Below are 54,951 nucleotides of genomic sequence, written 5' to 3'. Positions count from 1 at the left end.
CGCGCATTCTGGAAGACGAGATCATCGGCGAAGAGGCGACCAAGCTGTTTGCCGATGCCAACGCCATGCTGGATCAGCTGGAGAAAGATCAGAGCGTGCGCTGCGCCGGCATCATAGGCCTGTTCCCCGCCAACGGGGTGGGGGACAGCATAGAGGTCTACAGGGACGAGTCCCGTACCGAGGTCATCAAGGTGTTGCATCACCTGCGCCAGCAGAGCGAGAAGCAGGGCTTCCCCAACTACTGTCTGGCGGACTATGTGGCCCCCAAGGAGAGCGGCAAGCCCGACTGGATCGGCGCCTTCGCGGTGACCGGCGGCATCGGCGAGGAAGCCATAGCGCAAGCCTACAAGGCGGATCACGACGACTACAACGCCATCCTTATCCAGGCGGTGTGCGACCGTCTCGCCGAAGCCTTCGCCGAGTACCTGCACGAGCAGGTGCGCAAGGTGCACTGGGGCTATGCCCCAGACGAGGCCCTCAGCAACGAGGAGCTCATTCGCGAGAACTATCAGGGCATACGCCCGGCGCCGGGTTATCCTGCCTGTCCGGAGCACACCGAGAAGGGCAGCATCTGGGAGCTGCTGGGTGTGGAGCAGGCCATCGGCATGCAGCTCACCGAGTCCTACGCCATGTGGCCGGGGGCGGCGGTGTCCGGCTGGTACTTCTCCCACCCCGACAGCAAGTACTTCGCGGTGGCGCAGATCCAGCCCGATCAGGTGGAAGACTATGCCCAGCGCAAAGGCATGACGCTGGTGGAGGCCGAGCGCTGGCTGGGGCCAAACCTGCATTAAGGCGTTGCGACCGGTCAGTCCAGATTGATCTTTGACGAACAACGGCGGCATCCTGTACTGGGGGACAGACCAGTCTGGTGCCGCCGTTTTACATCTGGATGACAGCGGGATGGCATAGCAGAGTTCTGCGTGGTTTGTCTTGTTGTCAGGAGAAACAATTGGCGTTGTCTTGGCGCTGTGGCACTTTATACTCTCCCGCCCCATCCTGCCCAGGCACTGCCTTCTAGCGGAATTGTCATGAATATTGCCATTTTATCCCGCGAGCCCAACAACTACTCCACCCGCCGCCTGGTCGAGGTGGCGCAGGCGCGCGGGCATCAGGTCGAGGTGCTCGACACCCTGCGCTGCTACATGAACATCGCCTCCCACAGCCCCTCCATCCACTACGAAGGACGGGAACTGGAGAGCTATGACGCCGTGATCCCGCGCATCGGTGCCAGTATCACCTTCTATGGTACCGCCGTGCTGCGCCAGTTCGAGATGATGAATACCATGGCCCTCAACAGCTCGGTGGCCATCTCCCGTTCCCGAGACAAGCTGCGTGCCATGCAGTTGCTCTCCCGCCACGGCATCGGCCTGCCCATCACCGGCTATGCCCACAGCACCCACGACGTGCCCGACCTCATCACTATGGTCGGCGGGGCGCCCCTGGTGGTGAAGCTGCTGGAGGGGACCCAGGGGATAGGCGTGGTGCTGTGCGAGACCCAGAAGGCCGCCGAGAGCGTGATCGAGGCCTTCATCCAGACCAACAACAACATCCTGGTGCAGGAGTATATCCGCGAGGCCAACGGTGCCGACATTCGTTGTCTGGTGGTCAATGGCAAGGTGGTGGCGGCCATGCGTCGTCAGGCCCAGCCGGGGGAGTTTCGCTCCAACCTGCACCGTGGCGGCACCGCCGAGGCGATCAAGATAAGTCCGGAAGAGCGCGCGACTGCGGTGCAGGCCGCCAAGATCATGGGGCTGGATGTGGCCGGGGTGGATATCCTGCGCAGTGCCCGTGGCCCCCTGGTGCTGGAGGTGAACTCCTCCCCCGGCTTGCAAGGGGTCGAGGCCGCCTCCGGCAAGGATGTGGCGGGCAAGATCATCGATTTTCTGGAGCTCAAGGCGAGTCGCAAGCACAAGCCGGCGGAATGAGTCTAGGACGAGTGTCAGACAGGTAAAAACAGGGCGCCCTCGGGCGCCTTGTTGCTATCTGGTCGGGTGGGCGGCGGGCTTGCCGGGGAGTGTCTGTTGTCTCCCTTCTCCCCTCGGGGGAGAAGGGCCGGGGATGAGGGGGCTATGCCTTCGTGGGTTCGCTGGTGATCATTGCCAGCCTGGCACTGAAGACACCATCCTCCAGCCGGGTCTCTATCTGCCAGTCCAGCTTCTCGCAGATGCGCTGGATGATGGTGAGGCCGCAGCCGTAGCCCAGGATCTGATCCGGCGCCGCCGCCGTCGGGTTGCTGATGGTGAGCACCTGCCCCTGAAGCGCGATCTCGATGTGACCCTCGGCGTAGCTCAGGGCATTCTTCAGCAGGTTGCCGAGCGCGATGGCGAGCAGGGAGAGGGGGGCCCGCACCTCGCTCTGCTCGTCCAGATTGAGGCGGATGTCGAGGTTCTCCCGCTGCAGCAAGGGGGCGAGGCGCGCCAGCTCCCGCTGGATCAGCGGTGCCACCCATTGCGGGGGGCGCTCGACCGCCTCCTTGCGCCCCAGCAGCAGGAAGGTCTCGGTGAGCAGGGCCATCTCGTCGCTGGCGGCGCGAATGCGGCTGGCGGCCCGGGCGGCGGGGGCGGGCAGGTCGGTCACCTTGCCGAGCAGGGCGGCCGAGCCCTGGATCACCATGTTGGGAGTGCGCAGCTCATGGCTGGCGAAACGGCTGAACTCCTGCTCCCTGGCGAACACGGCGGCCACCTCGTGCTTGCCCGCCAGCAGCGCCAGCTCGATCTCCCGCAGCTCCTGCCAGGGGGCGTCCGGCATGAAGTCGACCTGATCCGGGGTGAGGTGGGCGACGCGCTGACGCAGCCTGTCCAGGGGGCGGGTGATGTGGCGTACCAGCCAGATGCCGAACGCTATGCAGCCGAGCAGCAGGGCCAGCCCGATCAGCCGGGTGACCAGGTGCAACCTGTCTTCGTAAGGATCCAGGTAGTCGTCGGCGTCGTCGTTGAACACCAGATAGAGCAGGCCCTTGCCCGAGGGGTGTGCGTGCACCAGGAAGTGTTTGTCCTCCTCGCCGAGTTGGTGCTCGAAGAAGCCGGGGGTCTGGTAGGGTTTCAGCCAGGCAGGCAGGCGTCCCGCCTCCGTCCAGTAGCTGGAAAACTGGCGCGGGCTGGGGGCGGGGGCCGCATGGCCGAGCCGCAGCCAGTCATCGTTGTAGCGGGTGACCTCAGCCTCCAGCCAGTGGCGCAGGCTAAGCTCTTCCATCTTGTCCTCGGCCACCACCATCAGCAGGCTCAGGATCAGCAGCAGCAACAAGCCGGCCCCGCCCAGCGCCAGGATCAGGCGCTTGCGCAGGCTCGGCAGATTCAAGGCTTGCTGGCTTGGGGGGGCAGGGGGGCTCATGGTTTGACCAGCCGGTAGCCCTGGCCGTGCAATGTCTCCAGCATGGGACTGGGGAAGGGCTTGTCCAGGGCGTTGCGCAGGGCATAGATGTGGCTGCGCAGGGCGTCTGAGTCGGGCTCCTCATCGCCCCAGACGGTGTCGAGCACCTCCTGGCGCGTCACCAGATGGGGGGCCCGTTTCACCAGCAGAGTGAGGATCTGGAACGGAATCTTGCCGAGCTTGAGCTCCACCCCGGCGCGGGTGGCGCGGCCCGCGGCGGGATCCACCTCCAGCTCGCCGAACGCCAACGCCCCCATGTCGCTGCGGGGGCCGCGCAGGGCCAGGGCCTGCAACCGCACCTCCAGCTCCTCCATGGCGAACGGCTTGACCAGGTAGTCGTCGCCCCCCGCCTTGAAACCTGCCAGCTTGTCGTCCAGGCTGTCGCGAGCGGTGAGAAAGAGCACGGGGGTGGCGATGCCGTCCGAACGCAACCGCTCGACGGTGCGCAGGCCGTCCAGGCGCGGCATCATGACGTCCATGATGATGACGTCGAAACGTTGCTCGGCCAGCAGTTGCAGGGCTGCCTGGCCGTGATAGGCGCAGTCTACCCTGTGCCCGGCCAGCTCCAGATAGTCCATGACGGTCTCAGCCACCTGAGGACTGTCTTCCACCACCAGTATTTTCATGCTCTGATCTCCTGGTTTGGGCCGGCATTTCACGGCCATTTCACACCGGATGAGACATCCTGTGTGCCAGTGTAACCCCGAGGATCCCCGATGAAGAAGTCTCTCTGCGCCCTCTGGCTATTGATTTTATTGCCCTTTGGTCTGGTGCAGGCGGCCGAGTTCAAGCTGACCGGCCGCACCAGCTGGCAACTGGGCCAGTTGATGGTCAACGGCATTCCCTTCGTGATCGATGAGCAGACCCGCTTCAAGGATGGTCTGGACGAAGACGATCTCGGCGGTACCTGGGTCGATCTGGAAGGGGTGATCGAGGGAGACAGGCGGCTGGTCCGCGAGGTGGAGCCGCTGGAAGAAGAGCATGAGATGGAGCTGGAGGGGCCGGTGGAAGGGGGCCGGGTCTGGGGCTATGTCACCTCGGATGAGAGCCTGACCCCCTTCGAGGGGCGCTGGCTGGAGCTGGAGTGCAGCTTCGATGGCATGCGTCTGAGCCGCTGCCGGGAGGACGACTGAGCCGCCGCACCAGTGAACCGGAAAAATTGCCCGTCCAGGCCCATAGTTAAACCTCCTCGCCGGGTTGACCATGGGCCTGTTTGCTATGACCAGAACCGCCTTGTTCCTGCTGCTCTCCTTTCACGTCCTTGCCGACGAGCCCGAGCTCTGGCTGGTGGAGCTGGAGCACAACGACGGCCTCCGCCTGCAGTTCCAGGGGGCCGAGCTCGAGCTCGGCAGCGCCGCGCTGCACGGCGTAGTGCAGTATGACGATCTGAGGCCTGGCATGCACCTCGCCATCCAGAGCCGCTACGGCGTTGCCGAGCAGATCCGGCTGCGCACGGCTGAGCCGGATCCGGTGCAGAGCGCCCAGTGGCGGCGGGCGGAGGACAATCTGCTCGCCAGCACGGGTCAGACATTGTTGCTGCAGCAACTGGGGGTGCTGGTGTTTGATGCCGGCACCCGCTGGGTGAACGGCAGCCGCGCCGATCTGCAACCGGGCCGCCGGCTGGTGCTGAGCCGGGATGATGCTGGCCGTCTGACCGAGATCCTGATCCCCAACCCGGAGGACACACTCGATCCCGATGAGTGAGCCGCGTCTGCGGCTGGTTGTTCTTTCCCCTTGTTAATGACTTGTACTTTAAAATTCCCCACTTATACTGGCGCCATCTTGTCGGAGTGCTGACCGTCGAACGACGCAAAGCTGAGACCGTTAATTCGGGATCCGTGGAACCTGATCAGGTTAAGACCTGCGAAGGGAAACAAGGGTAACTTGCGAGTTGCCGCGCCGGGGGAGTAGCCACTTCCCCCTTGCCAGGAGGGGAACCCCGGGCAAGAACAGGCGCACAGGAGGGAGGTCGTCCCACCGCTTGCCCGCCAGGGCGGCGAATGTCCCCCACAAGGGGGCGGGACGGCAGAGCAGGGATGATCCATCCCGCGCTCGCTCCCTCTTGAGAGCACACCCAGATTGCAAGTTCATCACTTCTCCTCGAACTCCAGACAAGCAAACACCCATAACTTCAACCAGTTAATGTGAGTTTTGCTATGTCTACCTCTTCTGAAAACAGCAAGTCCGTGCCCGCCAGCCGCCGGGAGCAGCGCTCCAGTGCCCAGGCCTTTATCGACAACCTCAAGGGCATGGCCCATCCCAACTCCAGACGCATCTTCATTCAGGGTTCCCGTCCCGATATCCGGGTGGGGCTGCGGGAGATCGTCCTGGCCGACACCTTCGTCGGCGGCAGCAAGGAAGAGCCCCAGTTCGAGCCGAACGATCCCGTGCCCGTCTACGACACCTCGGGGGCTTATGGGGACGAGAGCGCCGAGATAGACGTGCGCCGCGGCCTGCCGCGCCTGCGTGAAGCCTGGGTGCTGGAGCGTGGCGACACCGAAGCCCTGGATGATCTCAGCTCCGCCTTCACCCAGGAGCGTCTCGCCGACGAGGGGCTGGATCACCTGCGTTTCGATAATTTGCCCAAGCCGCTGCGCGCCAAGTCGGGTCGCCGGGTGACCCAGCTGCACTATGCCCGTCAGGGGATGGTCACCCCGGAGATGGAGTTCATCGCCATTCGCGAGAACATGGGTCGCGAGCGGGTGCGCTCCGAGCTGCTGCTGCGCCAGCATCCGGGTCAGGGCTTCGGCGCCCGCCTGCCACAGAACATCACCCCCGAATTTGTGCGCGATGAAGTGGCTGCCGGCCGCGCCATCATCCCGAGCAACATCAACCATCCGGAAGCCGAGCCCATGATCATCGGCCGCAACTTCCTGGTGAAGATCAATGCCAACATAGGCAACTCGGCGGTCACCTCCAGCATCGAGGAGGAGGTGGAGAAGCTGGTCTGGTCCACCCGCTGGGGCGCCGACACCGTCATGGATCTCTCCACCGGTCGCTACATCCACGAGACCCGCGAGTGGATCCTGCGCAACAGCCCTGTGCCCATCGGCACCGTGCCCATCTATCAGGCGCTGGAGAAGACCAACGGCATCGCCGAGGATCTCACCTGGGAGCTGTTCCGCGACACCTTGCTGGAGCAGGCCGAGCAGGGGGTGGATTACTTCACCATCCACGCCGGCGTGCTGCTGCGCTACGTGCCCATGACCGCCAAGCGCCTCACCGGCATCGTCTCCCGTGGCGGCAGCATCATGGCCAAGTGGTGCCTGTCCCACCACAAGGAGAACTTCCTCTACCAGCATTTCCGCGAGATCTGCGAGATCTGCGCCGCCTACGACGTGGCGCTTTCCCTGGGCGATGGCCTGCGTCCCGGCTCCGTCTATGACGCCAACGATGAGGCCCAGTTCGCCGAGCTGCACACCCTGGGGGAACTCACCAAAATCGCCTGGGAGTACGACGTCCAGGTGATGATAGAGGGGCCGGGTCACGTGCCCATGCACATGATAGAGCGCAACATGACGGAGCAGCTCGAGCACTGCCACGAGGCGCCCTTCTACACCCTGGGCCCGCTCACCACCGACATAGCCCCCGGCTACGATCACTTCACCTCCGGCATAGGCGCCGCCATGATCGGCTGGTACGGCTGCGCCATGCTCTGCTACGTCACCCCCAAGGAGCACCTGGGGCTGCCGAACAAGGAGGACGTCAAGCAGGGCCTCATCACCTACAAGATCGCCGCCCACGCAGCGGATCTCGCCAAGGGGCACCCGGGCGCCCAGATCCGCGACAACGCCATGTCCAAGGCGCGCTTCGAGTTCCGCTGGGAGGATCAGTTCAACCTGGCGCTGGATCCCGAGACCGCCCGTGCCTACCACGACGAGACCCTGCCCCAGGAGTCCGGCAAGGTGGCCCACTTCTGCTCCATGTGCGGCCCCAAGTTCTGCTCCATGAAGATCACCCAGGACGTGCGTGACTATGCGGCCAAGCTGGAAGCCGTCGAGGTGAAACTGGTGGGCATGGATGGCCAGCAGGAACGGGTGGTGGCGGAGGTGGAGAGCGGGATGCACCGTATGGCGGAGACCTTCAAGGAGAAGGGGGGCGAGCTCTACCATCAGGCGGCGGCCCTCAAAGAGGAGCGGGAAGAGGCATGAGCAGCAAGCCCATCGTCTGGACCATAGCCGGTTCAGATTCCGGGGGCGGTGCCGGCATTCAGGCCGATCTGCACAGCCTGCACGCCCTCGGGGTGCACGGCTGCTCCGTCATCTCCGCCATCACGGCCCAGAATTCGGTGGCGGTGAAGATGGTGGATCCTGTGCTGATGCAGACCTTCTGCGCCCAGATCGACGCCCTCGGCGTCGATCTGCCCCCGGCCGCCATCAAGATCGGTCTGCTGCCGACCAGGCTCCACGTGGAGGTGCTGGCCCGGCGGCTCGATACGATAGGTGTCCCCTTCGTGGTCTATGACCCCGTGGCTATCGCCAGCACAGGCACCCCCATGGCGGAGCCCAACATGCTGGCGGCGGTGCGTGAGCACCTGTTGCCAAGGCTGTCGCTCATCACCCCCAACGGCCCCGAGCTGGAAGCCCTGACCGGCATTCCGGCGACCAGCCCCGCGCTGGTAAGAGCGGGCGCGGCCAGGCTGCGGGAGCTCGGTGCCCGCGCCGTCCTGGTGAAGGGCGGTCACCTTGAGTGGGGCGGGGATCTCTGTCTGGACTACTACCAGGATGAGCACCGCGAGTTCTGGCTCGCGGCGCCGCGCCTGAATACCCGCCATGGCCACGGCACCGGCTGCTGTTACGCCAGCGCCATCGCCGCCGTGGTGGCGCTGGATTACCCGGTGGAAGACGCCATCACCCTGGCGCGCGCCTACCTGCAACAGGGGTTGGCGGCAGCGCAGGGAGTGGGATCGGGCCCCGGCCCTATCGCCCATCTCGGCTGGCCCGGGGATCTTGCTCATTTCCCCCGCGCCGTGCTGGCGGGATCAACGCTGGATCGCCGCTTCGGCCTGCATGAGACAAGCAGCGCTCGCCTGCCCCAGGGGCCTTTTGTCTCGACCGAACACTGTCTCGGCCTCTATCCCGTGGTGGATTCGGTGCAGTGGCTGGAGCGGCTGCTGGAAGCCGGGGTCAGGACACTGCAACTGCGCATCAAGGATCTGCCCGCCGATGCAGTGATGCCCGCCATTGCGGCGGCGGTGGCCCTGGGGAGCCGCTTCGGGGCCCGGCTCTTTATCAATGATTACTGGCAGCAGGCCATCGAGGCGGGTGCTTACGGTGTGCATCTGGGTCAGGAGGATATGGAAACGGCGGATCTCGCCGCCATCCAGGCCGCCGGGCTGCGCCTCGGCATCTCCACCCACGGCTACTTCGAGCTGATGCGGGCCCGCGAACTCGCCCCCTCCTATATAGCGCTTGGCCATATCTTCCCCACCAATACCAAGGCGATGCTGTCCCGCCCCCAGGGGCTGGTGCGGTTGCACCACTACCGCGCACTGATGGCGCAGTGGCCAACTGTCGCCATCGGCGGCATCGGCGAGGAGCGGGTCGCGGCTGTCAAGGCAAGCGGGGTCGGCAGTATCGCCCTGGTCTCCGCCATCACTGGGAGTGACGACTGGCGGGGGGCCACGGCTCGTCTGCTGGCTGCCGTGGGGTCCGGGGATCCGGCGCGCTCCGCCATAGCAGCGCAGGAGGTGGAACATGCTCTCTGACGAGGCGTCGCTGAGCGACGAAGAGTACCTGAGATACGGCAGGCAGCTGATGCTGGCCGAGATTGGGGAAGATGGGCAGGTGAGGCTCAAGGGCAAGTCGGTGCTGATCGTCGGCCTGGGCGGCCTCGGCTCACCGCTTGCCCTCTATCTCGCCGGGGCCGGGGTGGGGACGCTCTGGCTCGCCGACGGCGACACCCTGGATTCCAGCAACCTGTCGCGCCAGATCCTGTTCGACGGGGAGGGGCTGCGCCGCTCCAAGGCGGAGCTGGCCCGGGAGCGATTGGCGGCCCACAACCCCTATGTCGAGCTGATCGCCATCAACCAGCGTCTCGATGGGGCCAGCCTACCCGGCTTCGTGGCCGAGGTGGATCTGGTTGTCGACTGCTGCGACAACCTCGCCAGCCGCCACGCCATCAACGCCGCTTGCGTCGAGCAGGGCAAGCCCTGGATCTCGGCGGCCGCCGTCGGCTGGCAGGGTCAGCTGATGGTGCGCAGCGCCCCTGAGCATGCCTGCTACGCCTGCCTCTACCCGGCGGATACCGCAGTAAGGGAGAGCTGCCAGAGCAGCGGCGTCACCGGCCCCCTGGTGGGCGTGATGGGCTCATTGCAGGCGCTGGAAGCACTCAAGCTGCTGCTCGGGCGCCCCAGCCCGGTGGCGGGCACCCTGCGCCGCTTCGATGCCCTGGCCCATGAGTGGCAGACCCTGCGCCTGCCCGCCGACCCCGACTGCCCGGTCTGCGGCAGCACCAACCCGGCCCTGAAGGATTAGCCATGAAGATCCGATTGAACGATATCGAGCTGACGCTGCCCACCGGCCAGCGCCTGACTGAGTTGCTGGCGATGCAGGAGATTGCTCCCCAGGGGGTGGCGGTGGCCCTCAACGGCGCCGTGTTGCCCCGCAGCCGCTGGCCAGACACCCGCCTCAATGACGGGGACGAGATCCACCTTTTCACTGCCATCGCCGGAGGCTGAGATGCTGACCATAGCGAACCATACCTTCTCATCGCGCCTCTTTACCGGCACCGGCAAGTTTGCCCGCCCCGACTTGATGGCGGCCGCCATAGCGGCGAGTGGCTCCCAACTGGTGACCATGGCCATCAAGCGCCTCGAGCCCGGCAAGCGCCACGACGATATCCTCAGCCCCTTGCTCAAACTCGGGGTCAAGCTGTTGCCCAACACCTCGGGCGCCAAGACCGCCGCCGAGGCGGTATTTGCCGCCCACCTGGCCCGAGAGGCGCTGGGGACGAACTGGCTCAAGCTCGAGATCCACCCCGATCCCAAATACCTGCTGCCCGACCCCATAGAGACCCTCAAGGCCGCCGAACAACTGGTGAAAGAGGGCTTCGTGGTGCTGCCCTATTGCGGCGCCGATCCCGTGCTCTGCAAACGGCTCGAAGAGGTGGGCTGCGCCGCCGTGATGCCGCTGGGCGCCCCCATCGGCTCCAATCAGGGGCTGGTGACCCGGGAGTTTCTCTCCATCATCGTCGAGCAGGCCAAGGTGCCCGTGGTGGTGGATGCGGGGATAGGCGCGCCGAGCCACGCCGCCGCCGCCTTCGAGCTGGGGGCCGATGCGGTGCTGGTCAACACGGCGATTGCCGTGAGTGGGGATCCGGTCGCCATGGGCCGTGCCTTCGCGCTGGCCTGCGAGGCCGGTCGCAGCGCCTATGAAGCGGGCCTAGGGGTGCGCGGCAGCCAGGCCCAGGCCTCCAGCCCTCTGACTGATTTCCTGGGGGCGCTATGAGTCATGAGGCTGGAACGATGAGTGACTTCGAGCCTTTCGCACCACCCCAAGTGCGCCCGAGTGATAGCTCCCCTCTCCCTTTGGGAGAGGGGTTGGGGGTGAGGGCTGAGGAGCCTTCCTTTATCGACCGCTGGCAGGAGCTTGACTGGGACGACGTGGGCCTGCAGATCCGCGCCAAGACGGCCCTGGATGTGGAGCGTGCCCTGAGCGCACCACGCCGCACCCTGAGCGATTTTATGGCGCTGATCTCCCCGGCCGCCGAGCCCTTCCTGCCCCGGATGGCGGAGCTGGCTGAGCGCCTCACCCGCCAGCGTTTCGGCAACACAGTGGGCTTCTACGTGCCGCTCTATCTGTCGAACCTGTGCGCCAACGACTGCTCCTACTGCGGCTTCTCCATGAGCAACCGCCTGAAGCGCAAGACCTTGAATAGCGAAGAGATCGAGCGCGAGTGTCTGGCCCTCAAGGCGCGTGGCTTCGACAGCGTGCTGCTGGTGACCGGCGAGCACGAGACCAAGGTGGGCATGGACTACTTTCGCGAGCATCTGCCGCGGATCCGCCGCCACTTCAGCACCCTGGCGATGGAGGTGCAGCCCCTGTCGCAAGCCGAATACGCCGAGCTCAAGACCCTGGGGCTGGATGCCGTCATGGTCTACCAGGAGACCTATCACGCCCCCGCCTACGCCCGCCATCACCTGCGCGGCAACAAGCAGGACATCGCGTGGCGCCTCGCCACCCCGGATCGGCTGGGGCGCGCCGGCATCGACAAGATTGGCCTCGGCGCCCTGATCGGCCTGTCACCGGACTGGCGCGCCGACAGCTACTTTGTGGCCGAGCACCTCGCCTGGCTGGAGCGCCACCACTGGCAGAGCCGCTATTCCCTCTCCTTCCCGCGCCTGCGCCCCTGCACCGGGGGGCTGGAGCCAGAAGTGAGCATGTCGGATCGCCAGCTGGTGCAGCTTATCTGCGCCTGGCGCCTCTTCTCGCCAACCTTGGAGCTGTCGCTCTCCACCCGGGAGTCCCCTGCGTTTCGCAACGGCGCCCTGCGCCTTGGAATCACCCAGATGTCGGCGGAATCGCGCACCCAGCCCGGCGGCTATGCGGAGGGAGACAAGGAGGAGCTGGAGCAGTTCGCCATCCACGACGACAGGTCGGTAGGGGAAGTGGCCGCTGCCGTGCGGCAGGCCGGGTTGCAGCCGGTGTTCAAGGATTGGGAGGCGTTTTTGGGCCGATAGGGGCGGCCACGCCCCCCTTTGCCGGTGGCATCCGGCGTCCAGCCAGACTCCGTGCCTGTGGCGAGCAGGCACGGCCTTGCCATGTAATCGTAGGGTCGATTAGCCGATAGGCGTAATCGTCCGGGGGATAGTCGATGGCACGGCTTTGCCGTGCAGGACGCGAGGCCGCTGGCCTCGAAGGGGTTTCGCCCGCCCTTCGGGCTTGGGCGAGTAACTTTTCTTTGCGTGGCCAAAGAAAAGTCACCAAAAGAAAGGCCACCCCCGCTTATTCGCCCGACTTCGTCGGGTTCCTTCGGCTCACCCGCTTGTCCGACGGCACGCGCCGACGGGCCTTTGGCCTTCGCCATCCATGGCTTCGGCCAAAGCCCGCTTCGAACATCCTTGTTCTCGCGCCAAATCGGGTCGAGCTGTGCTCGCCCTTTTCCGATTTGGCCCATGGCCCGGCGCCGCTCGCTCGACATCCTGTCTCGCGGCCTGGACAAGCGGGCTCGCCTCAGCGAATAAGAGGGGGAACCAAAACCGTGCCCGCCATAACCTCAGGGAGTGGTCGTAGGGTGCAATTCACTTCGCTTATTGCACCCTACGGTAATACACCCTGTGAGGACGAAATTTAAGCATCTATTTCTCTTAAATCTTCGATTATTGGGGTGAGCCATCCAACAACTTGAGAAGTGAAAATTTCCCATGAGGGGTGTTTAGATGCTAGATCCACAATCCGAGCTAATCCTACAGAACGTTCAATTCCGAGAAAGTCAATAATTTTGGATAAATAGTTGTGAGCATCTTGTTCAAATACAATCGTTCTTGCTGTATCAATGATTTCTTGATAATCGTTATCTAGCTCATTATCGTTAATTTCAGTTAGCATAGAGTGGATGTGTCGTTCTGGATTAAACCCCTCCGGCAAAATAAATTCTGAAATTTTAGATAAAGCATTCCCCCTCAAATCTACAGCTCTACGGTCATCACCACTAATTACTTTATTGATGGCATTTTCTTTCTGCTCTACCGTTCTATAGACATCCCCATCCAAGATGTAGATGTTTCTGCTAAGGAAGGTGCGAACAAGTCCCTGATATGAGATCATGTTTGTCATCTGGAGCCATGGAACAGGGTTCATCATGAGTCATCAACTTACCTTCGCCGACAGTGAATTCAGCAGTAAGCGCCGTCAGACCAGAAAAGAGATTTTCTTGTCCCGCATGGAGCAGATTCTGCCATGGCAAAACATGGTGGAAGTCATCGAGCCGTTTTACCCCAAGGCTGGTAATGGCCGGCGACCTTATCCGCTGGAAACCATGCTACGCATTCACTGCATGCAGCATTGGTACAACCTGAGCGATGGCGCGATGGAAGATGCTCTGTACGAAATCGCCTCCATGCGTCTGTTTGCCCGGTTATCCCTGGATAGCGCCTTGCCGGACCGCACCACCATCATGAATTTCCGCCACCTGCTGGAGCAGCATCAACTGGCCCGCCAATTGTTCAAGACCATCAATCGCTGGCTGGCCGAAGCAGGCGTCATGATGACTCAAGGCACCTTGGTCGATGCCACCATCATTGAGGCACCCAGCTCGACCAAGAACAAAGAGCAGCAACGCGATCCGCAGATGCATCAGACCAAGAAAGGCAATCAGTGGCACTTTGGCATGAAGGCCCACATTGGTGTCGATGCCAAGAGTGGCATGACCCACAGCCTAGTCACCACCGCTGCCAACGAGCATGACCTCAATCAGCTGGGTAATCTGCTGCATGGAGAGGAGCAATTTGTCTCAGCCGATGCCGGCTACCAAGGGGCGCCACAGCGCGAGGAGCTGGCCGAGGTGGATGTGGACTGGCTGATCGCCGAGCGCCCCGGCAAGGTAAGAACCTTGAAACAGCATCCACGAAAGAACAAAACGGCCATCAACATCGAATACATGAAAGCCAGCATCCGGGCCAAGGTGGAGCACCCATTTCGCATCATCAAGCGACAGTTCGGCTTCGTGAAAGCCAGATACAAGGGGTTGCTGAAAAACGATAACCAACTGGCGATGTTATTCACGCTGGCCAACCTGTTTCGGGCGGACCAAATGATACGTCAGTGGGAGAGATCTCACTAAAAACTGGGAATAGCGCCTTAAATGGCGAAGAAACGGTCTAAATAGGCTGATTCAAGGCATTTACGGGAGAAAAAATCGGCTCAAACATGAAGAAATGAAATGACTGAGTCAGCCGAGAAGAATTTCCCCGCTTATTCGCACCTTCCTTAGGCATTTTAATTTTTTAATGTTTATGGAGTTTATAGTTTGCCCTGTAATAGTTTTTACCGTGTTAGGTTGTCTTGCCACAGTTTCAGTCCTATCTATTAGTTTTAAAAAATTAAAATGCTATTTGTATGTGAGAGAGTTTACTCTTGTGGAGACCCGTAGGGAACTTTTATAGACTTGTTGTAAATCTTGAATTAATCGGTCATTCAGGAATCTCCGTAATTGCGACCGGTCCATAGTAAATTTTTGACTCAGGTTACATGCTGCCTCAATTTAGATGGCGCTACAGGCTACGTCCTGACAGATATCAGCCTGCGGGAACAAGGGCATAGATATGTGCATCCATAGGCTGGCCATGTAGGAAGATACGGTTCCTTGCCCGGCACTCAAAGGTAGCCCCGGCGGCGATGGCAACAGCTTCGCTGGCGTTGTTGCCAACTCCCATCACGATCTCCAGTCGAAATAGTCCCAACTGCTGAAAGCCAAAGTCACGGAGCAGGGCGACCGCCTGTCGGGCGATGCCACAGCCTTGGCGGGATTGGCGTACCCAATAGCCGATATTGCCGTAGCGATGATGGGGCGACAGCTGGTTGATACCTGCGCCACCCAGCAGTTGGCCGGTGGTGGCGCAGAAGATGCCCATGTCAAAGGCGCGTCCCGCCGCACAATCCTGCTCGCAGCTGGCAAACCACTCCAGTGCACTCTCCCGAGTAAATGAACGGGAGCACCAGCTCATCCAACTGCCGACCGTCTCGATGGATTCGTGGGCCGCGCGGACAAACTCATCGGCATCGCCCGCTTCGAACGGGCGGATCACGATATTGGCATTGGCAAGGCGCTTGAATGTCATCACTTATCCTGCTTTTTCAGAAAGTAACTGATATGCCCCGGCGGCATATCGGGCAGTTGGCCAAATACCTCGTAACCCTGTTTCTGGTAGAAGGGGAGGGCCTGGAAGCTGGTGGTTTCCAGATGGTAGTTGGTGATGTCCTTGCTCTGTGCGTACTGCTCCATGGCGCCGAGCAGGCGGCCGCCCCAGCCATCCTTGCGGATGCTTTCGTCAATCCAGAGCCAGTCGACGTGCAGCCAGCCCCACTTGATATCGGCGATGATGCCGCCGTGAACCTTGCCCTGCTCATCCTTGATAAAGCTGGCGATCCGTTCGCGCAGGTGCGCGCCGGCGTGACCCAGGTTGTAGCCTGAGAGGCCAACTCGCAGCGCTTCGATCTCATCGTCCTGAGGCGGTTGGGGTGTGGTCAATTGCATAGTGCTTCCTGCTTGATGTTGGTTGTATCTATCTGGTTGTGGCCTGTGGTGTGTCTATCTCCCCGCGGCCAATCAAGAGCCCATTTCCGCCCATTCCACCAGAGGAGGATATTGAGACGGACCGGTGGCGTCGTCAAAGAGGGAGCGGATCACCCTGAGGGTTGGCGTGCCCGGTGCGATCCTCTTGAATCTTGGCCCGGACTACCGTAACGGAATCTGGCGGGGCCATGCCACCCTTTTGTGCAGCCAGGTTCGCCAGCCTTTGTCGTCCCCGTCCCATATGCGCATCGACCCGGGGCCGGTTTGTCTCTAGCATGGGAGGGAGGCGGAGCCGGGCTCCGTCATGCGGGCTTTTGGCGAAGTCCGTTCCACGGACTTCTGGCGGAGAGAAAAGATGAAGCTGCGTTCCTTGTTGATGGTGGGTGCCCTGTTGCTGGGCGGTTGTGCGGTCAATCCTTATGGCGGCACCCCGGCGCCGGTCGGCGAGCCGGACAAGCCGGTGAGTCAGCCAGAGAAACCTGTGGCTGAACCCGAGGCGGTCAAGCCGCCGCCCAAACCCGTGGCACCGACCGGGCTGGCGGTCGCCATGGCGGATGCTTTCTTGAAGGCCCCCGAGGTGCAGGCACTGACCCGGGACGGCAGCCCGGTGCTGCTGTTGATGGCCCCTCAGAACGGCACGGGTGAGTCGTTCAACACCCAGTCCATGGCGGTGGCCATGATCCAGCGGATTCAGAAACAGGGCGGCTTCAGCTTCGCCGATCCCGGCCAGGTATCAGCCATCACCAGCCAGCTCGAGTATCAGCAGGGGGGGATGAATCCGGCCTCTTTGGTGCGTCTGGGTCGCCAGACCGGGGCCGGTTACATGCTCTACGGGGATCTCGTCTCCGAGGGGAGCCGCTACCGCCTAGCCATGAGCCTGATGGATCTCAAGAGCGGCGAGCTGCTCTGGAGCGGGAACCGCTCTGCCAGCCGCTGATCCCCTCATCCCGGCCACCGAAAACGCCATCGAGCTCCTCTCGATGGCGTTTTCGTTTCAAGGCGCCAGCGCGCTCGCCGCGAGCGTCTGTCATGGGCCGAGGGGCGCCATACTCCCCCTTGCGGATACTGACTGCGGGCCCGGGGGATAGCCGTTCACTACCGCACCGCGGGTTCTGCCGCCACGTTGCCACGGCGTCCGGGCCGTATGCGATACTGCACGGGTCGTGTATAACAGACAACACAGGGCCCTCCCCGCAGATAAAAGGAGCACAGATGGCGCTCTCAGTGGCACAACTCTATGAAGTGATGACCCAGCTGCCCGATCCCGTCTTCATTCTCAGTGAAGATGGTCATTACATCGAGTACATCGGCGGGGTGGAGCAGCAGTCATACCAGGATGGCAACCCGCTGATTGGCAAGCGGTTGTTCGACGTGCTGCCGGCAGACAAGGCGTTCTGGGTGATGGAGCAGGTGGCGCGTGCCCTGGCCAGCGGCCAGGTGCAGGTGGTGGAGTACGATCTCTCCCCCGCCGAGGTGGATGGCATCGATGCCGAGGCGGGGCCCCAGGGGATGCAGCGCTTCGAGGGGAAGATAGCGCCGCTGCCCTCCCTCTATGACGGCAAGCGGGCCGTGGCCTGGATGACCCGCAACATCACCCGCCAGCACGAGCTGCAACGGCGGCTCAAGCGGCTCGGCGAGACGGATCAGCTGACCGGCCTCTACAATCGCCACTTCTTCTTCGATCAGTACCACCAGAGGGTGCAGGGTCAGCCGCTCACCGGCCTCATCATGCTGGATCTCGATCACTTCAAGCAGATCAACGATCGTTACGGCCATCAGGCCGGGGACAGGGTGTTGTGCCGGGTCTGCGACTGCGTGTCCGCCCAGTTGCGGGGAGAGGATCTGTTCGTGCGCAGCGGCGGCGAGGAGTTTCTGATCCTGCTGCCGCAGATAGACGAGGAGATATTGCTGAAGGTGGCGGAGCGGATCCGCGCCGCGGTGGCGGCCATGGAGCCGGATCCGGCCCCCGTCACAGTCAGTCTGGGCACCACCCTGATCCGGCCGGGGGAAGATCTCGGCACAGTGCTGGCCCGGGCGGACGAGTGGCTTTATCGGGCCAAGCGGGGCGGGCGCAACCAGGTGGCCCACGACGGGGATCCCTGAAAATCACCCAGGCTTGCAACGAAGGAGGGCGACCCTGTGTCGCCCTCCTTCATTTGTCTGTGTCTGCGCCCGTCTCAGCCAAACAGCGTCGAGATGTTCTGGCCCGCCATCAGCAGGCCGATGGCCAGCACGCTGAACCAGACCAGGGTGGCAGTGACCAGGGCGTAGCCGAGGGCGACGAAGAGGCCGTCCCGTTGCAGCATGCCGATGGCCAGCAGCAGTATGGCCCAGGCGGGCATGGCGTTGGTGAAGGGAATGGCGCCGAGCGGCAGCATCAGCAGCAGGGCCGCCAGCATGATCAGCAGGCCGTTGCAGCGATTGATTGTGGAGCTGCCGGTCAGCAGCAGCAGGCGCGGCCGGATGAAACGGTCGATGCGGGCCAGCAGATCGGCCCCCTTGTGCAGGGCTGGCTTGAGGTGCTCGGCGGCGAAGCGGCGCTCCATCAGGATGGCGGGCAGCCAGGGTACCCGGTTGAGGGTGATGCCGATGCCGATGAAGAGGATCAGCAGGCCAAAGGGAGTACTGACGCCGGGGATGGAGACCGGCAACAGGAAGGGGACGGTGAGCAGCACGCAAAACAGCAGCATGCCCTGCTCACCCACCAGGGCCAGCATCTCCTTGAGGCTGATGTGGCTCTCCTCGATGGCGTGGGCGGTGGCCCTCAGGGTATCGGAGAGCGTGCTTTGTGGGTCGTTGAGTTGCGCGGCAACCATTCCTGAGATCCTCATCCTGTTGATGCCACCGCTGTGGCGCCGTCAGCTTACGTGGCAGAGGTTAATCCCAGATGAATAATGTGAGCCGGCGCAAGTTTTGATGGAAAGAGAGGGCGGGGAACGGGGGCGGGTCGCCAAAATGGGGCGATACAGCCACCATCCAGGGTCGGATGGAACAGGCTCTGATATGCTTTTGACGCAATCCATGCAACTAGGGAGAAGAGCGTGACGCGAGCGACGATGATGGTGTTGGGACTGTGCTTGCCGCTGACGGGCTGGGCGACAGAGCCTGCCGCGCCGGGTTGGCAGCTGACCCCTTTCCTGGGTTATAGCTCATCCATCGACTTCGAGGCGATGGATGAACCCGCCCCCACGCCCCACGTAGGCTCCCTGCAGGGGGAGAGCTCGGGCAACTGGGGCCTCTTCATCAGCAGGGAGGTGGATGATCCCGGCATGATAGAGCTGCTCTACAGCCATCAATCCACCCCCGTCTCCCCGGATCAGCCGGACAGGCTGACGGTGGATACCCTGCACTTCGCCGGGGCCCTGATACTCTCGGACAACCTGATGGCGCCCTATATAGGCGCCGGGATCGGGGTGACCCGCTTCGATGCCTACGACAGCGAGACGGCCCCCTCCATGTCACTGGCGCTCGGGGTGCAACCGCGCCTGGGGGAACATCTGGCGCTGCGGGCCGAGGTGCGTGGCTACGGCTCCCTGCTCAACGACGACAGCACGTTTCTCTGCAACCCCGAGGTCTGCGCCTTCCGGGTGCGGGGGGATCTGCTCACCCAGTGGCAGGCCAATATCGGCTTGACCCTGAGGTTCTGAGCCCGCGCTGTGGGTCGGTTTATTTGATGCCGAAGGTGATGCGGCTCAGGGGCTCGTTGACGTCAAACACCTTGTACTGCACCGCGCTGGCGCCCATGGCGAGCACCCGCTGCTCGTGCATGGTGGCGTAGGCGAGAGCGCTCGCCTCATCCTCGAACAGATAGATGCCGCCCGCCTCGCCGGTGCGCGGGTTCTCGGTCCAGATCTTGGAGATGAAGCCCGGCTCCCGGGTGATGGACTCGGCCAGCGGCGTGGCGGCGGCGGTCAGGGACGGCCCCATCAGCTCGGCGGGGAAGGTGAAATGGATCTGCAGCAGGCTGGGCATGATGAACCTCTCTCGGGGGAATGACGGAATCCGCATCATAAGAAGCCGGCATCTTGGCTGCAAGAAGGCACATTTTGGTGGCATAGTTACCCCAAAGTAACCAGTCGCGAGTCATCCCTTGTCCTCACTGCCTTGCCCCGCCTATCAGGTATTGCGCCTGCTCGCCGGTAAATGGAAACCGGCCATCCTGTTTCATCTGCGCGCCCAGACCCTGCGTTTCGGCGACCTGCGCCGCTGCCTCCCCGAGGTGAGCCAGAAGGTGCTCACCGCCCAGCTCAAGGAGCTGGAGAGCGACGGCGTCATCATTCGCACCCTCTATCCCGACGTCCCGCCCCGGGTCGAATACGCCCTGAGCCCGCTCGGGGTGGCCCTTATCCCCCTGCTGCAGCAGATGCACGACTTTGCGCTGAACCACGGCGATCTGCTGGCACCGAGCGACGCGGCGGCGGCCCGCGAAGAACCTCATCCCACCGAGCCCAGTTAATCCCGCGCCGACCAGACCATTACCCACTCGGCGCAGCCGGTGTGGGGATCCAGGGCGTCGGCCGCAACCTGAAATCCTTGCGAGCGATAGAAGTCGCAAGCAGTCCGGTTCTGCTGATAGACCTGCAGCCGCAGGGCCGGCAACTGCCCCTTGGCGTGCTCGAGCAGAGCCTTGCCCAGCCCTTTCCCTTGCTGCGCGGGGGCCACGAAGAGGGCTGCCAGGGAGCCCTCGTGGAGGGAGTAGAAGCCAAGCAGCTGGTCACCCAGGCAGAGTACCTGGCTGTCGGCGGCGGGCAGGTAGATCTCCCGCATCGGCGCCAGGTTGGCGTGCCAGTAGCTCGGCTCGATGAAGTGGTGGGCCTGCAGGGAGGCTTCCAGCCAGATGGCGAGGACGGCCTCGGTGTCGACCGGGGTGAAGGGGCGGATCTGCATATGTGTCTCGTCTGGATTCGTCAAAAGAGGGGCATGGTAGCAGCACAGATCCCGTCGTCACCCGCTAGCGGGTCAAAGTGATGCCCCTGTAACAAAAAAGGCGACCCGCAGGTCGCCTGTTGCCGTTAGCGGGCGTAGGGGAGAGATCTGCCTCCCTCCCATGCCTTGTTCCCCTTCAGCGGGCCCGCAGCAGCCAGCCGCTGATCCGGTTCGTCGCCAGCAGTCGGCAGGCGAGCAGGGAGAGCACCAGCAGCACCGGCACCTTCACCAGCTCCCACCACTGCAGCTTGCCCTGGGGGCCGAACACCATCAGCCAGACCACCAGCATCATGTGCAGGCAGTAGAGGCCCAGCACCCTGGGGGCCTGGCGCTCGAGCCAGCTGCCTCTGCCCCAGTTTGGATTGGCCAGCAGCAGGCCGAACAGGCCGAGCGCCCAGGGCAGGGAGCCGAGCAGAAAGTCGTGACGGTTGAGGGGCACGGCGGCGAAACGCAGCAGGCCCGCAGCCTCCAGGGCATAGAGACCCATCCCCGCCACCATCAGCAGGGCGCTGCGCCTGGCATCCGGTTGCCAGCCACGCAGGCGCAGCTCGGCGCCAAGCGCCACGAACAGCAGCGAGAAGAAGGGGCCGTTGCGGGTCAGCAGGGCCCACTCGCCCCCTGGCAGCAACGGGCCATAGGAGCCGCCGATCAGGGCCAGCCCGTAGAGCAGGGCGCCCGCCACCAGAGCCAGTCTGGGCAGCCTGACCCGCCAGCTGAGGGCCAGCAGCAGGACGGCCAGCATCAGGGCGGGCAGGAACCAGAGGTGGATCATGCCACCCACCCACCAGGCGTTGAGAGGATCCCCTAGCTGCATTTGCCACTGGCCCGCCATGCTGGCCAGATAGCCTTCCGTCATGGCCGCGACCGGGTTGAAGGGCACCAGCAGATAGAGCAGGCTCCAGACCAGCCAGAGCCCCAGCAGGGGGCGGCAGTAGCGCAGCGCCACCGCCATAGGCTTGCCTGCGGCGAGGGCGGGTTGCAGGAAGTAGCCGGCGCAGAGGAAAAAGAGCGGCACCGCGAAGCGGCACAGCTGGTTGATGATGGCCCCGAGCCAGAAGTAGGGGGTGCCGTCCCAGAGGGTGGGATCGAACGGATTGCTGAAGGGGGAGAGGTGAATGGTCATCACGGCCAGGATGGCCAGGACTCGCCCGCACTCGATGCTGGAGATGCGCATGAAAGTTTCCGACGGCTGAAACCCGGCACCCTAGCAGCCGGGCGGGCCCCGCTTCCAGTCGGGGGGTCGCCAACTGTGACTCCCATCGGCGGCCGGTTACCCTTTGTTACCCGGGGGATGGGCAGGGTTACCCCGGGTGGGAGGTGGATCCCGTTTTGGTGTCGGTAGAAGCCCTAGAGCAGGGCGACCAGCACTGTCGCGATGGCGCCCGTCAGCAGCAGACGTCCGGCCGGGCCGTGCAGCTTGTTCCACATCAGCAAACTGGTGAGGGCCAGCAGCAGCATGGAGAGGGCCGCAAGATCGCCGACCAGTTGCCAGGAGAGACCGGTGCCCATGCCGCGATGCAGCCGGTTGAGGCTGGCGGCGAGGTTGGCCCGCTGCAGTTCGGTCTGCACCAGCAGGGTACCCTCCACATAACTGGCGGCCAGGCTCTGGCTGAGGGTGACGCCGCGCAGCTCCCAGCGCGCCGGCAGGGTGAGGGAGCCTGTGGGGGTGGGCAGGGTCCGGGCCGGGGTGATGCTGATCCGTCCCTCCTCCAAGCCCTCGGGGTAACGCTGTTGCAGCAGGGCTTTCAGTGCGTCCGGGCTCGCCAGCGGCGCGGCCAGCGTTATCTCCTCGCTCGACTTTTCGGTGTGGGGGCCGGGCAGGGGCAGCACGGCCCTGTGTTGGAGCCAGAGGCCGGTCAGACCGTAGAGCAGCATCAGGGTGAGGGTGGCAAAGCCCGCCCAGGCGTGGATGCGGCGCACCCACTTGTTGTTGTGAAGGGGGAGTCTCTTGGGTTTTATCATGGTGGCGCGTCATAAAAAACTGGCCAGCAGAGGCTGGCCAGTTTGGCTGTGGGTAAGGAGGATCAGAAGTGGTAGGCGGCGGTGAGATTCAGCTGACGGGGACTGCCCGGCATGATCTGGGCCGCGCTGGTGGCGCTGACGAAGTAGTCGTGGTCGGTCAGGTTCTCCACGCTGAGCTGGGCATCCCAGTGCTGCCAGCGGTAACCGGCGCGGGCGTCATAGCGGGCGTAGCCCGGCAGCACTGTGGTGTTGGCGTTGTCGGCGAAGCGATCCCCCACCGCCGTCACCCCGGTTTCCCCATACCAGCCCTGCTTGCCGCTCTGGTAGCCGGCGAACAGCTGGCCGTTCTCGCGGGAGACATTCATCGGCCGCTTGCCCTGCAGATCCGCATCCGCCTTGACCTGCTCCGCGTCCTGGATGGCGATGCCGCCGTGCAGGTAGAAGGCGTCGGTGAGTTGGGCGCTGGCGCTCAGCTCTATGCCGTCGGTGCGCTGCAGGCCGGTGAGGAGCACCTTGGTGGGATCCAGCGGATCCTTGCTGCGCTTGTTGTACATCTCCAGCCGGTAGATGGAGAGGGTGGTGGCCAGGCGGCCGTTCAGCCAGTCACTCTTCACGCCCCCCTCGTAGAGCCGGGTGTGCTGGGGATCCAGGTTGTTGTTCTTGTCCCCCGGGGTGATGCCGATCAGTTCCCCACCCACTGGGGTGAAGGTCTTGCTGTAGGAGGTGTAGAAGGCGTGCTCCTCGATGGGGTTCCACACCAGGCCCAGACGGGGGCTCAGGCTGGTGACCGAGAGGGTCTCCTCCTTGTCGAGGTCGTTGCGGCGGCTGGTGACGGTGAACGCGTCCCGGCGCAGGCCGCCGAGCAGGTGCCAGTCCCCCAGGCTGAGCTGATCCTGCACATAGAGGCCGTAGCCGCGCACCTTGTGGTTAGCGTCGCTGGAGAGCTTCATGGCGCCGTTGTAGCTGGGCAGTGAACCCGGATCGTACAGGTTGTCCGGGGGGATAGGGCTGGCGTTCTGATAGAGCTTGGGGGTGCGCTCCTGCCAGCTCTGCTCCAGGCCCATCAGCAGGCGATGCTCGACGGGGCCGGTCTGAAGCTGGCCTTCCGCTTCCGTGTTGCTGGTCAGGTTGTTGGCCTTGAGATCCTGCTGCCAGCGGGCGCGGGTCACCTGGTCGCCCTTGACGCTGGTGACATAGGTGTTGTCGAACTGGCTGTCGAGACTGGTGTAGCCGAGCTGCTGGCGCAGTTGCCACTGCTCGTTCAGATCCCAGGTGAGCTGGGAGCGGGTGGACTGGGCCACGTCATCTATGAAGTCGCGGCTGGTGTCGCTGTAGACGCTCTCGATGGGGACATCGGCCGGGCGACCGTTGACCCCGGGGATGCCGCGATCCGGTGTGCGATCGCTGCCGTTGCGCTCGTACTGCACCAGCCAGTTCAGCTTGTCGGTGATCTCCCAGTTGGCGGAGGGGGCCAGCAGGGTGCGCTTGCTGGTCACGCCGTCGCGAAAACTCTCCTTGTCCTCCTGGGCCAGGTTGAGGCGCAGCTGCACCCGCTCGCCTGCCTCGGCATTGAGATCCGCGGCGAGGCGCTGGCTGTCGAAGCTGCCGACCCGGGCACTGACGCTGGAGGCTTGGCCCCGCTGCGGCTTCTTGCTGACCCGGTTGATGATGCCCCCCGTGCTGCCACGGCCGTAGAGCACGGCGGCTGGCCCCTTGAGCACCTCGACCCGCTCTATGTTGCCGAGATCCCGGGTGTACTGCATGTCGTCCCGCAGGCCGTCGAGGTAGAAGTCGTTGCTGGCGTTGAAGCCGCGGATGTTGACACCGTCGAAGCGGGTGTCGCCGCTGGCGTTGACCCCGGGGATGCCGCTCAGGGCTTCGCTCAGGGTCGGTTGGCCGTAGGCGGTCAGCTCGCTGGCGGAGACGCTCTCTATGCTCTGGGGCACCAGCTTGGCCGGGGTGCTGGTGCGGGTGGCGGTGGCGACTTCCTCGTGTTGGCTGCGTTTGCCGACCACAGTGAGGGTTTCGTCTTCGGCCTGGGCGCTGGCGCAAAGGGACAGCAAGGCGACGCCCAGCAGGGCGCGCGGGGAGTTGGGATTATGCATCTGCGTGTGACTCTTCTAATCGACCTGTTGGCCTGAACTTATTGATTTATTTGTAGTTATTAGTATCTCCCGTTTCGAGAGGACGCTAATGATATTGATTTTCATTTGTCTTGCAAGGCAAAGATGCAAAAATCCCACACCTACGAGCAGTTGTGCGGTCAGTTGAGGATCATTGCCCTGATGCAACCCATCGGATGAGTCTTGGTTGGGGCAAAGGGCTGGTTTACCATCCGGGTTCGGTGGCGCCGATGCTGCCCCAGGGAAACAGGAAACGGAACATGGAAGAGATCATCAGGGCAGACCTTCATAACCGGCAGCACGGCGAGGCGCTGGTCTATCTGCTCAACGAATACGCGAAAGACGAGATGGGCGGGGGCAGCCCCCTCGCCGATGAGGTGAAGGCCAATCTGGCGCAGGCCCTGGCGGCGAGAAGTGGTGCCCATGTATTGCTGGCCTGGGTCGATGGGCAGCCGGCCGGGGTGGCCACCTGCTTCGAGGGCTTCTCGACCTTCGCCTGCCGGCCCCTGCTCAACCTCCACGACCTTGCGGTGCACCCGGATCATCGCGGGCGCGGCCTCGGCAAACGGCTGCTGGCGCAGGTGGAGCAGCTCGCCCGCGAGCTCGACTGCTGCAAGCTGACCCTGGAGGTGCTGGAGAGCAACAAGGTGGCCCAGGCCGCCTACCTGGCCAGCGGTTTTGCGGGCTATGAGCTCGATCCGCAAGTGGGCCGGGCCCTGTTCTGGCAGAAGAAGCTCTAGCCTCTGTGGCTCAGCCCCCAGGCGGGAGGGGAGAATGAAAAACGGCGCGCAGAGGGATCTGCGCGCCGTTTTGTCTGGGGCCGGAGTTAGAAGTCGTAACGGGCCGCCAGCTGGAAGTCATCCTTGGTGTTCAGCTTGCCGCTGTCATTGCTGTCGAGGTTGTTGATGCGGTACTCGCCGATGACGCGCAGGTTCTTGTTGAACTTGTACTGGGCACCCAGGGTGTAGTAGTCGATGGAGTCGTAGTCGGACTTGCCGCTCTGCTCCACCTTCTGCTTGTTCCACAGGGCCATCAGGCCGAAGCCGCTCTCGAAGTTGTAACCCAGCGCCCCTTCCCAACCGGTGTGATCCTTGCCGGTTGCCAGGAAGTCGCTGCCGTCGGCGTAGCTCAGGGCGGCATAGACGGCCTTGTTGTCGTACTTGGCGGAGAGCAGCCACAGCTTGGCATCCTCTTCACCGCTCTTGTCGCGGATACCCACGTTGTAGGCGGTACCCAGGGCCAGGTTGAACGGGAAGGTGTAGGCCAGGGCGGCGCCGTAGGCGGCATCGCTGTCCTTGCTGGTGGTCTCTTCGGTGTCACCGCCGTCGAACTTGTAGCTGGTATCGACCTGGAAGCCGTTGAACAGGCCCGAGTATTTCAGCACCGAGCCGGCACGGTTGGTGGCGAAGGTGTCGGTCTTGGCACCCAGCGCCTCGTTGCCGTAGCCGTCGGAGAGAGAGACGTCGGTCCAGTCGGCCAGCAGGCCGGGGGCGCCTTTCTGACGACCGAAGGTGACATTGCCCCAGTCGGCACCCACACCGGCGAAGGCCAGACGGGTGCGCATGTTGTCGGAGTTCTCGCTGACGGTCTTCTCGCTGTCGTTGACGTAGATCTGCAACTCGTACTGGGCCAGGGCCTTGAGACCCGGATTGATCTCGCTCTCTACCTTGGCACCCAGGCGGACGAACTGGTTGGCGCCCTGCTTGTCGCTGTATTCGTTCTTGATGTCGCCATTGGCATCCAGCTCTTTCTTCTCGCCGAAGAACTGGCCGGCGTAGATGCGGCCGTAGAGGTCGAGCAGGGTGCTCTCGTTTTTGTACACTTCAACGGCTTGAGCCTGGAAGGCGGCGGTAAGAGCCAATGCTACTACTGTCAGCTTTTTCATCATGATCCCTTGTGTTGCAAGCTTTTGTTTTAAAAGACGGGGCCATGCTAGAAGTGACAGATGACAGTCGGGTGACCGTGCAATGAACAAACCGTGTCGATTCCATGTCAGCGGGATGAAAACCGGGATTTATGTGGCGAGCCGCCACTTTTGCGCGCAAAGGTTTGCCCTTGTGGTAGAATGCCGCCCGTTTTCGAGCTCCTAAGGTTGGATATGCGATGAGACGTGAACTGGCAATCGAATTTTCCCGAGTGACGGAAGCGGCTGCACTGGCTGGCTACAAGTGGCTCGGACGTGGTGACAAGAATATCGCCGATGGCGCGGCCGTTGCGGCCATGCGTCACATCCTCAATCAGATCCAGATCGATGGCGAGATTGTGATAGGCGAAGGCGAGATCGACGAAGCCCCCATGCTCTACATCGGCGAGAAGGTGGGCACGGGTCAGGGCGACGCCGTGGACATCGCGGTCGACCCCATAGAGGGCACCCGCATGACCGCCATGGGGCAGTCCAATGCCCTGGCCGTGCTGGCCGTGGGCGACAAGGGCTCCTTCCTCAAGGCTCCCGACATGTATATGGAGAAGCTGATCGTGGGTCCGGGCGCCAAGGGCGCCATCGATCTCGATCAGGCCCTGGAGCTGAACCTCAAGGCCGTGGCCAAGGCGCTCGGCAAGCCGCTCTCCCGCCTGACCGTCATCACCCTGGCCAAGCCGCGTCATGACAAGGCGATCAAGGAGATGCAGGGGCTGGGCGTGCGGGTGTTCGCCATTCCCGACGGCGACGTGGCCGCCTCCATCCTCACCTGTCTGCCGGACAGCGAAGTGGACATGCTCTATGGCATCGGTGGCGCTCCGGAAGGGGTGATCTCGGCGGCGGTGATCCGCGCCCTGGACGGCGACATGCAGGCGCGCCTGGTGCCCCGTCATCAGGTCAAGGGCGACAGCCCCGAGGTGCGTGCCCTGGGCGAACAGGAGATTGCCCGTTGCCAGGAGCTGGGCATCGATGTGAGCAAGGTGCTCAAGCTGGAAGATCTGGCCAAGAATGACAACGTCATCTTCTCGGCCACCGGCATCACCAAGGGTGATCTGCTGGAAGGCATCACCAGCAATGGTGTCATGGCGACCACGGAGACCCTGCTGATCCGCGGCAAATCCAGAACCATCCGCCGCATCAAGTCGATCCACTTCCTGGACCGCAAAGACAGCGTGGTGCGCGACATCATTCTCTGATGAGAGTGGGTTGAACCTGCTGAAGATGAAAAGCCCGACCGCTGCTGCCGTCGGGCTTTTTGTTGCCCGCGCGTCCGGGTCTGGACTATTTAGCGGGACGGGGCGGATAAGGCTAAGGGGAATCGGGGCCCTTTGATAGACTGCTTCGCCATGCACAGGAATGCATCATATGGAATGTCGTCAAGGTTGCGGTGCCTGCTGCACAGCCCCCAGTATCAGCAGTGCCATTCCCGGCATGCCGGAGGGCAAGCCGGCCGGCTTGCCCTGTATTCAGCTCGACGCGTGGCTGGGCTGCAAGATCTTCGGCCAGCCTGAGCGTCCGGCAGTGTGCAGCAGCTTTCGGCCTATGCAGGACGTGTGCGGCTCTCACCGCCAGGAGGCCGTCTGGCTTATTGGCGAGATGGAGCGGCTGACGGCCTGAGCCCTTGACCCTCTCCCTCAGGGAGAGGAGAGCTGAGAAACACCCCGAATCAACGCGGGAACACGGAATAGAAAAAGGCCGCAATTGCGGCCTTTTTGATTCTCTCTGTCGAGCTGGCGTCAGACGTCGGCCAGTTGCAGGGCCTGACGATAGTACTCATTGGCCTTGTTGGTGAGACGGCGCTTGTCCATCACCTGCCCGAGGGCATGGTAGAGGGCGGCATCCGGCCGCTTCGCCACTTCCTGCTCCAGCAGGCGCTGGGCATCGTCCAGCTGGCCGGCCAGCAGGTAGACTCGTGCCAGAGCAGCCTCGGCGCCCGGCTGATCCTGGATCTTCTTGAGCAGGGTCAACATGGGCTGATAGTCATCCAGCCTGAGTTTGGGCAGACGGGCGAACAGCTCGGGGGAGGGATCCTTGCGCAGGGCCTCCAGCCAGAGGTCGGCAGCCTCGCTGTCGGCACCGAGCCGGCGCAGACGATCCCCGTAGTTGGCCAGCAGTTCGGGGTCCTGACGCAGCTTGCGGGGCAGCGCCTGCCATACCGGGCGCAGTGTCTCGAGGGCGCCGCTGGCAGCCTCGAGACGGCCAATCCAGGCCTGGTGCAGCAGCGCCTCTTCCTGTACCGACGTCAACTTGCCCACCTTGCGCAGGGCCGGGGCGAGATCGATAAGGGCCGCCCAGTCTTCCCGGGCCAGATAGACCTGGCGCAGTTGATCCAGCACCATGGGGTGGCGCGGGTGCAGGGCGTAGACGGACTCGAGCCGACCGAGGGCACTGTCGTACTGACCCTGCTCTATCTGCAGCTGGGTCTGGATCAGGGTCAATGCCAGCTCGGCCTTGGGGTTCTCCTCCTGCGCCTTTTGCAGGTAGTGATCCCGGCGCACGTCATCGCCTCGGGCCTGGGCCACTCTGGCGGCACTCAGGTAGTTGAGCAGCGGGGTGTCGCTGTTGTCAGCCCCCTTGATCAGCAGCTTCTCGGCCTGGTTGTAATGCCCCTCGGCCATGGCCAGGGTGGCATTCACCGTTTGCAGGTTCGCCTTGCGGCGACGGCGCGAGCCGAACCAGCCTTGCGTCTTGCGGCGCAGGCCGAAGACCCGAGCGAGCATCCACTCGACGATGAGCAGGGCACCGTAGAAGAGTACCGCCAGGATCACGGCGCTGGTGACCGAAGACTCCACCGTGTAGTTGCCAAGCGAGATGAGCACATAGCCCTTGTTGCCGGACGCTTCTGGGCCGAAGATCAGGCCCGCGACCATCACGGCCACCACGACGATCAGACGAATCATGGTCTCCTCCTCAGTTGCCGGCCAGGATGCGTTGCAGGCGCTCGGTCAGCACCTGTTCCAGCATGGCCTGGGTCTTGAACTGATCTGGGTAGTCAAACTGGATCTGCTCGCCTTTGAGCTTGTCGAGCTCGGACTGCATGTACTGGGTGGCGCTGTTGTCGGTATCGAAGTACTGGGTCAGCCAGCGCTGGGCCTTCTCCAGGCTGTCGGTATAGAGCGCTTGCTGCTCGCGATAGACGGCGAGCTGGGCCTGCAACAGCTTGGTCTTGAGGTTCTCCCGCAGGAAGATCTCCTGCTGCGGTGAGAGCAGGGCCTCCACGGCGCCGTCGCGGCGACGTATGGTGATGAAGTTCTCGGTGAACTTGACCCAGTTCTTCTTCAGATTGCTCTCCCACTCGTCCGGATTGGCGCTGACCGCCTGATCCGGTTCGGCCTTGGCTTGTGGCATGCTCACGGTGGAGAGGGGCAGCAGCTCTATCTGGTCGGACAGCGCGGCCAGCTTCAGGGTCAGCCCCTCGCGATCGACTCGCGGCATCCCCTTGAGCTGGGCTATGTCTTCCGCCAGCGCCTTGCGAATGGGCATCAGGCTGGGGTCGTTGAGCGCCTTGATCCGCTCGTCGGCGTTGCCGAGCAGGGTGATGGCGGAGACGATGTCGTGTTCTAGCCACAGCTTGCGGCCCGCCATGCGCACCAGGTATTCGGATTCGGCTAGCATCCAGTCGTTGGGACGCTTGTCGTCGAGATCCAGCACCTTGGTCTGCAGGGCGTCCAGCGCCTCCTGCAACTGCTGTTGGCTCTTGCCGAGGGCGCCGATCTGCTCGGCATCCTTGCTGTTGCTCTGATCCAGCTTGCCCATGGCCTCGGCCAGTTGCAGCTTGAGGGCGCCGAGTTCGGCCTGCTGGGCGACGGCATTCTGGTGGCCGTGCAGATAGAGGCCGCCGGTCAGCCCCAGGGCCAGCAGGATGGCAACGCCACCGAGGACGACGCCGGCGCCGCCCTTCTTGTTGCCGGCGGCCTTGTTCTCGGGCTTGTTGTTGTCGGCCGCGGGGGCCGCAGCACTCGGCTGGACTTCTTGCTGTTCAGTCATTCCATCTTCCTCAGTTCCAGGGCGGCCACCAGAGCCTGGTTGGATGCACCTTGGGCAATCACGATACGGGTAAAGCCAGCTCCCTCGGCCATCTCGGCCACCCGGGGACTGGGCACCACCAGCAGGCGGTCATAAAGCCAGGGTCGCTGCGGGCCGGACACCAGGGCCAGCAACCGCTGCAAGAGTTCACCACTGGTGATGAGCAGGCTGTCGAGGCCGGCTGCCTGCCAGTGGCGGGTCAATGCGTCCCCGTCGAGCTCGGGGTAGTGGCGCTCGTAGGTGGCACAATAGTGCACCAGTGCGCCGCGTGAGGCCAGCGTTCGGGCGATGAGATCCCGCCCGTCGTTGCCGCGCAGGATCAGCACCCGCTTGCCGCTCACCTCTTGCAGGGGCGGCAGGGCCAACAGGCCTTCACTGCGGGGATCGGTCGGGCAGAGGGCCTGGACACCCACCTCGCTGAAGGCATCCGCGCTCGCTTGACCGACCGCAAAGTAGTCAATATGTGGCCAGGTCAGACCAGTTTGCAACAGAAAATGATGAGCAAATTTAACGGCATGGGCGCTGACGGCGATGATGATGTCCGTTTGGGGCAGCAGTTCGGGCAGGTGGGGGAGTTCACTGCCCGGTCGGGTTTCCAGCAGCGGGCAGCACAGTGGTGCATGACCGTGCTGGCGCAGCAGTGCTGCCAGCTCGGCGGCCTGGGCGGCCGGGCGCACCACCAGCGGGACCATCAGGCCACGCTCGGTGGTTGTGACCATGAGCAGACCCGATTCGCACTCATGCCCGGTAGACCTCGGCAAGAATGGCGTCGGCACCATCGGCCAGCAGGCGCTGGGCCAGGGTGTGGCCGAGTGCCTCGCCATCGGTCAGGGGTCCGCGGATCTCGTCCCGGATCACCTGGGTGCCATCTGGGCTTCCCACCAGGCCGCGCAGCCAGATCTCGTCCCCCTGCACCAGGGCATAGGCACCGATAGGCACCTGACAGCCTCCCTGCAGGGCACGGTTCATGGCGCGCTCGGTCAGCACCCTGATCCGGGTCTCGGTGTGTTCCAACGGTGCCAGCAGGGCGTGCAGCTCAACATCGTCCAGACGACACTCGATGCCGACGGCACCCTGGCCGTTGGCGGGCAGGCTCTGCTCCGGCTCGATGAAGGCGGTGATGCGATGGGCCATCTCCAGCCGTTTCAGGCCGGCGGCGGCGAGTATAATGGCGTCGTACTCGCCGGCATCCAGCTTGGCGAGGCGGGTATTGACGTTGCCGCGCAGGTCGCGGATCACCAGATCAGGGCGGGCGGCCCGCAACTGGCACTGGCGGCGCAGGCTGGAGGTGCCGACCACGGCCCCCTGGGGCAGCTCGTCTATCTGCTTGAAACGGTTGGAGACGAAGGCATCGCGCGGGTCTTCGCGTTCACAGATGGTGTGCAGGCCGAGCCCCTCGGGGAACTCCACCGGCACATCTTTCATGGAGTGGACGGCGATGTCGGCCCGGCCTTCCAGCATGGCAGTCTCCAGCTCCTTGACGAAGAGCCCCTTGCCGCCGACCTTGGCCAGCGGGGTATCCAGGATCTTGTCACCCTGGGTGCTCATGGGGACCAGTTCGACTAGTAGATCGGGATAGAGGGCTTCCAGCCGATCTTTTACAAAGTTGGCCTGCCACAGGGCCAGTGGGCTCTTGCGAGTGGCAATTCTCAGGGTTCGGGCTGCCATATCAATCAGTTGTTTCATCTTTAGTGAGGAAAACGATCTTACCACCCTTTGCATGGGCTTTCATGACGCAGCCGGCAAAAGCGGGGCCAAGCTCAAAAAGGGTCGCTGAAAATAATTTTCACGCGGTCATTATATGATGGCAACTAATTGAAAATATTATTTTTTATTGCTTTCTATTGATACCGTTACGGGGCGTGCCAGAAATAATCCGGTGATTGTGTGCGGGCTTGTTTACCACTGCTGTTTGCATTGTTAACATGATCACACTTTTTTGACGTCTCCCCGTTTTGGTGCGTCATTTCTCTTCCCCATAGGTAGGGCATTGCTGGTAAAACTGGACACGCTGGTGGCGCGCTACGACGAGCTGAATCGTCTCAAGACGCAACGAGCGTTGGATCTCATGAGTCGCTACGGGCAGCAGGTCTTTCAACTGCTGCCTGTCATGCTGCACTTCAATCATCCCCTCCTGCCTGGTTATGTGGCAGGGGACGTGCCTCATGGTATCTGGAGTTTCGTCGCCAACGAGGCCCAGCAGGCCTTCATCCAGGATCTGTGCCAGAACGCGAACTGTCAGGGCGGCCTCAGCACCCACGACAAGTCGATCCAGGGCCTCTACTCCATGGGCAGTACCTCCTCCATCGGTCAGTGCTGCCACTCGGATCTCGACATCTGGGTCTGTCACGTGGCCGGTCTGTCGAGTGAGCGCCTCGCCCTGCTGGAGCAGAAGTGCCAGCACCTCTCCCTGTGGGCCGAGCAGCGCGGGGTCGATCTCAACTTCTTCCTGATCCCCGAAGACAAGTTCCGCCAGCGCAACGATGCCCAGATGCAGGGGGAGAGCTGCGGCAGCGCCCAGCACCTGCTGCTGCTCGACGAGTTCTATCGCAGCGCCATGCACATCGCGGGCAAGCGGCTGCTCTGGTATCTGGTGCCGGCCGAATATGACGATCACTACGACGACTACGTCAACGGCCTGTTCGCCCACGGCAAGTTGAGCCAGGACGACTGGCTCGATCTGGGGGGCTTTGACCGCATCCCCGCCGAGGAGTACTTCGGCTCCGCCCTGTGGCAGCTCTACAAGGGCATAGATTCCCCCTACAAGGCGGTGCTCAAGTCGGTGCTGATGGAGGCCTACTCCCACGAGTATCCCAACACCCGGCTGCTGTCGGTGACCAGCCGCGACTGGTTCCAGCACAACGAGGGGATGCACTACCGGCTCGACAACTACTGCCTGATGCTGGACAAGGTGACCAACTACCTGAAATCCATCGGCGACATGCAGCGCCTGGATCTGGTGCGCCGCTGCTTCTATCTGAAGGTGTGTGACGGCCTGAGCCACCCCAAGGAAGATCACTCCCCGGACTGGCGCCGGGAGCAGATGGCCCAGCTGGTGGCCTACTGGGGCTGGAGCCCGGAGCGGCTGCATCACCTGGATCATCGCCAGGAGTGGAAGGTCGAGGACGTCAAGATGGCCTACGCCGAGTTGCTGGAGGCCCTGATGCAGAGCTACCGCAACCTCATCCAGTTCGCCCGGCGCAACAACATCAGCGAGTCCATCAATCCGGAAGACATCGGCATACTGTCGCGCAAGCTCTATGCCGCCTTCGAGAGCCTGCCGGGCAAGGTGCAGAGGATCAACCTCAAGATAGCGCCGGATCTCGGCGAGCCGGATCTCAGCCTGGTGCAGGTGCCCCACGGCCGCCTGAATCGCGCCGGCTGGTATCTCTACAAGCATTCCCTCGAGCCCGCCGACATCATAGGTCGGGCGCCGCTCGAATATAACGGCTACATCAGCAAACTGGTGGCCTGGGCCTACTTCAACGGCCTGCTGACGCCCCAGTCCCGGGTGCACCTGTTCAATCAGGGCTCGGATCTGCACATCGACAATCTGCACCAGTTCTGCCGCGATCTCTCCGGCACCTTCCCGGTCAAGTATCCCCGCGCCACCAACCTGGCGCTGAGCCGGCCGTGCGAGATCCGCCAGCTCTCCATCTTCCTGAACCTGGAGACGGACCCGTCAAGCCACTGGGTGGGGCAGGTGATCGAGTTCGATGCCAATGCCGCCGACGTCTTCTCCTTCGGCCGCAACCAGGAGTGTCTGGTGGGATCGGTGGATCTCGTCTATCGCAACTCCTGGAGCGAGATCCGCACCCTGCACTTCGAGGGGGAGGAAGCGGTGGTGGATGCCCTCACCACCATACTCGGCAAGATGCACCAGGATGCCGCCGCCCCCGAGATGATAGAAGTGTTCTGTTACAGCCAGCACTTCCGCTCCCTGGTGCGTACCCGCTTCCAGCAACTGGTGGCCGAGTGCATCGAACTGCGCCTGGCCCGGGACAAGCAGCAGTTGGTCAAGACGCTGGCGCTGGGGAAAGAGAAGTACGGCATCTTCTTCGAGCGGCGCGGGGTGTCGGTGAAGAAGCTGGAAAACGCCATCGACTTCTACCGCCACATCTCCCACAACAAGCTGGATCACCTGCCGCTGCGCCTCGACAAGACCCATAGCCAGCATCTGCCCGGCATTGTCGACGCCTACGCGAGCGAAGGGCTGGTGCAGTTCTTCTTCGACACCCGGGATGCGGGCACCAACATCTATATCCTGGACGAGGCGAATCGGGTGGAGATCTACCAGCACTTCGCCGGCAACAAGGATGAGCTGGTGCAGGGAGTGAACCGCTTCTACACCTCGGGCCACGAGCGCTTCAGCGATGCGGGCCAGTTCAGCAACTTCAACCTGCCCCAGTATTACGAGATCGTGCAGATGGGCGACAAGCTGGAGGTGATCCCCTACCGCAGCCAGAGTCCGCAGCGGGACAATCCGGGGGCGGCCCGGGAAGTCGGGTGATGTGCCGGGCACATCGCCAACGGGATGAAAGCAAACGGCCTGCTGATGCAGGCCGTTATCGTATCCGCAGTGCGGGATCAGGCGCCGAGGCGGGCCAGCAGCCAGCGACGGATCTCGTCGAGCTGGGGGCGGCAGATCTCGTGGCGCATCGGGTACTCGTGCCACTCGGGGCTGAGACCCGCCGCCTCCAGCCGGTTCTTGGCATCCCAGCCCATGGAGAGGCTCACCACGTCGTCATAGATGCCGTGCATGTAGCAGATGGGCAGGACGCGGGCGGCCTCGCTCATCTCCTCGACCAGTTGCTCGGGCGTTGCCAGGTAGGTGGACATGCAGAGCAGGCCCGCCAGCTTTGCTTGATAGCGCAGCGCGGTGAAGGAGGCGATGACCCCGCCCTGGGAGAAGCCGGCCAGTACGATATGCTCGGGAGCGAAGCCCTCGGCCACCAGCTGATCCAGCAGGGCTGCGATACGATCGGCGGACTCGCGCACATGGGACTCCACGGCGCGATCCGCCGGATCCTCGAAGCTCTTGATGTCGTACCAGCCACGCATCTTGTAGCCCATGTTGATGGTAATGGGCCGTTCGGGGGCATCGGGCAGCAGGTGGCGCACCGGCAGGTCGGCAGGCAGGGCCAGCGCTTCCACCAGCGGCGCGAGCCCGGCGCCGGAATCCCCCAGCCCGTGCAGCCAGATCACCGCGTGACGGGCGCCCTGGGGATGCAGATCCATCATGGGAGACTCTGCCATCATGGGAACCGGACGGGCTCGCCCGCCTGGGTGGTGCAGGCCCGGGTCAGCAGAGCCTTGAGCTCGTCGCCGAAGCGGTTGTCGATCCAGCTGTCACCGCGCAGCTCGAAGTGGAAGCCGTTCTCCCGAGTGGCCACCCAGATCTGGTGCAGGGGCTCCTGCTTGTTGATGATGACCTTGGTCTTGTTCTCGAAGCTCAGGGTCAGCACACCGCCGGCCCGCTCGCAGTCGATATCCGGATACCCCTCGTCGATAACGTCTTCCACATACTGGAAAAAGGCGTCGGTCAGGGCGTGATACTCGTGATCCTTCATCGGTTTATCCTGTTGCTTTTAACAATGTGAGTGCGATTATAGAGGGCCAAAAATTTTTTCGCAGCGAACCATTATGATTACCCAGTTCACCAAGTGCCTGTTTGCCGCGTCGCTGTCGTTCGGGTTGGCCGCCTGCGGCCTGACGGGGCCGCTCTACATGCCACCGGCCGAGCAGCCCGTCTCCACTGAGCAAACGCCGGCACAGCCCAAGACAGAGAGTACACCGCAAGCCGCCTCGCCTGCGACCGCCAAACCGGCCTCCGAGGCCGCGCCGCAATAATCTAGGAAGGAACCGCCCCCTTGGATCACTTTAACTACGACGCCGACGGCCAGCTTCAGGCCGAGCAGCTTCCCCTGCAACAGCTCGCCGACCAGTACGGTACCCCGCTGTATGTCTACTCTCGCGCCACCCTGGAGCGCCACTGGCACGCCTTCGATCAGGCAGCGGGCGACATTCCCCATCTGATCTGCTACGCGGTCAAGGCCAACTCCAACCTGGCACTGCTCAACCTGCTGGCGCGCCTGGGCTCGGGCTTTGACATCGTCTCCGGCGGGGAGCTGTCACGGGTGCTGGCGGCGGGGGGAGATCCGGCCAAGGTGGTCTTCTCCGGCGTCGCCAAGAGCGAGTCCGAGATGCGCCTCGCGCTGGAGAAAGAGATCCTCTGCTTCAACCTGGAGTCGGAAGCCGAGCTGGAGCGCCTGAACCGGGTCGCTGGCAGCATGGGCAAAAAGGCGCGGGTCTCGGTGCGGGTCAACCCGGATATCGATGCGGGCACTCACCCCTATATCTCCACCGGCCTCAAGCAGAACAAATTCGGCATCCCCATCGAGCAGGCGCCTGCCATCTACCGCAAGGCGGCGGCCATGGCCCACATCGAGATCAAGGGGGTGGATTGCCATATCGGATCCCAGCTCACCGAGCTCAATCCCTTTATGGAAGCGGCCGACAAGCTGCTGAAGCTCATTGACGAGCTGGCGGCCGAAGGCATCCACATCCATCACCTGGACGTGGGCGGGGGTCTCGGGGTCAACTATGGCGCCGAGCAGCCGCCGCATCCGACCGAGTACGCCGAGGCGCTCAAACAGAAGCTGGCGGGCCGGGATCTGACCCTGCTGTTCGAGCCGGGCCGCGCCATCGTCGCCAACGCCGGCGTGCTGCTGACCCGGGTCGAGTTCTTGAAGCCCGGCGAGACCCGCAACTTCGCGCTGATCGACGCCGGCATGAACGATCTGCTGCGTCCCTCCCTCTACGGCGCCTGGATGAACATCATCGAGGTGGACAGCCGCACGATCCACGAGAAGGCGCTGTATGACGTGGTCGGCCCGGTGTGCGAGACCGGTGACTTCCTCGGCAAGGAGCGTACCCTGGCGATTGCCGAGGGCTCCTTGCTGGCGGTGCGTTCTGCCGGGGCCTACGGCTTCACCATGTCATCCAACTACAACACCCGTCCCCGTGCGGCCGAGGTGCTGGTGGACGGTGACCAGGCCCATCTCATCCGTGAGCGGGAACAGTTGGCCGATCTCTGGCGCGGCGAGCACCTGCTGCCGTGAGCCAGCCACAGGAACGCAAGACGGTGACAGATTTTTCCAGGATCCATGGGGCTGTGGACGACCTTCGTGACGGCCTGAACTGCGCAGGGAAAGAAGATGTTGATTGAGTTTTCCAAAATGCATGGCCTGGGCAACGACTTCATGGTGGTGGACGGCGTCACCCAGAAGGTGTTCTTCAGCAACGACGTCATCAAGAAGCTGGCGGATCGCCACTTCGGCATCGGCTTCGATCAGCTGCTGCTGGTGGAGCCGCCCTATGATCCCGAGCTCGACTTCCATTACCGCATCTTCAATGCCGATGGCAGCGAGGTGGAGCAGTGCGGCAACGGTGCCCGCTGTTTCGCCCGCTTCGTGCGCCTGAAGGGGCTGGTCAACCGGGATCGCATCGCGGTCAGCACGGCCCGTGGCCGCATCACCCTGCAACTGGAGGGGGAGAACCAGGTCACGGTCAACATGGGGGTGCCCCAGTTCGAGCCGGGCAAGATCCCGTTCCGTGCCCAGAAGGCGGAAAAGACCTACCTGCTGCGGGCGCAGGATCACACCGTGATGTGCGGTGCCGTCTCCATGGGCAATCCCCACTGCGTCATCGAGGTGCCCTCGGTGGCCGATGCCCCGGTGGAGACCCTGGGGCCCATCATGGAGCGCCACGAGCGTTTCCCCGAGCGGGTCAACGTCGGCTTCATGGAGATGGTCAGCGCCAGTGAGATCAAGTTGCGGGTGTTCGAGCGCGGGGTGGGGGAGACCCTGGCCTGCGGTACCGGCGCCTGCGCGGCCGTGGTGATCGGCATCAGCCAGGGCAAGCTCAGGGAGCGGGTCACCGTCACCCTGCCGGGTGGCAAGCTGACCATCGCCTGGAAAGGGCCGGGTCAGCCGGTCTACATGACGGGCCCGGCCGAGCATGTCTTTGATGGTCAGATAGAGCTGTAAGCCAGTGAGCGGGCCAGTCGAGCATATGACGGGCCCGGCCGAGCACATGTTCGACGGCCAGATAGAGTTATAGGCATCGAGCGGGGACCTCCTCCGCGCAGCCAAACGGTAATGTCGGGGCCCTGTGCCCCTTTTTCGGATGGATCAACCAAGTTATGAGCGAACTCAAACGGCAGGAGTCACTGTTGGACGAAGCCACAGTGCTGGAGTACCTGGCCCGTTACCCCGAGTTTTTCCAGCGCCACGGGGCCATGCTGGACAGGATCCGCATTCCCCATGAGCACAAGGGCACCATCTCCCTGGTGGAGCGCCAGCTCGACAGACAGCGCGAGCGCATCGAGCAGCTGGAGCAGGAGATCACCGAGTTGATGGGGATCGCCAGCGAGAACGAGCGGATCTTCCGGGTCTATGCGGATCTCTATGGCGAGCTGTATGGCTGTCAGACCCTGTTCGAGCTGAGCGCCGTGATGGGCAAGGCCTTCGTGCAGCGGCTGCGGCTGACCGGCCTGCGCCTCTGGCTCAGCCCAAAGAAATTCCAGCTGAGCGGCCCCGAGCAGCGCTTCCTGGCGGACGGCAAGCAGCTCGATCAGCTGCTGGGCCAGCGGCTTCCCGGGACGGATTACTACTTCGGACGGCTCAACCAGAGCGAGAAGCAGGCGCTGTTCGGCAGCGACGTGCTGGTCAACTCGGTGGCCCTGATGCGGCTCGGGGATCTCGGCGTGCTGGCTTTCGCGAGCTCGGACCCCAGCCACTTCACCCCCCACAACGACACCCTGCTGCTGGGTCAGCTGGGCCGTCTGCTGCAGATGCGTCTGCCCGAGCTGGTTCGTGGCTAAGGCCCCCCTTCCTGCCGCCGACCCTCTGCCCCCCGCCCTGGCGGGGGAGCTCACGGCCTTTATCGAATACCTGAGGGTCGAGCGCCAGCTCAGCCCCCACACCCGCAGCAACTATCAGGCCCATCTGGAGGCGATAGCCACCGAGCTGGTCAGGCTTGGTCTGAGCGATTGGGCCCGGCTTGAGGCGAGCCAGGTGCGCAGCCTGGTGACCCGAATGCACAAGGCAGGCCTCGCCCCCCGATCGCTCGCCACCAAGGTCTCCGCCCTGCGCAGCTTCTGTGACTGGCAGGTGCGCCAGGGGCGGCTCCCTGCCAACCCGGCCCGCGGCATCGTCACCCCCAAGCAGGGGCGGCCGTTGCCGAAAAACCTCGATGTGGACGAGATGTACCAGCTGCTCAACATCACCGACGAGCAGGATCCGCTGGCGGTGCGGGATCGCGCCATCATGGAGCTGATGTACTCCTCCGGCCTGCGCCTCGCCGAGCTGGTGGGGCTCAACCTCGCGGACGTGAAGCTCGACGAGCGCCAGCTCAGGGTCACCGGCAAGGGATCGCGGGAGCGGGTGTTGCCCATGGGCAGAATGGCGGTGGAGTGGTTGCACAAGTGGCTCACGGTGCGGCCAGCGCTGGCGGGGGACGAGGGGGAGGCATTGTTCGTCTCCAAGCGCCGTCAGCGGCTGTCGGCCCGCTCGGTACAGGAGCGGCTCGACGGCTGGGGCAACAAGCAGGCGCTCAATGCCCACGTCCATCCCCACAAGCTGCGCCACAGCTTCGCCACCCACATGCTGGAGTCCTCCGGGGACCTGCGGGCGGTGCAGGAGCTGCTGGGCCACGCCGATCTCTCCACCACCCAGATCTATACCCACCTCGATTTTCAGCATCTGGCCAAGGTGTATGACAGCGCCCACCCCAGGGCCAAGCGGGATCCCGACACCCCGGAAGATGAGTGACAGCAGGGAGCCCAGGCGCTCTTGTTGATGACGCAGAGGAGAATGCATGCATTTTTACCGTCGTTGGCAGCCGGTGGCCGCCATCTCGTTCGATCTCGACGACACCCTCTATGATAACGGCCCCGCCATCGCGCGGGCCGAGCAGTGGATGCTGAGCCACCTGCGCAGCGAATACCTGGCCACTGCCATGCTGGACAAGCCGCGCTGGCTCGAGCTCAAGCGCAACCTGCTGCTGGCCCGGCCCGAGCTGGGCCAGGATGTCAGCCTGGCGCGCCAGCACGGCATCCGCGAGGCCATGGTGCAGGGGGGCATGGCCGCCTCCCTGGCGGAACAGGAGGCGCAGCGGGTGTTCGCCGGTTTTCTGGCCGAACGCTCGAAGATAGCGGTGAGCGAATCGACCCATCGACTGCTGACCAGACTGGCGGAGCGCTACCCTCTGGCGGTCATCACCAACGGCAACCTGGATCTGGTACAGGCCGGGCTGAGCGACTACTTCACCCTGGTCTGCAAGGCAGGGGCGGGGGCCAGGATGAAGCCGGCGCCGGACATGTTCGTGCAGGTGCAGCAGACCCTCGGGCTCGCCTCCGGCCAGATCCTCCACGTGGGGGATCATCCCGAGACGGACGTGCTGGGGGCCAGGCTGCACGGCTTTCGGGCCGCCTGGCTCAACGAGCACCGGCTGCCCTGGCAGTCGCTGCGGTTGCTGCCGGATGTGGAGCTCGCCGCCCTCGACGAGCTGGACGGGCTGCTGCTCTGATCCACCCCGAGCGGCAGAGAAAGAGGTGCACAGGCGAGGCCATTTATTTATCCTTGGCGCGGACTGACAAGGGAGTGCAGGGCGTGAGTGGAATGAAGAGTGTCATCTGGTTGGCCATCCCCATGGTGCTGGCGGGCTGCGATCTGTTTCGCGACCACTACCGGATGGAGTTTCGGGATGGATCCTGGCGGGATATCGCCATTTCGCCTTTCTCGGATGAGGCCCGCTGGCGTGAGGGGTGCGCCACCGGCGAGATACTGGTGGACATGACCCTGCCCCTGAAGCGGGGCAAGGTGGTCGATGGCCGTGAACAGCTGCTGATCGGCGGCGAGCTGTTCGAGCTGGAAGAGGCCCGGCTCTATCGCGGCAACGGCATGGTGCTCGGGCAGGCTCCTGACCATGTCCAGCGGGGCCTCAAGGGGCTGGATGTCTGCCGTACCCTGCGCCCCGATCGCGGGGCCCTGCCCAAGTTGAAAGGCAAGGGGTTCGGCGACTAGCCCGCCCGCTGCCGATACTGGCGACAGGCGTCGCCGAAGGCCTTGAACAGCTTGATGGAGTGGGGGTTCTCTTTCGCCTTCCACTCCGGGTGCCACTGCACCGCCAGGGTGAACTGGGGCAATCCGGGGGCATGAATGGCCTCTATCAAGCCATCCTCGGCATGGGCCAGCGGCGCCAGCCCCTCGCCAAGCCGCTTGATCCCCTGGCCGTGCAGGGAGTTGACCGGGATCTGCGCCTCCCCCATCAGGTCGGCAAACCAGCTGCCGGGCACCAGGCTCACCTGGTGGCTGTGGCCATATTGCTCTTCTACCGGATCGTCCGCATCCTCCCGGTGATCCGCATAGCCGGGCTCGCAATAGACCTTCTGAAGAATGTCCCCGCCGAGCGCCACGTTGATCTCCTGCATGCCGCGGCAGATGCCGAGCAGGGGCAGTCCCCGATCGATGGCGGCGCGCACCAGAGCTATGTCGAACAGATCCCTGTCTCTGTCCTGGGCCTTCTCCGGGGTCAGGTTCTCCTGGCCGTAGAGGGCGGGATCTATGTTGGATCCTGCCCCGCTCAGGTAGACCCCATCGGCGAGATCCAGATACTGCTCCAGATCAGCTGTCCCGCAGCAGGTCGGCACCAGCAGGGGCACGCAGCCGCTGATCTCCACCAGGGGGGTGATGTATTTGTGGGTCATGACCTGGTAGGCATGGCCGCTGCGGGCCTGGGCCCCCATGGTCATCAGCACGACGGGTTTGGAATGGGAACTGGGGTTGGGCATAGGTCACCTTGGCTATCCTTGGCGGTCTCATCCTGCGCCTTGGGAAGGCCCTTGCCGCCTCACGCTCGCAAGGGCATGCCTCAAGGCATGGTCATGGGATCAGGGTCATGCCGCAGTGCCAGAATCGTCGGTCAGCCTGGGCGATGACAGCCTGGATCCCGATCCCAGTCTGCCAAGGCCGTTCAATATGTCAAACGAAATGATGCCGCAATGTTAATTTTGATGATGGGAAAGCCAGCTTGAGTCCCTTTATAAGGGGCTTTAGCCGCAGTTGGTGGGCTTCTGGGAGAAAGGCGTGGTGGATATATTAAACATTCGACTCTGATGGCCGGATAGCAGAAGGGGCCCGCAGGCCCCTCGTCGATTCAGGCATTGAGGATGAACTGCTCTATCACCCTGGCCACGCCATCCTCGTCATTGCGAGCCGTGGTGTGCTGCGCCAGCGCCTTGATCTCGTCGGTGGCGTTGCCCATGGCGACCCCGAGTCCGGCATATTCGATCATGTGGCGGTCGTTGCCCGCATCACCCACCGCGATGACCTGGGAGGCGTCCAGGCCCAGGTGCTCGGCCAGGGCGGCCACGCTGGTGCCCTTGTTGCTTCGCTTGTTCATAAACTCGAGGAAGTAGGGGGAGCTGCGCACCACTGTGTACCGTTCATAGAGCTCTGCGGGCAGCTGGGCGATGGCGCGGGAGAGCTTGGGCTCGGGGTCTATCATCATCACCTTCATGATCTGCTCGTCGGCGGGCAGGGTGGCGAAGTCCACCAGGTTGATCGGCATCTTGATCAGTCGGGACTCGTGCTCGGTGTAGGTGCTGACCCTGGGGCTGATGAGGCCCTGGCGGACGGAGAAGCCGTGGACGTTGACCCCCAGCTCAAAGGCCAGATGGGCGATGGCGCTGGCATCGCTGCCGGTCAGCAGCTGGCTGCGCAGGATGCGTTGATCCGCGACCTGTTGCACCAGGGCGCCGTTGTAGCAGATGACGTAGTCATCCTGACCGGTGAGGCCGAGTTCGGCCAGATAGGTCGTCATGCCCTCCAGCGGGCGGCCCGAGGTCAGTACCACGGTGACGCCTTGGGTGCGGGCGGCCGCGATGGCGGCATGGGTGCGGGGGGTTATTTGACCGTGCGGGTTCAGCAGGGTGCCATCCATATCCAATGCGATCAGCTTGTACATCTTCTCACTACCTGAGTCTGGCTGGCCCGCCCTATGGGGCCAAGGGGAGGCCGAGTGTAGCGAAAATTGCCGCCGGGATCACGCCACCATCGCCGAAGGGGAGAGTGGCGGCCATCAGCGTTGGCCCTCGTAAGGGGTCAGCTGCAACTGCTCGTCCCGGATGGCGAAGTGAATGGGGCCGTGCTCTATATCGACCCGACTGTGGTAGTGCGCCATCTCCACCTCGACGCCGGGGAAGAGGCGCTGGGTGGCGATGATGTCCATGCTGGCCATCAGGGCCTGCAGCGCGTGTTGTGCCTCGGCCAGTTGCTCGTCAAGGGACTTGCTCTCGTCCAGCTGATGGGTGCGGATCGCCTTGATCTTCTTCAGAGTCTCGGGATTGCGCTTGTCGCTGGGCTGTTGCAGCAACCGCAGGATGAGATCCTGCAGCTTGTCGAGCTGCTCCCGGCAGGCCTGCTTGCGTTGACGCAGGGCCTGCTCCTGCTCCTTGTGGCTGAAGTAGCCGCCGAGGATCTGCAACCGGGTCCGGTTCGCTGCCGAGGCCCCGAGCACGGGGGCCATGATCAGGCGGTTGGCGATGTTGATGCCGCCGATGAGGTGGCCCTTGCGCATAGCGCTGTCCCCGACCTTGAGATCCTGGCCGCTGCGGCAATAGCTGTGGCTGAGCTGGCTCTGGATATGGATGTCGCCGTCGGCTTCCAGCCTGGCGTACTGGGCATAGCTGGCGTGGATCTCGCCCCCGGCGCAGAGGTGGCAGAGGTATTCGTCCCCCTCCAGCTTGCGCCCTATGATGCCGTTGCGCACCGTGATGGTGCCGCCGGATTCGATATAGCCCCCTTCGACGAAGCCCCCTATCACCACATCGCCACTGGTCCTGATCCGCATGCCGGGCATGACATCTCCGGTCACCAGCAGGGAGCCCTCGAACTCGACGTGACCGTGGCGGATATCGACCTGTTTGACGCTCAGCACCTCGTCCACCCTCATGCCGGCCCGCTCCTGGCACGGTAGCCCGGCGCGGGTCGCCAGCAGCAGGTCCGGATCCTCGGGGGAAAAGCAGGTGCCTTCTCCCGCCGTCATGGCGCTCTCCTTGCCGGAACGGGCCGCCAGCACCTGGCCCGTCACGGTGAAGCCATCTATGCCCTGGGTTGCCGGGTGGCGCCGCATCAGGGGGGCGCCTGCCTTGACGGTGAGCAAGGTGCCGAGATCGCGCATGTCTACCCTGCCATGGTCCAGTTCCTGGGGTTTCAGGATCCGCTCGGCTGCGGTCTCCACCAATCGCTCCAGGCGGGTATCCAGGCCGTGTCTGGCCGCCTTGCCCAGGGCGATGACGGGGTTGAGCCGGGTGCCGGGGGCGGCCTCGCTGGCGGCCTTGATGGCGGCGGCGAGCAGCCGCTCGCTCACTCCCTGCTTGACCGGGCTCGCCGCCACGGCCTCCTGCAACTGCGCCAGGGTGAGGGAACTGCCGCCCCAGTCGGCGGTGATCTGGGCGCTGGCGCTCATCTGATCCTTGTCGATCAGGATCAGCAGCCGGGCATCCTGCCGCTGGGCGATGGGCACGGGCGGGTGAGAGGGGGCATCAGGCTGGGTCAGCAGGGTGTTGAGCAGGGTGACGGCCTGCCGGATCCCCTCGCCGAGGGGTTGATAGCGTCGGCAGTTGGAGAGCCGCAACAGGGCCAGGACATGGTGCTCCTGAACGGGCTCGGTGAGACCCGGGGCAATGCGCAGACAGACATAGGTCATGTCTGCCGACAGCTGAAACCACTCTTTGCTTAACACCGGGATCCTCCTTCGTTGTCCCGATCCGGCCAACCTCCCTGTGGCCGGGGGCGGGATCCTTGCCAAAAGCCAATGTCATCAGGGCGGCCCAGAACCGCAGTATTCTGGCATTTCTTCTTCCGGGTCAACGAGCCGAGTGCAAATGGGTGAGCCGGGTTGGGGAAATTGTGTCTGACGGCGGGTGACGGTGCCGTGATGACTTGTTTGGTGTCAAATGAAGTGTGTTTGGCGGTATCTGCTGACTATTTCACCGAAAGCGGACCCCGATGGGTATCAGGTTCAGGATGGCGATACGATTCACCTTGCCAGAGGCGGTTCAAGGGATTTTAATCTGCCGCCGTCCCGAGGCGCTGATGCGGGTCGCTACCGATCATACTGCCCTCTTGTCCAACCGAACGAGCCCCATGACCGCCCAAGGCCACCTGCTGTTTTCCGTCACCTGCGCCCTGCTTGCCCACAAGGTCGAACTCACTCCGGCTCTGGCCGAAGGCAGCCTGTGGCACATAGTGCCCATGGCCCTGGCCAGCGCGCTGCTGCCAGACCTCGATCACCCCCAGTCCCTGCTCGGTCGGCAGCTGCCCTGGATCTCGGGGCCCCTCTCCCGCCTGTTCGGCCATCGTGGCTTCACCCACAGCCTGCTGGCGGTGGGTCTGGGGATATGGGGGCTGGCGCAGTTTCAGGTATCCGGCCCGCTGTCCGGCGTGATGAAGGACGCGCTCATCGTCGGCTACCTCAGCCACTTGCTCGGGGACTGGCTCACCCCCATGGGCATTCCCCTGCTCTGGCCCTGGCGACGGCGCTTTCGGCTGCCCGGCCTGCCCCTCAAGAGCGGCGGGGGCTATGAGAAGGCCTTCTGCCTGCTGACCCTGGCGCTTGCCGGGTACTGGGTGCATGGGAATGGGGGCTTAGGCGCCTTCTAGCCCGGTATCAGTCGATGCGGCTGGTCGTTCTGGTCAGGGTCAGGTAGTCGGCGAGCACCGGCAGCCCCTGCAGGTGGCGGCGCAGCATGTCGAGGGCGGCGAAGGCGAGGATCCGGCGGGCGCTCTCGGGATCCGGGTGACTTAGCTTCACCTGCTGGCCGATTCGCTGCCCGTCGGCGCACAGCAGCAGCGGCACGCCGCCGGGGCCCGCATTGCCTATGGTCAGGCAGGGTTCTTGTCCGCCTCCCGTCAGTTGGTCCAGTTCGCTGGGAAGGTTGTGGCTGAAGCTGGCCTCCAGCCCCGGATGCGGGTGGCACATGGCCAGCAGGGCACCCCGGCTCTCCCCTTCTTGCAGGTACAGCGGCCTTGCCCCCAGCAGGGACAGGATCTGCTGCGCCGGCTCCTCGTTGCCCTGTCCTACCAGCCAGGGGGTTATCTCACCGAGCAGGCGTGCCTCGGCAGCATCCATGTCGGCGGCGCTGGCGCTGTGGCCGATGAGTTTCAGCTCGATGAGGGGCATGGAGGAGCGGTAGCCGAGCTCGATGCCCGCAGGCCAGGGCGCCGCATCCAGCTTGTCCGAGAGGGCGGATTCCGAGATGCCGAAGGTATAGAAGCGGCGCAGCTCGGTGTCAGTCTCTTCCCCCGCCAGAGCCTTGAGGCGGGGCAATATCTGCTCGCGCACCATCTGCTTGAACTCGAACGGCACGCCCGGGGTGAAGAAGAGCCGGCTCTGGCCGTGACTGGCCGGGTGGCTGACCACGAAGCCGCAGGCGGTGCCGACCGGGTTGTCTAGGATCTCGCAGTCCCGGGGCAGCCAGGCCTGCTTGGTATTGCTCTGGGCCATGGTGCGGCCCCGGCTGGCGTAGCGCTCGGCCATGGTGGCGAGCCAGTCGGGGAACAGGGTCAAGGGCTGGCCAAAGGCCTCGGCCGCCGCCTGGGCGGTGAGATCATCCGCGGTGGGGCCGAGCCCCCCGCACACCAGCACCACCTCGGCCCGGCTGGCACTCTCCTGCAAGGCGGCCTTCAGATCGGCGAGGTTGTCCCCCACGGTCAGGCGGCGGCGCACCTGCCAGCCTTGCTCCAGTAGCAGGGCGCTGAGCCAGGCGGCGTTGGTGTCCACCACCAGGCCGGTCACTATCTCGTCCCCCGTGCTGATGATCTCGATACGCATGCAGGCTCCTTGGGTGGTGAACCCCGATCAGGGTTTGTTGTGCTCGAAGTAGTAGCTGATCCGGGTGCGCGGGTTGAGGTACTCGAACACCGCCGGCGGCAGTCGCTTGGGGTGGATCACCTTGGCAATCGTCAATTCGGCCTGCTCGAGATCTATGATGGCCGCCTCCTGGCGCGGGATGCGGGGGTCGTACACCAGCACAGCGGGGTAGAGCAGGCGGGAGGCGTTGACCGACATCACCAGCCCGACCTGGCCGTTGGAGAGCTGTACCACGCTGCCGGGGGGATAGATGCCCATCAGCCGGATCAGCATGCCGAGGTGGTCGGCGTTGAACTGAGCCTTGCGCTGCTTGTAGAGGTTGCCGAGGGCGGAATAGGGCACCTTGGCCTGCAGGTGGCAGAGGTTGTCGTACTCGTTGATGAGGGACACTATCTGGGTCAGCGGGTCGAGCTGATCCCCCCTGAGCCCCTGTGGCCCGCTGCCGTCAAGGTACTCGTGATGGTACTGCACTATGCGCTTCGCCGGCTCGGGGAAGCCACTGGTCAGGCTCAGCAGCTCCAGGCCGTAGCGCGGATGCTGGGCCATCAGGTTCTGCTCGGGTTTGGTCAGAGGGCCTGTCTTGCGCAGGATCTGGCTCGGGATCTTCAGCTTGCCGATGTCGTGGAACAGGGCTCCCATGCCGACCTGACGGATAGCCTCGGCCGGCAACTTGCATTCTCTGGCCAGCAGCATGCTGAGCACGCTGACGTTGAGGGAGTGGAACTGGAGGTTGTTGCCGTCCTCGCTGTCGGAGACCAGGTGCAGCACCATCTCGTCCACCGACAGCAACTGCTCCGTCATGGCGTTGATCAGCTCCTGGGCCTCATTGATGGCATTGAGGGGACGGGACTGGATCTTGCCCATCAGGCTGCGCACCTGGGCCAGCGACTGCTGAAAATGCTTCTCGCACTGTTGCAGATCCCGGCGATAGCGCTGCAACTGCTCGATGCGCCTGGTCTTCTCTTGCTGCATCTCCTGCTGACGACCGACCAGATCGTCCGAGCCATCCGGTGCGGGTTGCACCTGATCGAGGGGCTTGGGGGGGGCGTCGCTCTTGTCGGGAATGATGGTCACCAGCTTGAGGCCGAGCCGGCGGATGAGCTCTATCTCCTCTTCACTCTTGAGTTTGAAGCTGGAGAACAGGAAGGGGTGCTCACGCCACCCTAGTGGCAGGGAGACATAATTGCCGACTTGCAGCCGGTCTACCGAGATCTTGATTCCTGTCATGGGGTTGGGCACGAGAGACACACAGAGCCGTATGCTAGTCAAAGGCAGGGGTGAATACAAAAGGTATCTGATGACAGGATGAGTGCTTTATTATAGGCTTCTAGATGTCCAGACATATTTACCGATGCAGTACAGGGAGTCAGCATGCCGATCAAGATCCCGGACCAGTTGCCCGCCGCCGAAGTGCTGGGGCAGGAGAACATCTTCGTGATGACGGAATCCCGGGCCGTCACCCAGAACATCCGTCCGCTGCGGGTGCTCATCCTCAACCTGATGCCCAAGAAGATAGAGACCGAGATCCAGCTGATGCGGATGCTCTCCAATTCGCCCTTGCAGGTGGACGTGGATCTGCTGCGCATCGACGATCGGGAGTCGAAGAACACGCCCCAGGCACACCTCGAGAACTTCTATCACGATTTCGAGCAGGTCCGTGGCAACAACTACGACGGCATGATCATCACGGGGGCGCCGCTCGGGCTGGTGGAGTTCGAGGAGGTGGTCTATTGGCCGCGCATCGTCGAGATCATTGAGTGGTCCCATCAGCATGTGACCTCCACCCTGTTCCTGTGCTGGGCGGTGCAGGCGGCGCTCAAGGCGCTCTACGGCATGGAGAAGCAGACCCACGGCGAGAAGCTGTCCGGGGTCTATCGCCACCACCGCCTCGATGAGCACGAGCCGCTGCTGCGTGGCTTCGATGATGAATTCGTTGCGCCCCACTCCCGCTATGCGGCCTTTGATGGGGATCTTATCCGCGCCCATACCGATCTGCAGATCTTCGCCGAGTCCGAGGAGGCCGGTGTCTATCTGGCGGCGACCAAGGATTGCCGCCAGGTGTTCGTCACCGGCCACCCCGAATACGATGCACTGACCCTGGATGGGGAGTACCGGCGGGATCTGGCGGCGGGCCTCACCCCCGTCATCCCGGTCAACTACTACCCGGGCGACAATCCCGATCAGACGCCGCGTGCCACCTGGCGCAGTCACGGTCACCTGCTGTTTTCCAACTGGCTCAACTACTACGTCTATCAGCTCACCAGCTATCGGCTGGAGGACATCGGCAAGGTGTTCACTTACGAGCAGCCCAAGGGCTAGATGTAGGGCCGGCTCACCGGCTATGGCTGGAGGAGATCGGCAAGGTGTTCAGCTATGAGCCGCCCAGGATTCAGGTGTCATAGGACTGGAGGAGATCGACAAGGTTTTTACCTGCGAGCACGCCAAGGGCCAGGGCACACTTTAGTCGGCCCCGGCCAGTCGTCGCCCCCGGGTATCGAGCCAGTGATGGTGGCAAGCAAGGGTGAAAGCGCCGGGCCGCCTGGCCCGGATGGTGGCCATGGCCTCCGGCTGGGGCTGGCCTAGGGCCATCAGCAGCAGGGCCGCCACCAGCCCGGTGCGGCCGCTCCCTCCGTGACAGTGAATGGCCAGGTGTCTGCCCTCGCGCAGCAGGGAGAGCAGTTGCGGCAGCACGGGGAGCCAGGCTCGCTCGAAGGCTTCATCGGGGGCCTCATCGTCCGCTATGGGCAGGTGGAACCAGGCCATGCCCCTGGCCTTGACCAGTGAGCCGAGGGAGCCTGCGCCGCGTGCGGCCAGCTCATCCTTCGTCATCAGCGTGAGCACTCCGCCGGCACCGGCCAGCTGCAACTGGGCCAGGGCGAGCGGCATGGCAACCTGCTGGTTGCCGGGGCAGGGGGTGAGCAACAGCTGTCCGTCGAGGCGCGGAACCTCCAGGCTCCAGAAGGGGTGGGCACTGAGCATGAGGATCCTTGTCGGTGCTAATCGGGTGTCAAACGAACTTGTTGGCCCCCTGTTTGAGTGCGGCACAGCATAGAGGGCGCGGGTGCGATGTCAATCTGCGTTGTGTTCGGTCCGGTTTACGGGCAGAGTCTAAAAAAATAGAGCGATGGAAGGAGTAGAGATGAGAAACCTGGATCAACTGGACTTGGACATCCTGGCCCATCTGTTTCGCGATGCGGGCATGACCAACAAGGATTTGGCGGCCCTGGTCGGGGTGGCTCCCTCCACCTGCCTGGAGCGGGTGCGAAAGCTGCAACAGGACGGGGTGCTGAAAGGTGCTCACTGCGAGGTGGATTATCAGGCCCTGGGCGGCCATATCCAGGCCATGGTCTCCCTGCAGCTGGCGCGTCACAGCCGGCAAATCATAGATGCGTTTCGCGATGCCATCCTGGCGTTGCCCGAGGTGATCAGCCTGTTTCACATGGGTGGCAAGGATGATTTCCTGGTGCACCTCTGCGTCGCCGACACCGAGCACCTGCGCAACTTCGTATTCGATCACTTCACCTCCCGGGAAGAGGTGGTACACCTCGAAACCTCTCTGGTGTTCGAGCACAGATTCAGCCGCTCCCTGCCCTGCTTCACCCACCCCTGACAACAAGTGGGTGCCGGCCCTGAAGTAGGTCTGCATCATTTCAACCGGCCTTGAGCCCCTTGAGACCGAAACGAAAAAAGCCAATGAGTCGCCTCATTGGCTTTTTGCCTTGAGTGATGTTCAGGGTCTGGTCGGCTGGATCTCCTTGGGCTCCAGCGTGATGACCGCATTGCCGGCGGCACCGGGATACTGGTGGTAGCTCTGGTCCTGCTCCAGGGTGTAGAAGGTATCGAGATAGTCGTCGTTGTTGGTCATCCAGGAGTCGGGCAGCGCCTTGACGATGCGACCGCCTAGGTCGAGGAAGGGCAGGGCTTCCGGCACGCCACCCGCGGTGAAGCCGAGCTTGAGGGCCTCGATCAGCAGGGCGCTCAGCTCCTTGTAGTTGACGTTGTCATCCTGCTCCATCATGACGAGGTCGACGGCGCCCCAGCGATAGCGATCCCAGTACACCAGGATCTGGTTCGGGGTGTAGTCGGTGTTGTCATGGTCGAGATAGGGCATGTCGACTATGTCCACCACGGGTTCGTCCCGACCGGGATTGACCCCGGCCACGACGGCGTAGACCTCGGCGGCGCCGAGCAACCAGGGTTCCTGATCATCGCTGAGCCTGATCTTCTTGAGGATGCTGGTCTTGAGGGGGGCCGTGTTGCTGGCGACACGGGGGGCCACCTGCATGTCGGCGGCAGCCAGCGCCTTGCGCATCACCTTCAAGCCGGCATTCTTGGCCTTGACGGGATCGGCCTCCACTACCAGTACCGGTCGTGCCGGTGGCTGGTTTACATCGAGGTAGACCGGGTTGCCGGCGCTGTCGAAGGCTTCGATGGCACTCCAGCTCTTCTCATCTCCGCTCGGCACGTAGGCAACCAGGGGGTCGACCCCTTGTTGCAGTGCGGCAGCCTGCTCCGGGTTGGCCAGTCGCAGTTGCATCAGCTGCTTGATCTCGCCGTCCAGCCCTTGCCGGCTGATGGCGGCCTGGTTGGCATCGTTGGCCTGCCGCTTGAGGCGTGGACTCGCCTTTTGCATCAGGTTTGGCAGCGGGCTCTGGTACTCCTGATTGGCGAGCAGGGGTAGCAGGTTCTTCTGTTGCAATGCGAGCTGGCGTGCCAGCTCCCTGTCCGTGTCGGCGGCATGGGCACTGGCGGTACCCAACAGGGTCAGCAATAAAATGACAGCCTGATTCCTCATTTTTCTTCTCCAGTATTGAGTCTGACAGCGGCGCGTATCGGGAAGAATATGCGCCTCCTTCTCACTAAACGGGAATGGAGTTCGCCTGTGAACCACCTTTGCCGAATTGTGTGTGGCGCCTCACTGGAGTCTCCCCAGATGGTCAGGTCAGGCGCGGAGGCGGTTGACTTGATGCAGCGCCACGCCGACCAGCAATCCCCAGCAGGCAGAGCCGACACCGAGCAGGCTGATCCCCGAAGCCGTGATGAGGAAGGTGAGCAGCGCGGCTTCCCGCTCTTCATCCTGCTGCAGTGCCGCGTGCAGGCTGCTGCCTATGGTGCCGAGCAGTGCCAGCCCGGCCACGCAGGTCACCAGAGCTGTGGGAAAGGCGCTGAACAAGGCGACCACGGTAGCTCCGAAGCAACCGGTCAGCAGGTAGAAGCAACCCGCCCACACGGCGGCGGGCCAGCGGCGAGCCGTGTCGGGATCCACCTCCTTGCCCATGCAGATGGCGGCCGTGATGGCGGCCAGGTTGAAGGCGTAACCACCGAACGGGGCCAGCAGCAGACCGGTAAGGCCTGTCCAACCGATCAGGGAAGAGGTTGCCGGTTGATAACCATGGGCACGCAGGATAGTAATGCCGGGCATGTTTTGCGACGTCATGGTGACGAGGAAAAGCGGCAGCGCTATCCCCAGCAAGGCGTTGATGGAGAAGGTTGGCGAGCTCCATACCGGACTGGAGAGTTGCCAGTGGACCTCGGCAAGCTGCAGCTCGCCCCTCAGGGTGCAGAGGAGCATGCCGGCACCCAGGACCAGCACCATGGTGTAGCGGGGCCAGAGGTGGCGACCAAGCAAGAACGCCAGCAGCGAGGCGCCAAGCAGCAGGGGATCCTGTGGGGCGACTTTGAATAGATCCAGCCCGAATCTGAGCAACACACCAGCCAGCATGGCGGCGGCCAGGGGCGCTGGAATGTGGCGCATCAGCCTGTCGAACCAGCCGCTGATGCCACACAGGGTGATCAGCAAGGAGGAGGCGATGAAGGCACCGATGGCTTCCGACAGGCTGAAATTGCCCAGGCTGGTGATGAGCAGGGCGGCCCCGGGGGTAGACCAGGCGGTCAGCACGGGTATGCGGTAATAAAGGGAGAGGCCGATGCAGCTCACTCCCATGCCAATACCCAACGTCCATAGCCAGGAAGATACCTGGGCGGCATCGGCACCAGCGGCGGTGGCCGCCTGAATGATCAGCACAACCGAACTGGTATAGCCAACCAGAACGGCAATAAGGCCTGCGACCAGATGGGGGAAAGCAAAGGGCATGGTGACTTCCTTGTGTATGTCGATAGCTTGTGCGTTATTACGTACAATATGACTTTGACTATAACCTTGTGCGCTATAGCGCACAAGGTTACATGCCGCATTCGGGAGAGGGCGTATGCAGGAGATGAATCGACATCTGGCTCAGCGATTGAAAGGGCTGCGCAGCGAACTGGGGTGGAGTCTGGATGTGGCTGCCCGTGAGACCGGGGTGAGCAAGGCCATGCTGGGGCAGATCGAGCGGGGGGAATCCAGCCCGACGGTGGCGACTCTGTGGAAGATCGCCACCGGGTTTCGGGTCTCCTTCTCCAGCTTTATCGAGCCGACCCCAGCAGTGGCGGGGGAGACGCTCTATCGCACCGCCGATGACATTCGCCAGCAACCGGCGGGCGAAGGCATGCAGGTGGCGCCGCTGTTTCCCTATGAAGGCCGCTTCGGTTTCGAGTTGTTTGAATTGACCCTGCTACCTGGCTATCAGCGGGAATCGGAACCCCATGAGACCGGGGTGACCGAGCATGTCATCGTCATCAGCGGGGTAATGGAGGTGCTGGTCGATGGGCAGTGGCGTTCACTGGAGCAGGGGGAAGCCGTTCGCTTTGTCGCCGACCGCCCCCATGGTTACCGCAATTTGGGAATAGCCCCGGCCGTTTTTCACAATTTGATCCACTATCCCGCCACTCGTGCCTGATGGCTAGCCAGGACGACCGTCCACTCTGGGGCGGGTCAGGATGGGGGTGTAAACCCAGACAAACAGACCATAGGCCGCTATCCAGCTCCAGCCGCTCAGGTTCCATCCCGTCAGCGTCAAGGTAGGCCAATACAGAGGGATCAAGACCCGCACGAGCGCAGAGACGATCACCAGAGCGAATGCCATGGTGATCCTGCGCCCTACGTGCAGGGCTCTGCCGCTGTGACCGAGCGACACTCTGGCAATCATTCCGAGGATCATGGTGCCCATGCAGCCAGCACTGAGCAGGTGACTGGCCAGCGACAAGCTGAGGGGCAGGCCAGCAGCCTGAGCCGTGAGGGCGAGCAGACCAAGGGGAATAAACAGGTAAGCCAGGTGCAGCGACCATAGCAGGGGGTGTGCCAGGGTGACACCGGGTTGCCAGCGCAGTTGCCTGCACAGGTGCAAGCCAGCCGCCACTATATATAGAGGCATTGTATATAAAGAGTTGGCCCATGAGCCGGGCAGCAGTAGCCAGAGCAGCAGGATCAGCCAGAGAGAGGCCAATGCCCCGCGCTCCAGCCAGGGGCGGGGAGGTGCCTTCTCCTGACCCGTGCCTCTGGCAGTAAAGAAGGGAATAACCCGTCCACCCATCACGGCAATCAGGGTGGTGAACAGCAGTACAGCCGTGATCAGC

57 protein-coding genes and 1 riboswitch (2 of these 58 cut by a window edge) are annotated in these 54,951 nt (G+C 63.3%); of the genes, 30 read left to right on the top strand and 27 right to left on the bottom strand.

The features are described from left to right. Together metH and rimK are read left to right on the top strand one after the other, a co-directional pair. Positions 1–791 carry the final stretch of a methionine synthase gene (gene metH, locus KI797_RS18910; protein WP_226170615.1) on the top strand. Its footprint begins 2,905 nt before the window's first position, so the window shows 791 of its 3,696 coding nt (coding positions 2,906–3,696); its start codon lies off the left edge, out of view; the stop codon is at positions 789–791. Positions 792–1,028: 237 nt separating this feature from the next. Next, positions 1,029–1,925 (top strand): 30S ribosomal protein S6--L-glutamate ligase, encoded by an 897-nt coding sequence (rimK, locus tag KI797_RS18905; RefSeq protein ID WP_226170614.1) that lies wholly within the window; start codon positions 1,029–1,031, stop codon positions 1,923–1,925. Positions 1,926–2,067: 142 nt separating this feature from the next. Here rimK and KI797_RS18900 read toward each other — a convergent pair whose 3' ends face one another. After that, positions 2,068–3,297 carry a sensor histidine kinase gene (locus KI797_RS18900; RefSeq protein WP_226173179.1) on the bottom strand — a complete coding sequence of 410 codons (1,230 nt, stop codon included), beginning with the start codon at positions 3,295–3,297 and terminating at the stop codon, positions 2,068–2,070. Positions 3,298–3,326: 29 nt separating this feature from the next. Further along, complete coding sequence (locus KI797_RS18895) at positions 3,327–3,995, bottom strand: response regulator transcription factor (protein ID WP_043130682.1); 669 nt, start codon at positions 3,993–3,995, stop codon at positions 3,327–3,329. 90 nt (positions 3,996–4,085) lie between these two features. Between KI797_RS18895 and KI797_RS18890 the strand changes: the two genes are divergently transcribed. The 8 genes from KI797_RS18890 (at position 4,086) to thiH (ending at position 12,049) form a co-directional block, all read left to right on the top strand. Then, positions 4,086–4,502, top strand: coding sequence for a hypothetical protein (locus KI797_RS18890; protein WP_226170613.1), 417 nt, complete (start codon positions 4,086–4,088; stop codon positions 4,500–4,502). An 85-nt stretch (positions 4,503–4,587) separates the two neighbouring features. Further along, entirely contained in the window at positions 4,588–5,073 is a 486-nt protein-coding gene (locus tag KI797_RS18885) for a hypothetical protein (RefSeq protein ID WP_226170612.1), read from the top strand. Positions 5,074–5,145: 72 nt separating this feature from the next. Beyond that, a riboswitch (TPP riboswitch) is annotated at positions 5,146–5,259 on the top strand. Between the two features lie 266 nt (positions 5,260–5,525). After that, positions 5,526–7,520, top strand: coding sequence for a phosphomethylpyrimidine synthase ThiC (gene thiC, locus KI797_RS18880; protein WP_319003232.1), 1,995 nt, complete (start codon positions 5,526–5,528; stop codon positions 7,518–7,520). Continuing rightward, on the top strand, positions 7,517–9,076 hold the full coding sequence (gene thiE / locus KI797_RS18875) for a thiamine phosphate synthase (RefSeq protein ID WP_226170611.1): 1,560 nt from the start codon (positions 7,517–7,519) through the stop codon (positions 9,074–9,076). Before thiC ends, thiE begins: the two co-directional genes overlap by 4 nt. Next, positions 9,066–9,845 carry a HesA/MoeB/ThiF family protein gene (locus tag KI797_RS18870; protein WP_226170610.1) on the top strand — a complete coding sequence of 260 codons (780 nt, stop codon included), beginning with the start codon at positions 9,066–9,068 and terminating at the stop codon, positions 9,843–9,845. Before thiE ends, KI797_RS18870 begins: the two co-directional genes overlap by 11 nt. Before the next feature lie 2 nt (positions 9,846–9,847). Next, positions 9,848–10,048, top strand: coding sequence for a sulfur carrier protein ThiS (thiS, locus tag KI797_RS18865; protein WP_226170609.1), 201 nt, complete (start codon positions 9,848–9,850; stop codon positions 10,046–10,048). A 1-nt stretch (position 10,049) separates the two neighbouring features. Continuing rightward, complete coding sequence (locus KI797_RS18860) at positions 10,050–10,817, top strand: thiazole synthase (RefSeq protein WP_005331001.1); 768 nt, start codon at positions 10,050–10,052, stop codon at positions 10,815–10,817. A 17-nt stretch (positions 10,818–10,834) separates the two neighbouring features. Then, positions 10,835–12,049, top strand: a complete 1,215-nt coding sequence (gene thiH, locus KI797_RS18855) for a 2-iminoacetate synthase ThiH (protein WP_226170607.1) — start codon at positions 10,835–10,837, stop codon at positions 12,047–12,049. Positions 12,050–12,659: 610 nt separating this feature from the next. Here thiH and KI797_RS18850 read toward each other — a convergent pair. Continuing rightward, positions 12,660–13,136: a hypothetical protein gene (locus tag KI797_RS18850; protein ID WP_226170605.1), complete on the bottom strand. Its 477-nt coding sequence runs from the start codon at positions 13,134–13,136 to the stop codon at positions 12,660–12,662. Positions 13,137–13,170: 34 nt separating this feature from the next. Here KI797_RS18850 and KI797_RS18845 point away from each other — a divergent pair, with 34 nt between their 5' ends. After that, entirely contained in the window at positions 13,171–14,151 is a 981-nt protein-coding gene (locus tag KI797_RS18845; protein ID WP_226172994.1) for an IS5-like element IS5 family transposase, read from the top strand. A gap of 454 nt (positions 14,152–14,605) precedes the next feature. Here the strand turns inward: KI797_RS18845 and KI797_RS18840 are convergent, their stop codons facing one another. Together KI797_RS18840 and KI797_RS18835 are read right to left on the bottom strand one after the other, a co-directional pair. Then, positions 14,606–15,148 (bottom strand): GNAT family N-acetyltransferase, encoded by a 543-nt coding sequence (locus KI797_RS18840; protein WP_226170602.1) that lies wholly within the window; start codon positions 15,146–15,148, stop codon positions 14,606–14,608. Next, positions 15,148–15,564 (bottom strand): GNAT family N-acetyltransferase, encoded by a 417-nt coding sequence (locus KI797_RS18835; protein ID WP_226170598.1) that lies wholly within the window; start codon positions 15,562–15,564, stop codon positions 15,148–15,150. The genes KI797_RS18840 and KI797_RS18835 overlap by 1 nt, the downstream gene beginning before the upstream one ends. Before the next feature lie 394 nt (positions 15,565–15,958). On the opposite strand from KI797_RS18835, the gene KI797_RS18830 reads away from it, so the two are divergent. Next, positions 15,959–16,540: a hypothetical protein gene (locus KI797_RS18830; RefSeq protein WP_043130659.1), complete on the top strand. Its 582-nt coding sequence runs from the start codon at positions 15,959–15,961 to the stop codon at positions 16,538–16,540. Between the two features lie 275 nt (positions 16,541–16,815). Next, entirely contained in the window at positions 16,816–17,706 is an 891-nt protein-coding gene (locus tag KI797_RS18825; RefSeq protein ID WP_171273096.1) for a sensor domain-containing diguanylate cyclase, read from the top strand. A gap of 74 nt (positions 17,707–17,780) precedes the next feature. Here the strand turns inward: KI797_RS18825 and KI797_RS18820 are convergent, their stop codons facing one another. After that, complete coding sequence (locus KI797_RS18820) at positions 17,781–18,419, bottom strand: exopolysaccharide biosynthesis protein (RefSeq protein ID WP_005328986.1); 639 nt, start codon at positions 18,417–18,419, stop codon at positions 17,781–17,783. A 225-nt stretch (positions 18,420–18,644) separates the two neighbouring features. Here KI797_RS18820 and KI797_RS18815 point away from each other — a divergent pair, with 225 nt between their 5' ends. Beyond that, positions 18,645–19,250, top strand: coding sequence for an outer membrane beta-barrel protein (locus KI797_RS18815; protein ID WP_226170596.1), 606 nt, complete (start codon positions 18,645–18,647; stop codon positions 19,248–19,250). Positions 19,251–19,269: 19 nt separating this feature from the next. Here the strand turns inward: KI797_RS18815 and KI797_RS18810 are convergent, their stop codons facing one another. After that, entirely contained in the window at positions 19,270–19,575 is a 306-nt protein-coding gene (locus tag KI797_RS18810) for a monooxygenase (protein WP_218410553.1), read from the bottom strand. Between the two features lie 118 nt (positions 19,576–19,693). Between KI797_RS18810 and KI797_RS18805 the strand changes: the two genes are divergently transcribed. After that, positions 19,694–20,059, top strand: a complete 366-nt coding sequence (locus KI797_RS18805) for a winged helix-turn-helix transcriptional regulator (protein WP_226170593.1) — start codon at positions 19,694–19,696, stop codon at positions 20,057–20,059. On the opposite strand, the gene KI797_RS18800 is transcribed toward KI797_RS18805, so the two are convergent. The 4 genes from KI797_RS18800 to KI797_RS18785 form a co-directional block, all read right to left on the bottom strand. Then, positions 20,056–20,490 (bottom strand): N-acetyltransferase, encoded by a 435-nt coding sequence (locus KI797_RS18800; protein WP_226170590.1) that lies wholly within the window; start codon positions 20,488–20,490, stop codon positions 20,056–20,058. The two genes, KI797_RS18805 and KI797_RS18800, sit on opposite strands and share 4 nt — an antisense overlap. Before the next feature lie 175 nt (positions 20,491–20,665). Beyond that, positions 20,666–21,703 (bottom strand): acyltransferase family protein, encoded by a 1,038-nt coding sequence (locus tag KI797_RS18795; RefSeq protein ID WP_226170587.1) that lies wholly within the window; start codon positions 21,701–21,703, stop codon positions 20,666–20,668. Between the two features lie 173 nt (positions 21,704–21,876). Next, entirely contained in the window at positions 21,877–22,491 is a 615-nt protein-coding gene (locus KI797_RS18790; RefSeq protein ID WP_404801068.1) for a PepSY-associated TM helix domain-containing protein, read from the bottom strand. A 62-nt stretch (positions 22,492–22,553) separates the two neighbouring features. After that, entirely contained in the window at positions 22,554–24,596 is a 2,043-nt protein-coding gene (locus KI797_RS18785; RefSeq protein ID WP_226170584.1) for a TonB-dependent receptor, read from the bottom strand. Between the two features lie 278 nt (positions 24,597–24,874). On the opposite strand from KI797_RS18785, the gene KI797_RS18780 reads away from it, so the two are divergent. Continuing rightward, positions 24,875–25,354, top strand: coding sequence for a GNAT family N-acetyltransferase (locus tag KI797_RS18780; protein WP_226170581.1), 480 nt, complete (start codon positions 24,875–24,877; stop codon positions 25,352–25,354). Between the two features lie 86 nt (positions 25,355–25,440). Here KI797_RS18780 and KI797_RS18775 read toward each other — a convergent pair whose 3' ends face one another. Further along, positions 25,441–26,499, bottom strand: a complete 1,059-nt coding sequence (locus KI797_RS18775) for a porin (protein WP_218410543.1) — start codon at positions 26,497–26,499, stop codon at positions 25,441–25,443. A gap of 218 nt (positions 26,500–26,717) precedes the next feature. On the opposite strand from KI797_RS18775, the gene glpX reads away from it, so the two are divergent. Both glpX and KI797_RS18765 read left to right on the top strand, forming a co-directional pair. Continuing rightward, entirely contained in the window at positions 26,718–27,728 is a 1,011-nt protein-coding gene (gene glpX / locus KI797_RS18770; RefSeq protein WP_041206766.1) for a class II fructose-bisphosphatase, read from the top strand. A 169-nt stretch (positions 27,729–27,897) separates the two neighbouring features. Beyond that, positions 27,898–28,149, top strand: a complete 252-nt coding sequence (locus tag KI797_RS18765) for a YkgJ family cysteine cluster protein (RefSeq protein WP_226170578.1) — start codon at positions 27,898–27,900, stop codon at positions 28,147–28,149. Between the two features lie 119 nt (positions 28,150–28,268). On the opposite strand, the gene KI797_RS18760 is transcribed toward KI797_RS18765, so the two are convergent. Genes KI797_RS18760 through hemC form a run of 4 tightly spaced genes read right to left on the bottom strand, consistent with a single transcriptional unit; the run spans position 28,269 to position 32,226 of the window. Beyond that, positions 28,269–29,432 (bottom strand): heme biosynthesis HemY N-terminal domain-containing protein, encoded by a 1,164-nt coding sequence (locus KI797_RS18760; RefSeq protein ID WP_226170576.1) that lies wholly within the window; start codon positions 29,430–29,432, stop codon positions 28,269–28,271. 10 nt (positions 29,433–29,442) lie between these two features. Next, positions 29,443–30,519 (bottom strand): uroporphyrinogen-III C-methyltransferase, encoded by a 1,077-nt coding sequence (locus KI797_RS18755; protein ID WP_043130628.1) that lies wholly within the window; start codon positions 30,517–30,519, stop codon positions 29,443–29,445. Further along, the gene (locus KI797_RS18750; protein ID WP_226173175.1) at positions 30,516–31,250 is read right to left on the bottom strand and encodes a uroporphyrinogen-III synthase; all 735 of its coding nucleotides are present in this window, start codon (positions 31,248–31,250) and stop codon (positions 30,516–30,518) included. Before KI797_RS18750 ends, KI797_RS18755 begins: the two co-directional genes overlap by 4 nt. Positions 31,251–31,296: 46 nt before the next feature. Continuing rightward, positions 31,297–32,226 (bottom strand): hydroxymethylbilane synthase, encoded by a 930-nt coding sequence (gene hemC / locus KI797_RS18745; RefSeq protein ID WP_226170573.1) that lies wholly within the window; start codon positions 32,224–32,226, stop codon positions 31,297–31,299. Positions 32,227–32,548: 322 nt separating this feature from the next. Here hemC and KI797_RS18740 point away from each other — a divergent pair, with 322 nt between their 5' ends. Then, positions 32,549–35,068, top strand: a complete 2,520-nt coding sequence (locus KI797_RS18740) for a class I adenylate cyclase (RefSeq protein ID WP_226170570.1) — start codon at positions 32,549–32,551, stop codon at positions 35,066–35,068. A 77-nt stretch (positions 35,069–35,145) separates the two neighbouring features. On the opposite strand, the gene KI797_RS18735 is transcribed toward KI797_RS18740, so the two are convergent. After that, positions 35,146–35,799 (bottom strand): alpha/beta hydrolase, encoded by a 654-nt coding sequence (locus tag KI797_RS18735; RefSeq protein ID WP_226170567.1) that lies wholly within the window; start codon positions 35,797–35,799, stop codon positions 35,146–35,148. A gap of 14 nt (positions 35,800–35,813) precedes the next feature. Then, positions 35,814–36,128 carry an iron donor protein CyaY gene (gene cyaY, locus KI797_RS18730; RefSeq protein WP_005330957.1) on the bottom strand — a complete coding sequence of 105 codons (315 nt, stop codon included), beginning with the start codon at positions 36,126–36,128 and terminating at the stop codon, positions 35,814–35,816. Positions 36,129–36,201: 73 nt separating this feature from the next. Between cyaY and lptM the strand changes: the two genes are divergently transcribed. The 7 genes from lptM (at position 36,202) to KI797_RS18695 (ending at position 41,645) form a co-directional block, all read left to right on the top strand. After that, positions 36,202–36,408: an LPS translocon maturation chaperone LptM gene (gene lptM / locus KI797_RS18725; protein ID WP_025325500.1), complete on the top strand. Its 207-nt coding sequence runs from the start codon at positions 36,202–36,204 to the stop codon at positions 36,406–36,408. A gap of 20 nt (positions 36,409–36,428) precedes the next feature. Beyond that, positions 36,429–37,679, top strand: a complete 1,251-nt coding sequence (gene lysA, locus KI797_RS18720; RefSeq protein ID WP_226170564.1) for a diaminopimelate decarboxylase — start codon at positions 36,429–36,431, stop codon at positions 37,677–37,679. 96 nt (positions 37,680–37,775) lie between these two features. Next, on the top strand, positions 37,776–38,606 hold the full coding sequence (gene dapF, locus KI797_RS18715) for a diaminopimelate epimerase (RefSeq protein WP_025325502.1): 831 nt from the start codon (positions 37,776–37,778) through the stop codon (positions 38,604–38,606). Between the two features lie 155 nt (positions 38,607–38,761). Further along, positions 38,762–39,442, top strand: a complete 681-nt coding sequence (locus KI797_RS18710) for a DUF484 family protein (RefSeq protein WP_005330951.1) — start codon at positions 38,762–38,764, stop codon at positions 39,440–39,442. Beyond that, positions 39,435–40,391, top strand: a complete 957-nt coding sequence (gene xerC / locus KI797_RS18705) for a tyrosine recombinase XerC (protein WP_226170561.1) — start codon at positions 39,435–39,437, stop codon at positions 40,389–40,391. Before KI797_RS18710 ends, xerC begins: the two co-directional genes overlap by 8 nt. A gap of 46 nt (positions 40,392–40,437) precedes the next feature. Then, positions 40,438–41,148: an HAD-IA family hydrolase gene (locus KI797_RS18700; RefSeq protein WP_226170558.1), complete on the top strand. Its 711-nt coding sequence runs from the start codon at positions 40,438–40,440 to the stop codon at positions 41,146–41,148. A gap of 92 nt (positions 41,149–41,240) precedes the next feature. Continuing rightward, entirely contained in the window at positions 41,241–41,645 is a 405-nt protein-coding gene (locus KI797_RS18695) for a hypothetical protein (RefSeq protein WP_005327724.1), read from the top strand. On the opposite strand, the gene KI797_RS18690 is transcribed toward KI797_RS18695, so the two are convergent. The 3 genes from KI797_RS18690 to KI797_RS18680 all read right to left on the bottom strand — a co-directional run bounded on the left by KI797_RS18690 (position 41,642) and on the right by KI797_RS18680 (position 45,366). Beyond that, positions 41,642–42,412, bottom strand: a complete 771-nt coding sequence (locus KI797_RS18690) for a gamma-glutamyl-gamma-aminobutyrate hydrolase family protein (protein ID WP_041206762.1) — start codon at positions 42,410–42,412, stop codon at positions 41,642–41,644. The two genes, KI797_RS18695 and KI797_RS18690, sit on opposite strands and share 4 nt — an antisense overlap. A 365-nt stretch (positions 42,413–42,777) precedes the next feature. Beyond that, on the bottom strand, positions 42,778–43,587 hold the full coding sequence (gene yidA, locus KI797_RS18685) for a sugar-phosphatase (RefSeq protein ID WP_226170555.1): 810 nt from the start codon (positions 43,585–43,587) through the stop codon (positions 42,778–42,780). Positions 43,588–43,701: 114 nt separating this feature from the next. Next, entirely contained in the window at positions 43,702–45,366 is a 1,665-nt protein-coding gene (locus KI797_RS18680; protein ID WP_319003231.1) for a DUF342 domain-containing protein, read from the bottom strand. Positions 45,367–45,770: 404 nt separating this feature from the next. Between KI797_RS18680 and KI797_RS18675 the strand changes: the two genes are divergently transcribed. Next, entirely contained in the window at positions 45,771–46,286 is a 516-nt protein-coding gene (locus tag KI797_RS18675; protein ID WP_005327731.1) for a metal-dependent hydrolase, read from the top strand. Between the two features lie 7 nt (positions 46,287–46,293). Here KI797_RS18675 and KI797_RS18670 read toward each other — a convergent pair whose 3' ends face one another. Both KI797_RS18670 and KI797_RS18665 read right to left on the bottom strand, forming a co-directional pair. Continuing rightward, positions 46,294–47,457, bottom strand: coding sequence for a competence/damage-inducible protein A (locus KI797_RS18670; protein ID WP_226170553.1), 1,164 nt, complete (start codon positions 47,455–47,457; stop codon positions 46,294–46,296). Positions 47,458–47,484: 27 nt separating this feature from the next. Further along, positions 47,485–48,723, bottom strand: a complete 1,239-nt coding sequence (locus KI797_RS18665) for an HD-GYP domain-containing protein (protein ID WP_226170550.1) — start codon at positions 48,721–48,723, stop codon at positions 47,485–47,487. A 144-nt stretch (positions 48,724–48,867) separates the two neighbouring features. On the opposite strand from KI797_RS18665, the gene metA reads away from it, so the two are divergent. Beyond that, complete coding sequence (gene metA, locus KI797_RS18660) at positions 48,868–49,815, top strand: homoserine O-acetyltransferase MetA (protein WP_005327747.1); 948 nt, start codon at positions 48,868–48,870, stop codon at positions 49,813–49,815. Positions 49,816–49,956: 141 nt separating this feature from the next. On the opposite strand, the gene KI797_RS18655 is transcribed toward metA, so the two are convergent. After that, positions 49,957–50,475 carry a phosphatase domain-containing protein gene (locus KI797_RS18655; protein ID WP_226170547.1) on the bottom strand — a complete coding sequence of 173 codons (519 nt, stop codon included), beginning with the start codon at positions 50,473–50,475 and terminating at the stop codon, positions 49,957–49,959. Positions 50,476–50,635: 160 nt separating this feature from the next. Here KI797_RS18655 and KI797_RS18650 point away from each other — a divergent pair, with 160 nt between their 5' ends. Further along, entirely contained in the window at positions 50,636–51,106 is a 471-nt protein-coding gene (locus KI797_RS18650; protein ID WP_025325515.1) for an Lrp/AsnC family transcriptional regulator, read from the top strand. Between the two features lie 120 nt (positions 51,107–51,226). Here the strand turns inward: KI797_RS18650 and KI797_RS18645 are convergent, their stop codons facing one another. Beyond that, positions 51,227–52,291 (bottom strand): DUF3103 family protein, encoded by a 1,065-nt coding sequence (locus tag KI797_RS18645; RefSeq protein ID WP_226170544.1) that lies wholly within the window; start codon positions 52,289–52,291, stop codon positions 51,227–51,229. A 147-nt stretch (positions 52,292–52,438) separates the two neighbouring features. Next, a complete protein-coding gene (locus KI797_RS18640; protein WP_264160714.1) occupies positions 52,439–53,590 on the bottom strand; it encodes a benzoate/H(+) symporter BenE family transporter in 1,152 nt (383 codons plus the stop codon). A 115-nt stretch (positions 53,591–53,705) separates the two neighbouring features. On the opposite strand from KI797_RS18640, the gene KI797_RS18635 reads away from it, so the two are divergent. Then, positions 53,706–54,275 carry a helix-turn-helix domain-containing protein gene (locus KI797_RS18635; protein ID WP_005327753.1) on the top strand — a complete coding sequence of 190 codons (570 nt, stop codon included), beginning with the start codon at positions 53,706–53,708 and terminating at the stop codon, positions 54,273–54,275. A 3-nt stretch (positions 54,276–54,278) separates the two neighbouring features. On the opposite strand, the gene KI797_RS18630 is transcribed toward KI797_RS18635, so the two are convergent. Continuing rightward, a protein-coding gene (locus tag KI797_RS18630; RefSeq protein ID WP_226170541.1) for an NnrS family protein crosses the window boundary here: on the bottom strand, positions 54,279–54,951 show its 3' portion. The gene runs 524 nt beyond the window's last position; only the last 673 of its 1,197 coding nucleotides appear in the window; its start codon lies beyond the right edge, outside the window — the gene reads right to left on this strand; its stop codon occupies positions 54,279–54,281.

This window comes from Aeromonas media (assembly GCF_020423125.1).
GTDB lineage: Bacteria > Pseudomonadota > Gammaproteobacteria > Enterobacterales > Aeromonadaceae > Aeromonas > Aeromonas media.
This window is presented reverse-complemented; position numbering and strand designations above follow the sequence as displayed.

Bases quoted from the DNA above. Each gene is read 5' to 3' on its own strand.
- rimK (WP_226170614.1), top strand. From the start codon at position 1,029: ATGAATATTGCCATTTTATCCCGCGAGCCCAACAACTACTCCACCCGC.
- KI797_RS18895 (WP_043130682.1), bottom strand. From the start codon at position 3,995: ATGAAAATACTGGTGGTGGAAGACAGTCCTCAGGTGGCTGAGACCGTC.
- KI797_RS18890 (WP_226170613.1), top strand. From the start codon at position 4,086: ATGAAGAAGTCTCTCTGCGCCCTCTGGCTATTGATTTTATTGCCCTTT.
- KI797_RS18885 (WP_226170612.1), top strand. From the start codon at position 4,588: ATGACCAGAACCGCCTTGTTCCTGCTGCTCTCCTTTCACGTCCTTGCC.
- thiC (WP_319003232.1), top strand. From the start codon at position 5,526: ATGTCTACCTCTTCTGAAAACAGCAAGTCCGTGCCCGCCAGCCGCCGG.
- thiE (WP_226170611.1), top strand. From the start codon at position 7,517: ATGAGCAGCAAGCCCATCGTCTGGACCATAGCCGGTTCAGATTCCGGG.
- KI797_RS18870 (WP_226170610.1), top strand. From the start codon at position 9,066: ATGCTCTCTGACGAGGCGTCGCTGAGCGACGAAGAGTACCTGAGATAC.
- thiS (WP_226170609.1), top strand. From the start codon at position 9,848: ATGAAGATCCGATTGAACGATATCGAGCTGACGCTGCCCACCGGCCAG.
- KI797_RS18860 (WP_005331001.1), top strand. From the start codon at position 10,050: ATGCTGACCATAGCGAACCATACCTTCTCATCGCGCCTCTTTACCGGC.
- thiH (WP_226170607.1), top strand. From the start codon at position 10,835: ATGAGTGACTTCGAGCCTTTCGCACCACCCCAAGTGCGCCCGAGTGAT.
- KI797_RS18850 (WP_226170605.1), bottom strand. From the start codon at position 13,136: ATGATCTCATATCAGGGACTTGTTCGCACCTTCCTTAGCAGAAACATC.
- KI797_RS18845 (WP_226172994.1), top strand. From the start codon at position 13,171: ATGAGTCATCAACTTACCTTCGCCGACAGTGAATTCAGCAGTAAGCGC.
- KI797_RS18840 (WP_226170602.1), bottom strand. From the start codon at position 15,148: ATGACATTCAAGCGCCTTGCCAATGCCAATATCGTGATCCGCCCGTTC.
- KI797_RS18835 (WP_226170598.1), bottom strand. From the start codon at position 15,564: ATGCAATTGACCACACCCCAACCGCCTCAGGACGATGAGATCGAAGCG.
- KI797_RS18830 (WP_043130659.1), top strand. From the start codon at position 15,959: ATGAAGCTGCGTTCCTTGTTGATGGTGGGTGCCCTGTTGCTGGGCGGT.
- KI797_RS18825 (WP_171273096.1), top strand. From the start codon at position 16,816: ATGGCGCTCTCAGTGGCACAACTCTATGAAGTGATGACCCAGCTGCCC.
- KI797_RS18820 (WP_005328986.1), bottom strand. From the start codon at position 18,419: ATGGTTGCCGCGCAACTCAACGACCCACAAAGCACGCTCTCCGATACC.
- KI797_RS18810 (WP_218410553.1), bottom strand. From the start codon at position 19,575: ATGCCCAGCCTGCTGCAGATCCATTTCACCTTCCCCGCCGAGCTGATG.
- KI797_RS18800 (WP_226170590.1), bottom strand. From the start codon at position 20,490: ATGCAGATCCGCCCCTTCACCCCGGTCGACACCGAGGCCGTCCTCGCC.
- KI797_RS18795 (WP_226170587.1), bottom strand. From the start codon at position 21,703: ATGCGCATCTCCAGCATCGAGTGCGGGCGAGTCCTGGCCATCCTGGCC.
- KI797_RS18790 (WP_404801068.1), bottom strand. From the start codon at position 22,491: ATGATAAAACCCAAGAGACTCCCCCTTCACAACAACAAGTGGGTGCGC.
- KI797_RS18785 (WP_226170584.1), bottom strand. From the start codon at position 24,596: ATGCATAATCCCAACTCCCCGCGCGCCCTGCTGGGCGTCGCCTTGCTG.
- KI797_RS18780 (WP_226170581.1), top strand. From the start codon at position 24,875: ATGGAAGAGATCATCAGGGCAGACCTTCATAACCGGCAGCACGGCGAG.
- KI797_RS18775 (WP_218410543.1), bottom strand. From the start codon at position 26,499: ATGAAAAAGCTGACAGTAGTAGCATTGGCTCTTACCGCCGCCTTCCAG.
- glpX (WP_041206766.1), top strand. From the start codon at position 26,718: ATGAGACGTGAACTGGCAATCGAATTTTCCCGAGTGACGGAAGCGGCT.
- KI797_RS18765 (WP_226170578.1), top strand. From the start codon at position 27,898: ATGGAATGTCGTCAAGGTTGCGGTGCCTGCTGCACAGCCCCCAGTATC.
- KI797_RS18760 (WP_226170576.1), bottom strand. From the start codon at position 29,432: ATGATTCGTCTGATCGTCGTGGTGGCCGTGATGGTCGCGGGCCTGATC.
- KI797_RS18755 (WP_043130628.1), bottom strand. From the start codon at position 30,519: ATGACTGAACAGCAAGAAGTCCAGCCGAGTGCTGCGGCCCCCGCGGCC.
- KI797_RS18750 (WP_226173175.1), bottom strand. From the start codon at position 31,250: ATGGTCCCGCTGGTGGTGCGCCCGGCCGCCCAGGCCGCCGAGCTGGCA.
- hemC (WP_226170573.1), bottom strand. From the start codon at position 32,226: ATGGCAGCCCGAACCCTGAGAATTGCCACTCGCAAGAGCCCACTGGCC.
- KI797_RS18735 (WP_226170567.1), bottom strand. From the start codon at position 35,799: ATGATGGATCTGCATCCCCAGGGCGCCCGTCACGCGGTGATCTGGCTG.
- cyaY (WP_005330957.1), bottom strand. From the start codon at position 36,128: ATGAAGGATCACGAGTATCACGCCCTGACCGACGCCTTTTTCCAGTAT.
- lptM (WP_025325500.1), top strand. From the start codon at position 36,202: ATGATTACCCAGTTCACCAAGTGCCTGTTTGCCGCGTCGCTGTCGTTC.
- dapF (WP_025325502.1), top strand. From the start codon at position 37,776: ATGTTGATTGAGTTTTCCAAAATGCATGGCCTGGGCAACGACTTCATG.
- KI797_RS18710 (WP_005330951.1), top strand. From the start codon at position 38,762: ATGAGCGAACTCAAACGGCAGGAGTCACTGTTGGACGAAGCCACAGTG.
- KI797_RS18700 (WP_226170558.1), top strand. From the start codon at position 40,438: ATGCATTTTTACCGTCGTTGGCAGCCGGTGGCCGCCATCTCGTTCGAT.
- KI797_RS18695 (WP_005327724.1), top strand. From the start codon at position 41,241: ATGAAGAGTGTCATCTGGTTGGCCATCCCCATGGTGCTGGCGGGCTGC.
- KI797_RS18690 (WP_041206762.1), bottom strand. From the start codon at position 42,412: ATGCCCAACCCCAGTTCCCATTCCAAACCCGTCGTGCTGATGACCATG.
- yidA (WP_226170555.1), bottom strand. From the start codon at position 43,587: ATGTACAAGCTGATCGCATTGGATATGGATGGCACCCTGCTGAACCCG.
- KI797_RS18675 (WP_005327731.1), top strand. From the start codon at position 45,771: ATGACCGCCCAAGGCCACCTGCTGTTTTCCGTCACCTGCGCCCTGCTT.
- KI797_RS18670 (WP_226170553.1), bottom strand. From the start codon at position 47,457: ATGCGTATCGAGATCATCAGCACGGGGGACGAGATAGTGACCGGCCTG.
- KI797_RS18665 (WP_226170550.1), bottom strand. From the start codon at position 48,723: ATGACAGGAATCAAGATCTCGGTAGACCGGCTGCAAGTCGGCAATTAT.
- metA (WP_005327747.1), top strand. From the start codon at position 48,868: ATGCCGATCAAGATCCCGGACCAGTTGCCCGCCGCCGAAGTGCTGGGG.
- KI797_RS18655 (WP_226170547.1), bottom strand. From the start codon at position 50,475: ATGCTCAGTGCCCACCCCTTCTGGAGCCTGGAGGTTCCGCGCCTCGAC.
- KI797_RS18650 (WP_025325515.1), top strand. From the start codon at position 50,636: ATGAGAAACCTGGATCAACTGGACTTGGACATCCTGGCCCATCTGTTT.
- KI797_RS18645 (WP_226170544.1), bottom strand. From the start codon at position 52,291: ATGAGGAATCAGGCTGTCATTTTATTGCTGACCCTGTTGGGTACCGCC.
- KI797_RS18640 (WP_264160714.1), bottom strand. From the start codon at position 53,590: ATGCCCTTTGCTTTCCCCCATCTGGTCGCAGGCCTTATTGCCGTTCTG.
- KI797_RS18635 (WP_005327753.1), top strand. From the start codon at position 53,706: ATGCAGGAGATGAATCGACATCTGGCTCAGCGATTGAAAGGGCTGCGC.